53 protein-coding genes and 1 tRNA gene (1 of these 54 running past the window's edge) are annotated in these 57,671 nt (G+C 34.8%); 21 read left to right on the plus strand and 33 right to left on the minus strand.

Features of this window, described 5'->3' with window-relative positions:
* The first annotated feature begins 162 nt into the window (after nucleotides 1–162).
* The 12 genes from ICJ85_RS00005 to ICJ85_RS00060 all read left to right on the plus strand — a co-directional run bounded on the left by ICJ85_RS00005 (nucleotide 163) and on the right by ICJ85_RS00060 (nucleotide 22,359).
* On the plus strand, nucleotides 163–732 hold the full coding sequence (locus ICJ85_RS00005; RefSeq protein WP_188221720.1) for an RNA polymerase sigma factor: 570 nt from the start codon (nucleotides 163–165) through the stop codon (nucleotides 730–732).
* 129 nt (nucleotides 733–861) lie between these two features.
* A complete protein-coding gene (locus ICJ85_RS00010; protein ID WP_188221721.1) occupies nucleotides 862–2,031 on the plus strand; it encodes a FecR family protein in 1,170 nt (389 codons plus the stop codon).
* Nucleotides 2,032–2,219: 188 nt separating this feature from the next.
* Entirely contained in the window at nucleotides 2,220–5,567 is a 3,348-nt protein-coding gene (locus tag ICJ85_RS00015; RefSeq protein ID WP_188221722.1) for a TonB-dependent receptor, read from the plus strand.
* Nucleotides 5,568–5,579: 12 nt separating this feature from the next.
* Entirely contained in the window at nucleotides 5,580–7,169 is a 1,590-nt protein-coding gene (locus ICJ85_RS00020) for a RagB/SusD family nutrient uptake outer membrane protein (RefSeq protein WP_188221723.1), read from the plus strand.
* A gap of 21 nt (nucleotides 7,170–7,190) precedes the next feature.
* Entirely contained in the window at nucleotides 7,191–9,122 is a 1,932-nt protein-coding gene (locus tag ICJ85_RS00025) for a hypothetical protein (RefSeq protein ID WP_188221724.1), read from the plus strand.
* Between the two features lie 183 nt (nucleotides 9,123–9,305).
* The gene (locus ICJ85_RS00030) at nucleotides 9,306–12,167 is read left to right on the plus strand and encodes a TIM-barrel domain-containing protein (protein WP_188221725.1); all 2,862 of its coding nucleotides are present in this window, start codon (nucleotides 9,306–9,308) and stop codon (nucleotides 12,165–12,167) included.
* 51 nt (nucleotides 12,168–12,218) lie between these two features.
* A complete protein-coding gene (locus ICJ85_RS00035) occupies nucleotides 12,219–14,468 on the plus strand; it encodes a glycoside hydrolase family 3 C-terminal domain-containing protein (protein ID WP_188221726.1) in 2,250 nt (749 codons plus the stop codon).
* A gap of 16 nt (nucleotides 14,469–14,484) precedes the next feature.
* On the plus strand, nucleotides 14,485–15,999 hold the full coding sequence (locus ICJ85_RS00040; RefSeq protein WP_188221727.1) for a cellulase family glycosylhydrolase: 1,515 nt from the start codon (nucleotides 14,485–14,487) through the stop codon (nucleotides 15,997–15,999).
* Nucleotides 15,999–18,089, plus strand: a complete 2,091-nt coding sequence (locus ICJ85_RS00045) for a beta-galactosidase (RefSeq protein WP_188221728.1) — start codon at nucleotides 15,999–16,001, stop codon at nucleotides 18,087–18,089. Before ICJ85_RS00040 ends, ICJ85_RS00045 begins: the two co-directional genes overlap by 1 nt.
* The gene (locus ICJ85_RS00050; protein ID WP_188221729.1) at nucleotides 18,086–19,585 is read left to right on the plus strand and encodes an alpha-L-fucosidase; all 1,500 of its coding nucleotides are present in this window, start codon (nucleotides 18,086–18,088) and stop codon (nucleotides 19,583–19,585) included. The genes ICJ85_RS00045 and ICJ85_RS00050 overlap by 4 nt, the downstream gene beginning before the upstream one ends.
* Nucleotides 19,586–19,590: 5 nt before the next feature.
* Nucleotides 19,591–21,537 (plus strand): sialate O-acetylesterase, encoded by a 1,947-nt coding sequence (locus ICJ85_RS00055; protein ID WP_188221730.1) that lies wholly within the window; start codon nucleotides 19,591–19,593, stop codon nucleotides 21,535–21,537.
* Nucleotides 21,538–21,969: 432 nt separating this feature from the next.
* Complete coding sequence (locus ICJ85_RS00060; protein WP_241739457.1) at nucleotides 21,970–22,359, plus strand: SOS response-associated peptidase family protein; 390 nt, start codon at nucleotides 21,970–21,972, stop codon at nucleotides 22,357–22,359.
* A 213-nt stretch (nucleotides 22,360–22,572) separates the two neighbouring features.
* Here ICJ85_RS00060 and ICJ85_RS00065 read toward each other — a convergent pair.
* Nucleotides 22,573–22,646, minus strand: a tRNA-Met gene (locus ICJ85_RS00065).
* Between the two features lie 133 nt (nucleotides 22,647–22,779).
* Here ICJ85_RS00065 and ICJ85_RS00070 point away from each other — a divergent pair.
* Together ICJ85_RS00070 and ICJ85_RS00075 are read left to right on the plus strand one after the other, a co-directional pair.
* A complete protein-coding gene (locus tag ICJ85_RS00070; protein ID WP_188221731.1) occupies nucleotides 22,780–23,169 on the plus strand; it encodes an START-like domain-containing protein in 390 nt (129 codons plus the stop codon).
* Nucleotides 23,170–23,238: 69 nt separating this feature from the next.
* A complete protein-coding gene (locus ICJ85_RS00075; protein WP_188221732.1) occupies nucleotides 23,239–24,081 on the plus strand; it encodes an aminotransferase class IV in 843 nt (280 codons plus the stop codon).
* Here ICJ85_RS00075 and ICJ85_RS00080 read toward each other — a convergent pair.
* The 5 genes from ICJ85_RS00080 to ICJ85_RS00100 form a co-directional block, all read right to left on the minus strand.
* The gene (locus tag ICJ85_RS00080; protein ID WP_188221733.1) at nucleotides 24,078–24,638 is read right to left on the minus strand and encodes a YqgE/AlgH family protein; all 561 of its coding nucleotides are present in this window, start codon (nucleotides 24,636–24,638) and stop codon (nucleotides 24,078–24,080) included. The genes ICJ85_RS00075 and ICJ85_RS00080 overlap by 4 nt on opposite strands.
* Nucleotides 24,639–24,762: 124 nt before the next feature.
* A complete protein-coding gene (locus ICJ85_RS00085) occupies nucleotides 24,763–25,035 on the minus strand; it encodes an HU family DNA-binding protein (protein ID WP_188221734.1) in 273 nt (90 codons plus the stop codon).
* A 189-nt stretch (nucleotides 25,036–25,224) separates the two neighbouring features.
* Nucleotides 25,225–26,172, minus strand: coding sequence for a methionyl-tRNA formyltransferase (fmt, locus tag ICJ85_RS00090; RefSeq protein ID WP_188221735.1), 948 nt, complete (start codon nucleotides 26,170–26,172; stop codon nucleotides 25,225–25,227).
* A 45-nt stretch (nucleotides 26,173–26,217) separates the two neighbouring features.
* Entirely contained in the window at nucleotides 26,218–28,125 is a 1,908-nt protein-coding gene (locus tag ICJ85_RS00095) for a RecQ family ATP-dependent DNA helicase (protein WP_188221736.1), read from the minus strand.
* Nucleotides 28,126–28,665, minus strand: coding sequence for an AAA family ATPase (locus tag ICJ85_RS00100; RefSeq protein WP_188221737.1), 540 nt, complete (start codon nucleotides 28,663–28,665; stop codon nucleotides 28,126–28,128).
* 147 nt (nucleotides 28,666–28,812) lie between these two features.
* Between ICJ85_RS00100 and ICJ85_RS00105 the strand changes: the two genes are divergently transcribed.
* The 3 genes from ICJ85_RS00105 (at nucleotide 28,813) to murA (ending at nucleotide 31,138) form a co-directional block, all read left to right on the plus strand.
* Nucleotides 28,813–29,106: a DUF493 family protein gene (locus ICJ85_RS00105; RefSeq protein WP_188221738.1), complete on the plus strand. Its 294-nt coding sequence runs from the start codon at nucleotides 28,813–28,815 to the stop codon at nucleotides 29,104–29,106.
* A gap of 67 nt (nucleotides 29,107–29,173) precedes the next feature.
* Nucleotides 29,174–29,821: a DUF4290 domain-containing protein gene (locus ICJ85_RS00110; protein ID WP_188221739.1), complete on the plus strand. Its 648-nt coding sequence runs from the start codon at nucleotides 29,174–29,176 to the stop codon at nucleotides 29,819–29,821.
* A gap of 6 nt (nucleotides 29,822–29,827) precedes the next feature.
* Complete coding sequence (murA, locus tag ICJ85_RS00115) at nucleotides 29,828–31,138, plus strand: UDP-N-acetylglucosamine 1-carboxyvinyltransferase (RefSeq protein WP_188221740.1); 1,311 nt, start codon at nucleotides 29,828–29,830, stop codon at nucleotides 31,136–31,138.
* A 69-nt stretch (nucleotides 31,139–31,207) separates the two neighbouring features.
* Here the strand turns inward: murA and ICJ85_RS00120 are convergent, their stop codons facing one another.
* From ICJ85_RS00120 to ICJ85_RS00195, 16 genes are all read right to left on the minus strand, one after another.
* Nucleotides 31,208–31,483: an LLM class oxidoreductase gene (locus tag ICJ85_RS00120; protein WP_188221741.1), complete on the minus strand. Its 276-nt coding sequence runs from the start codon at nucleotides 31,481–31,483 to the stop codon at nucleotides 31,208–31,210.
* A gap of 106 nt (nucleotides 31,484–31,589) precedes the next feature.
* Nucleotides 31,590–32,909 carry a hypothetical protein gene (locus tag ICJ85_RS00125; protein ID WP_188221742.1) on the minus strand — a complete coding sequence of 440 codons (1,320 nt, stop codon included), beginning with the start codon at nucleotides 32,907–32,909 and terminating at the stop codon, nucleotides 31,590–31,592.
* A gap of 245 nt (nucleotides 32,910–33,154) precedes the next feature.
* Nucleotides 33,155–34,822 (minus strand): formate--tetrahydrofolate ligase, encoded by a 1,668-nt coding sequence (locus ICJ85_RS00130; RefSeq protein WP_188221743.1) that lies wholly within the window; start codon nucleotides 34,820–34,822, stop codon nucleotides 33,155–33,157.
* Between the two features lie 81 nt (nucleotides 34,823–34,903).
* Nucleotides 34,904–36,211 carry a cryptochrome/photolyase family protein gene (locus ICJ85_RS00135; RefSeq protein ID WP_188221744.1) on the minus strand — a complete coding sequence of 436 codons (1,308 nt, stop codon included), beginning with the start codon at nucleotides 36,209–36,211 and terminating at the stop codon, nucleotides 34,904–34,906.
* Nucleotides 36,212–36,673, minus strand: coding sequence for an SRPBCC family protein (locus tag ICJ85_RS00140; protein WP_188221745.1), 462 nt, complete (start codon nucleotides 36,671–36,673; stop codon nucleotides 36,212–36,214).
* A 3-nt stretch (nucleotides 36,674–36,676) separates the two neighbouring features.
* The gene (locus ICJ85_RS00145; RefSeq protein WP_188221746.1) at nucleotides 36,677–37,138 is read right to left on the minus strand and encodes a TspO/MBR family protein; all 462 of its coding nucleotides are present in this window, start codon (nucleotides 37,136–37,138) and stop codon (nucleotides 36,677–36,679) included.
* Nucleotides 37,135–37,650: a glutathione peroxidase gene (locus tag ICJ85_RS00150; RefSeq protein ID WP_188222449.1), complete on the minus strand. Its 516-nt coding sequence runs from the start codon at nucleotides 37,648–37,650 to the stop codon at nucleotides 37,135–37,137. Before ICJ85_RS00150 ends, ICJ85_RS00145 begins: the two co-directional genes overlap by 4 nt.
* 48 nt (nucleotides 37,651–37,698) lie before the next feature.
* The gene (locus ICJ85_RS00155) at nucleotides 37,699–38,382 is read right to left on the minus strand and encodes an SDR family NAD(P)-dependent oxidoreductase (RefSeq protein WP_188221747.1); all 684 of its coding nucleotides are present in this window, start codon (nucleotides 38,380–38,382) and stop codon (nucleotides 37,699–37,701) included.
* A 30-nt stretch (nucleotides 38,383–38,412) separates the two neighbouring features.
* Nucleotides 38,413–38,622: a hypothetical protein gene (locus ICJ85_RS00160; protein ID WP_188221748.1), complete on the minus strand. Its 210-nt coding sequence runs from the start codon at nucleotides 38,620–38,622 to the stop codon at nucleotides 38,413–38,415.
* Between the two features lie 39 nt (nucleotides 38,623–38,661).
* Nucleotides 38,662–38,940, minus strand: a complete 279-nt coding sequence (locus tag ICJ85_RS00165; protein WP_188221749.1) for a TIGR03643 family protein — start codon at nucleotides 38,938–38,940, stop codon at nucleotides 38,662–38,664.
* Complete coding sequence (locus ICJ85_RS00170) at nucleotides 38,940–39,386, minus strand: hypothetical protein (protein ID WP_241739458.1); 447 nt, start codon at nucleotides 39,384–39,386, stop codon at nucleotides 38,940–38,942. Before ICJ85_RS00170 ends, ICJ85_RS00165 begins: the two co-directional genes overlap by 1 nt.
* A gap of 256 nt (nucleotides 39,387–39,642) precedes the next feature.
* Nucleotides 39,643–39,795: a DUF2256 domain-containing protein gene (locus tag ICJ85_RS00175; RefSeq protein WP_194420783.1), complete on the minus strand. Its 153-nt coding sequence runs from the start codon at nucleotides 39,793–39,795 to the stop codon at nucleotides 39,643–39,645.
* 4 nt (nucleotides 39,796–39,799) lie between these two features.
* The gene (locus tag ICJ85_RS00180) at nucleotides 39,800–41,224 is read right to left on the minus strand and encodes an SDR family oxidoreductase (protein WP_188221750.1); all 1,425 of its coding nucleotides are present in this window, start codon (nucleotides 41,222–41,224) and stop codon (nucleotides 39,800–39,802) included.
* 8 nt (nucleotides 41,225–41,232) lie between these two features.
* Complete coding sequence (locus ICJ85_RS00185) at nucleotides 41,233–41,862, minus strand: flavin reductase family protein (protein WP_394354402.1); 630 nt, start codon at nucleotides 41,860–41,862, stop codon at nucleotides 41,233–41,235.
* Nucleotides 41,859–43,172: an ABC1 kinase family protein gene (locus ICJ85_RS00190; RefSeq protein WP_188221752.1), complete on the minus strand. Its 1,314-nt coding sequence runs from the start codon at nucleotides 43,170–43,172 to the stop codon at nucleotides 41,859–41,861. Before ICJ85_RS00190 ends, ICJ85_RS00185 begins: the two co-directional genes overlap by 4 nt.
* Before the next feature lie 12 nt (nucleotides 43,173–43,184).
* Complete coding sequence (locus tag ICJ85_RS00195) at nucleotides 43,185–43,838, minus strand: TetR family transcriptional regulator C-terminal domain-containing protein (protein WP_188221753.1); 654 nt, start codon at nucleotides 43,836–43,838, stop codon at nucleotides 43,185–43,187.
* Nucleotides 43,839–44,051: 213 nt separating this feature from the next.
* Between ICJ85_RS00195 and ICJ85_RS00200 the strand changes: the two genes are divergently transcribed.
* Nucleotides 44,052–44,900 (plus strand): DUF2911 domain-containing protein, encoded by an 849-nt coding sequence (locus ICJ85_RS00200; RefSeq protein ID WP_188221754.1) that lies wholly within the window; start codon nucleotides 44,052–44,054, stop codon nucleotides 44,898–44,900.
* Nucleotides 44,901–44,947: 47 nt separating this feature from the next.
* Here ICJ85_RS00200 and ICJ85_RS00205 read toward each other — a convergent pair whose 3' ends face one another.
* Nucleotides 44,948–45,643: a DsbA family oxidoreductase gene (locus ICJ85_RS00205; RefSeq protein WP_188221755.1), complete on the minus strand. Its 696-nt coding sequence runs from the start codon at nucleotides 45,641–45,643 to the stop codon at nucleotides 44,948–44,950.
* A gap of 202 nt (nucleotides 45,644–45,845) precedes the next feature.
* On the opposite strand from ICJ85_RS00205, the gene ICJ85_RS00210 reads away from it, so the two are divergent.
* A complete protein-coding gene (locus ICJ85_RS00210; RefSeq protein ID WP_188221756.1) occupies nucleotides 45,846–46,367 on the plus strand; it encodes a hypothetical protein in 522 nt (173 codons plus the stop codon).
* Between the two features lie 51 nt (nucleotides 46,368–46,418).
* Here the strand turns inward: ICJ85_RS00210 and ICJ85_RS00215 are convergent, their stop codons facing one another.
* The 10 genes from ICJ85_RS00215 to ICJ85_RS00260 all read right to left on the minus strand — a co-directional run bounded on the left by ICJ85_RS00215 (nucleotide 46,419) and on the right by ICJ85_RS00260 (nucleotide 56,696).
* Nucleotides 46,419–47,405 carry a Gfo/Idh/MocA family protein gene (locus ICJ85_RS00215; RefSeq protein ID WP_188221757.1) on the minus strand — a complete coding sequence of 329 codons (987 nt, stop codon included), beginning with the start codon at nucleotides 47,403–47,405 and terminating at the stop codon, nucleotides 46,419–46,421.
* Nucleotides 47,406–47,410: 5 nt separating this feature from the next.
* The gene (locus ICJ85_RS00220) at nucleotides 47,411–49,171 is read right to left on the minus strand and encodes a sodium:solute symporter (RefSeq protein ID WP_188221758.1); all 1,761 of its coding nucleotides are present in this window, start codon (nucleotides 49,169–49,171) and stop codon (nucleotides 47,411–47,413) included.
* 114 nt (nucleotides 49,172–49,285) lie between these two features.
* Nucleotides 49,286–51,811, minus strand: coding sequence for a PIG-L family deacetylase (locus ICJ85_RS00225; protein ID WP_188221759.1), 2,526 nt, complete (start codon nucleotides 51,809–51,811; stop codon nucleotides 49,286–49,288).
* 89 nt (nucleotides 51,812–51,900) lie between these two features.
* The gene (gene corA / locus ICJ85_RS00230) at nucleotides 51,901–52,968 is read right to left on the minus strand and encodes a magnesium/cobalt transporter CorA (protein ID WP_188221760.1); all 1,068 of its coding nucleotides are present in this window, start codon (nucleotides 52,966–52,968) and stop codon (nucleotides 51,901–51,903) included.
* 20 nt (nucleotides 52,969–52,988) lie between these two features.
* Nucleotides 52,989–53,528, minus strand: a complete 540-nt coding sequence (locus ICJ85_RS00235) for a mechanosensitive ion channel domain-containing protein (protein ID WP_188221761.1) — start codon at nucleotides 53,526–53,528, stop codon at nucleotides 52,989–52,991.
* Between the two features lie 49 nt (nucleotides 53,529–53,577).
* Nucleotides 53,578–54,171: a Maf-like protein gene (locus ICJ85_RS00240; protein ID WP_188221762.1), complete on the minus strand. Its 594-nt coding sequence runs from the start codon at nucleotides 54,169–54,171 to the stop codon at nucleotides 53,578–53,580.
* Nucleotides 54,171–55,085 carry a geranylgeranylglycerol-phosphate geranylgeranyltransferase gene (locus tag ICJ85_RS00245; protein ID WP_188221763.1) on the minus strand — a complete coding sequence of 305 codons (915 nt, stop codon included), beginning with the start codon at nucleotides 55,083–55,085 and terminating at the stop codon, nucleotides 54,171–54,173. The genes ICJ85_RS00240 and ICJ85_RS00245 overlap by 1 nt, the downstream gene beginning before the upstream one ends.
* Before the next feature lie 15 nt (nucleotides 55,086–55,100).
* Nucleotides 55,101–55,418 carry a hypothetical protein gene (locus ICJ85_RS00250; protein WP_188221764.1) on the minus strand — a complete coding sequence of 106 codons (318 nt, stop codon included), beginning with the start codon at nucleotides 55,416–55,418 and terminating at the stop codon, nucleotides 55,101–55,103.
* A 20-nt stretch (nucleotides 55,419–55,438) separates the two neighbouring features.
* Nucleotides 55,439–55,948: a KdsC family phosphatase gene (locus ICJ85_RS00255; RefSeq protein WP_188221765.1), complete on the minus strand. Its 510-nt coding sequence runs from the start codon at nucleotides 55,946–55,948 to the stop codon at nucleotides 55,439–55,441.
* Nucleotides 55,929–56,696 (minus strand): Rossmann-like and DUF2520 domain-containing protein, encoded by a 768-nt coding sequence (locus tag ICJ85_RS00260; protein ID WP_188221766.1) that lies wholly within the window; start codon nucleotides 56,694–56,696, stop codon nucleotides 55,929–55,931. The genes ICJ85_RS00255 and ICJ85_RS00260 overlap by 20 nt, the downstream gene beginning before the upstream one ends.
* A 154-nt stretch (nucleotides 56,697–56,850) precedes the next feature.
* Here ICJ85_RS00260 and ICJ85_RS00265 point away from each other — a divergent pair, with 154 nt between their 5' ends.
* Complete coding sequence (locus ICJ85_RS00265) at nucleotides 56,851–57,243, plus strand: group III truncated hemoglobin (RefSeq protein WP_188221767.1); 393 nt, start codon at nucleotides 56,851–56,853, stop codon at nucleotides 57,241–57,243.
* 130 nt (nucleotides 57,244–57,373) lie between these two features.
* A protein-coding gene (gene ccsA / locus ICJ85_RS00270) for a cytochrome c biogenesis protein CcsA (RefSeq protein ID WP_188221768.1) crosses the window boundary here: on the plus strand, nucleotides 57,374–57,671 show its 5' end (the start). The gene runs 2,882 nt beyond the window's last position; the window shows 298 of its 3,180 coding nt (coding positions 1–298); it begins with the start codon at nucleotides 57,374–57,376; the stop codon falls past the right edge of the window.

The following is a 57,671-nucleotide window of genomic DNA, read 5'->3' on the forward strand; positions in this document are numbered from 1 at the left end:
TCATATTAGAGTAAGAAAGAGGGACTTTAGTCCCTCGTGTAACAAACCTATGGACTTCAAGTCCATAGTGGTTTAGTTTGTTTTCTTTATTTGTAAGTATTTTATAATATAAAACAATTATATTTACCTTACTCAATCATAAAAAAGTAAGCAATTATTATTTTGAGTCATAGCGAAAGTAATCATTCAGTCCAGTTAATTAAATCTCTTAAAAAAGGGGACAAAGATGCTTTTAAATCAATTTTCAATATTTATTTTAAACGTTTATGTGTTTTTGCTTTAAAGTATGTTGATGATCAATATACAGCTGAAGAAATTGTCGAAAATACTCTGCTTAAACTTTGGCAAAAACGATCGAAATTAGACAAGGTTGAAAACTTAAAATCGTATTTGTACACCATGGTTCGTAATGCCTGTGTAGATTATAATAAACAAGATAAAAGGTTAATACGCCTCGATATTAAAAAACACGAAAATGTTTCTTTAAACGATGCTTTCGTGGTTGAAGAAGAAACCCATGCTGCTTTATATGCTGCTTTAGAAACGCTTCCTGAAAAATGCCGAAAGGTTTTTGAGTTGTCATGTCTTGATGGTATTAAATATAAAGATATTGCAGAGGATCTTCAAATTAGTCTTAATACCGTAAAATCGCAACGGGCAAGAGCCATATCCTTATTAAAAATATATTTAAAAGATCATCCGTTTTATGCGGTTCTATTGGCTTCATTATAAATTTTTAAAAATTTTCCATTTTTTTTCCACCCGAAAATCTTTTTAAACAGTCATATTAATAAAAGGACGTGTTTAAATGTGTTATATCTTTAAAAAACAGTGTTAAATTTTAGGATATAATTATTTCTTATGAAAAAAATGCAAAATACAGAAAAGCAATATATAGCAGAATTAATATATAAATCGATAACCCATACTTTGTCGGAATCGGAACAACAGGTATTAAAAGAGTGGCTGGAAGATAAGGAACATTTTGAGCTGTATGAGAAGATAACCAATAGCGATTATATTAAAAGTAAACTGGCTATTTATCAAAAAATTGATGCCAATAAAATATACAATGGACTGGAAAAGAGGTTGATAGAAAGTGACCAAAAGGTACGTCGTTTAAAATTAAAAAAGATACTTAGGTATGCGGCTATCGTTGTAGTTTTATTAGGAATAGGAGGTGTTTATCAATCTGGATATTTTACTTCGCAACCAAAATTGGTGTTTCCGAATGAAAGTATTACCCTTCAATTGGAAAATGGAAATGTTAAAGTAATAAATGAAGATGGATCTTCGACAGTAACAAATTCCGAAGGAGAAGTTGTTGGCTCTCAAACAGGAAAACAACTGGTCTATACAGGAACAAATGAGCAGGAAAAACTTGTTTATAATACCTTAACTATACCTTATGGCAAGCGTTTCGAAATTCAATTATCAGATGGTACTATTGTTAATTTAAACGCTGGAACCTCCCTTAAATACCCTGTTAAGTTTATAAAAGGAAAACAAAGAACGGTTTTTTTAAAAGGAGAAGCCTTTTTTAATGTGGCTAAAGATAAAGATCACCCTTTTATAGTAAATTCAGAGGGTCTGGATGTACAGGTATTAGGAACACAGTTTAATATGTCGAGTTACCCCGAAGATTTAAATACAGATGTGGTGTTGGTAGAGGGCTCCGTTTATTTGTCTGCTTCGAAAGATAAAAGCAACAGTGCAATTTTAGAACCAGGATTTAAGGGGTCTATTAATAAAAAATCTAAAGAAAAAATTTCAACAAAACCGGTTATCACAAGTATTTATACCGCTTGGATAGAGGGGGAGCTGGTGTTTAGGAATATTACATTTAAAGACATGTTAAAGCGCATGGAGCGTCATTATAATATCGAGATAGTAAATACTAATTCAGTGTTAAAAGAAGAAAAGTTCAATGCCAGTTTTAGAATGGAGCCGATAGAAAAAATATTGGAGTATTTTAAAATCACATATGGAATAGATTATGAAATAAAAGACAATAAAATTCTAATTAAATAAAATTATACCATGCCTATGATATAAAATATACCAAGAACTATTACCATCATTTCTTGTAAGAGAAAAGAAAAACTAAACTAATAACCACATTAAACTATTTAAGTATGAAAAAACTTCTTAGCAAAGAAAGAAGCCACCATTCTTCTTTGAGATCACTTGATTTGAAGGTGAAACTAAGTACATTATTTATGTTTTTAGTATTTTTTACCCTTCAGGCAAATAATTCATATTCACAAAAAACGAAGTTATCTCTCGCGTTAAACGATGTAACCGTAAGTCGGTTAATTGATGAGATTGAAAGTACCAGTGAATTTAGATTTGTATATAAAATTAATGCAGTAAACCTGACCAGAAATATTTCTATTCATGTAAAAAAACAATCGATTGCATCTATTTTAGATCAGGTTTTTGCTGAAACAGAAACAGCATATAATATTGTTGATCGACAAATTTTTCTCATAAAAAGAGTAGAAAGTGAACCTTCTACAATATCCAAGATTTCCACCGATGTTAAGCAACAGCAAAAATTAACCGTTAAAGGAAGTATTTTAGATCTTAACGGGCAACCTTTGCCAGGAGCCAATATTTTAGAAAAAGGAACTACAAATGGAACACAATCTGATTTTGACGGTAATTTTATATTAGATGTATCTAACCGAAATGCCATTTTAACAATTTCGTATGTTGGTTTCAAGCCCAAAGAGGTTAATGTCTCAGGGCAAACCGTATTAAAAATTACTTTAGAAGAAGAAACTGCAGCTTTAGAAGAGGTTGTGTTAATAGGTTATGGTGTTCAAAAGAAAGCTTTAGTAACTGGTGCAAGTGTTCAGGTTAGTGGTGAGAATTTAGAAAAAATGAACACGGTTAATGCGCTTCAAGCTATGCAGGGGCAAACTCCAGGAGTACAGATTACCTCAACATCAGGACAGCCAGGAGAAAGCTTAAATGTTGTAATTAGAGGGGTTGGTTCTACTGCAGGAAGCACACCACTTTATGTTGTTGATGGTATTTTAACAGGTGATATATCGTATTTAAACAACTCTGATATAGAGTCAATATCTGTACTAAAAGATGCGGCCTCGGCAGCCATTTATGGATCTCAGGCCTCAAACGGGGTTATCTTAGTTTCTACAAAAAAAGGGAAAAGAGGTTCTGCAGCACAGCTTACTTTTGATCAGTTTTATGGATTACAGTCTGTGGCAAGAAAAATAGATTTATTAAATGCCAAAGAGTATGCCGTAATGTTAAATGAAGCTGCTGTAAATTCAGGTAAGAATCCTTATTTTACAAATGATGAAATAGCAAATTTGAGAGAAGGAACCAATTGGATGGATGAGATGTTTGTCGATAATGCGGTGACTCAAAATTATTCGTTAGGGGTTTCAGGAGGAACCGAAGCTTCGGTGTATTCCGGTTCGCTTTCATATTTAGGACAGGAAGGTGTTGTTGGTGGTAAAGATTTATCAAACTACGAACGATATAACTTCAGATTTAATTCAGAACATAAGCTTTATAATGATGTATTAACGGTTGGTGAAAATTTAAGTTTTGCCTACATCAATCAAAATGGTATTAGTGTAGGAAATCAATATAATAACGCTTTAAGAAGCGCTTTTAGAGTTAGTCCTTTACTGCCAATGTATGATGATAATGGTAATTATTACAATACATTTAATGATACAGACCCTTGGTTAAATGGATCTTCTAATCCATATGCGGAAATGATTTACAATAACCAGAATGAAAGTAATAACCAAAAGCTTTTAGGTAATGTATATCTGCAAATTGAACCAATTAAAAATTTAACTTTTAAAACAACTTTAGGCTTAGATTATTACGCAGGGGAAGGACATTCTTATAGTCCCATATATGAATTATCCATCTATTCTTTTAGAAGACAAAATGGAACTTCCCAAAGCATGAATAAAGGAAAGTCACTTACCTGGGATAATTTGCTAACCTATAAATTCGACGTTGCCGAAAATCATCATTTTGAAACCATGGTGGGATCATCTTCCATAAATTATGATGGTACTTATATTAGTGGTTCTAACGTAGATAATGTGTTTAGTGGATTAAATAATGCCTGGTTAGATAATACAACCAATAAATTAGGTGCGCCTTTAATGAGTCTTGGAGGTGGAAAATCTGAAAATAAAAGAATGTCTTATTTTGGAAGATTAAATTATAACTTTAGAGACAAATACCTGCTTAATGCGACTTTTAGAGCAGACGGATCTTCAAATTTTCATCCAGACAATCAATGGGGGTATTTCCCATCAGTTTCCGGAGGTTGGGTGGTATCCAATGAGGAATTTTTAAGTAACTCCAATGCTGTTAATTTCCTGAAGTTGAGAGTAAGCTGGGGACAAGTAGGGAACCAGAATGTTGGAGCTTTTCAATATTTAGCCCCAATAAAAACCGATAATACCAACTATATTTTTGGTGGTGAAGAAGGTGTATTAACACCGGGAGCTTACCCCAATAGATTGCCAAACCCTGATTTAAAATGGGAAACATCTGAACAAATAAACATTGGTTTTGATGCGCGTTTTTTCAATAATAATTTGAGTTTAAATTTTGATTGGTATGAAAAAACGAATAAAGATTGGTTGATTTTGGCACCAATTTTAGCAACTGCGGGAGCCGATGCCCCTTACATTAATGGAGGAAATGTAATAAATACTGGTGTAGAGTTAGCTTTGAGTTATCAAAATCGCATAGGTGATTTTAACTATACTATTGCTGCCAATGGAGCTTATAACAAAAACGAAGTGGGTAAAATACCAACAGCAGATGGTATTATTCACGGATTAAGCAATGAGTTATATGATAATTCACAGGAGTTTTATCGTGCCCAAGATGGGTATCCATTAGGATATTTCTGGGGATATAAAACGGCTGGAGTTTTTCAAAATCAAGAAGAAATAAACAATAGTCTACAACCTAATGCAGCACCAGGAGATATTATCTATGCAGATGTTAATGGAGATAATATTATAAACAGTGAAGATAAAACCGAGATTGGAGACCCAAATCCAGATTTTACATATGGATTTACGTTTTCAGGAAATTATGGGGCTTTTGATTTTTCGTTGACAGCAAACGGCGTTGCAGGAAATCAAATCGTGCAATCGTATAGAAACCCTGGAGCTTTTGGAAATTACACTTCAGCAATTTTACAACGATGGACAGGTGAAGGATCTTCTAACACCATGCCTAGAGTTACCGAAGATGGAAGGAACTTTAGTCAGTTTTCAGATTTATATGTCCAGGATGGCGATTTCTTAAGATTATCTAATTTAACTTTCGGTCTTGATCTAGCAAAAATTAAACAAAGTAATAAGTTTTTTGCAAAGGAATTCAGAATTTATTTTTCAGCTTTAAACTTATACACATTTACTAAGTATGATGGAATGGATCCTGAAATAGGGTTTGGTTCTTCCGATAGTACCCAAAGCTTTTCTTCGGGGGTTGATGTCGGGTATTACCCAAGACCGCGAACCTTTATGATGGGATTAAATGTTAAACTTTAAAAACTAGAAAAGATGAAAAATTTATATTTATACATATTAGGTTTAGGAGTTTTAACTTTAGGATCATGTAGTTTAGACACCGAGCCGTATACAGAACAAACCGATACCACATTTTATTTAAATATTAATGATGCCAAATCGGCTTTAGTAGGTTGTTATGATGGTCTACAGGTAGTTTCCGGCGCATCCGGACTAGGCGTTCCGGTGGCTAGTGAAGTAATGTCCGACAACTGTTTTGGAGGAACTGGTAATGCCGATGGTTACAACTATGCAGCTATCGATGAGTTTGATATTAGTCGAGCACCGTCTTATGTCGATTTATACAATAGCAACTGGATTAATTATTATAAAGCCTTATATCGATGCAACGTGTTTTTATCTAAAATGGACCAAATTAATTGGGAAGGCGATGAGGCTTTAAGAAACACTTATGAGTCTGAAGTTCGATACATACGTGCTTATTTATATTTCGAAATGGTTAGACTTTGGGGGAACATTCCATTAATAACTGTGCCTACAACAGAAAATGTTCCTCAGGCGAATCCAGATGAAGTATATACAGTAATTGCCGAAGATTTATCGTTTGCTGCAGAGAATTTACCATCCGATGCCTATACTTCAGTTGAAACTGGTAGAGTTACTAAATGGGCTGCAAAATCGTTATTAGCGCGTGTGTTTTTATACTATACAGGATATTATAGCGCAACAGATTTGGTGGGAGTAGTTACAAAATCTCAGGCTTTAGCTCATGTTGAAGATGTTATTTCTTCCAGTGGTCATGATTTGGTTAGTGATTTTTCAACGCTTTGGCCAGCTGCATCAGTGGAGAACTTTGCAGGAGAAGATAACAAGGAGGTTGTTTTTTCAATTCGTTACACCTATACGAGTGATTATAATGGAAATACCGATGGAAATCACTGGTTAGTTATGTTTGGTATGCGTGAGTTTACTTGGTTGCCTTATGGTAGTGGTTGGGGTATTACAGTAAATCCTAAATTATGGAATGCTTACGATGAAAACGATACTAGAAGAACGGCAAGTATAATTAGTATTGAGGATGAAGAAATTCCGTTTGATAAAATTGATAATCAGCGTGAATATACGGGGTATTATAATAAAAAGTATACACCAATGTCTATGGTAGATGAAGATGGTAATGTGGTATCTTCCGTTAACCAATATGGAGTGAGTGATTTTCAAATTAATCAATATCAGGATTATGTAGTGATGCGTTATGCCGATGTTCTTTTAATGGCTGCCGAATTAGGAAGCTCTAATGCTCAGGCCTATTTCGATAAAGTAAGACAACGTGCTTATCAATCTAACTTTGTGTCAAAAACAGTTACTCAAGCTAATATTTTAGAAGAGCGCTATTTAGAGTTCGCTTTAGAAGGTGTTAGATACTGGGATTTATTAAGACAAGGGGTTAGCACCGCAGCAGCGACTATTGCAGAGTCTACAACACTTTTAAGTGGTGGAGTAGAAGAAACTAAAAATATTTCTGCAAGTAATATTGAAAAAACCAAAGGATTACAGCAAATACCTAACACACAAATAACACTGTCTAGTGGTGTTTTAAATCAAAATACAGGCTGGGAATAATAACTAAACTAATTATTAAAGATGAAAAAAAATAAAATATTTATAGCTTTAATGTTGATGTTGGGTATTGCTTACCTAGCTTCATCTTGTGAGCCGGAAACCTATTCTTTAGGTAAGTTGCCTGATAAATCTGAAATAAAATTTGAAATTTCTCAGGATTTTTCAGTAGATCCAGGAGGTAACACTGTAAACATGACGAATCTTACTGATGGTGTTACTCTTACCTGGGATTACGGTACAGGAAGATCTAGTAAAAAGGAAGAAACAGTAAAATATGCGTTTAAAGGCGATTATACTATTAAAATAACGGCAGTAACCGCTGGAGGTTTGGTAGAGTTAGATCCTGTAACCGTTACAGTAACCGATGATAATTTAAATTATGTAAATGATCCTTTATGGAATCTACTTTCTGGAGGCGTAGGTAATTCTAAGACTTGGCTTTTAGATTTGGATGCGGATGGAGTGTCTAAATACTTTGCTGGCCCCATGTATTTTTATGGTACAGATAATGGCTGGTTAGAAGGTGGCGACGAAGGTTGTTATGGAGATGATTGTTGGAATTGGAGTCCAGACTGGAATGGAAATGAGTGGATTGCTGCTCAGGGAGATTATGGTACCATGACGTTTAGTTTAGACGGCGGCCCGTTTTTAACTACAAATCATTTAATGATGCCAGGTTATGGAGAAGAATCTGGAACATACTTTTTAGATGTTGATGCAAAGACACTCTCAACAACAGATGCAACTATATTACATACTAACGAAAACGATGCCTGTGTAGATAATTGGGGAAGTATGAAGTTATTTTCAATTACAGAAAACACCTTACAATTAGGAGTTTTAAGAAAAGACAGTTGTGATGGAGCAGCAATTTTAGTCTTCAACTTTATTTCTAAAGATTATAATGATAACTGGGTACCTGAAAATGTGCCAGATCCAACACCAGATATTGATTTAAATGGAGGTACAGTAGATGATTTATTATCTACAACAACAACCACAACAAAAACCTGGTATTTAAGCCCAGATAGTCCTTTCGATTGGACTGACTTAAACGGAACGTTGTTAAATGGTTGGCAAACTGCTGCCGATTACGAGGCTGCCGGTTGGCCAGGGTATACTTCTGCAGATCAGTCAACAGTAATAAACAATAAAATTACGTTTTCTAACGATGGTACTGTAACAACAATTGATAGTAATGGAACAGAAATGTCTGGAACTTATACAACAGATCAATCAACTAATATAATTTCCTTTGAAGGTATAACACCTTATTTCCCAATAGGCGAATCTTGGGCAACTGTAGGGACCACATCAGAAAATCAATGGAAAATTGTTAAAACCGCTACTGCAGGTTCTGTAGTGACCGATATTTGGTTTGGTAAACGAGATGAGTCTGGTAAAGATGAGTATATGGTATTCCATTTTGTTTTAGATTCTGGAGATACAGATCCTGATGCCGAAATAAAGTCAATTTTAACCAGTAACACCTGGGTATTAGATTCTAATAGAACTTACGATGTAGCAACCAGTTACGGTGCTTTGCAAGGGCCTACAATTTATTCCGATTTTGCAACCTGGGCCTGGAATCCATTACCAGGAGAACAGTATGCAGCCGGAGATGTAGGGGTTGATTATGGTGACATGACGTTTAATGCCGATGGCACTATGGTTGTTAACCAGTGGGCAGATACGGGATCTATGGTGCAGTTAACAGGAAACTGGAGCGTAACAGATGGCGAATTAACCATAACAGCCGAAATGTTGCACCCATGGTCAGCAACTCATGAGGTAAACGGAAGCCTTGTTGGTGACAATTATGTCGCAGACTGGACGGCAATTAGAACCTTTAAAATTGAAACTGGAGCTTTGTTACTCCAAGCAAATAGAGATCCTGCCGGGTCTGGAGAAGATGCCTTTTGGATTACCTGGGTATTTGTTCCTAAATCATAAAATTAAAATCCGGGGATGTGCTGTTGGTAAATCCCCGGATAATCTAAAAATACATTTATCTAGTAACAGTATGAAGCGAATTAAATAAATCTTATAAGGTTTGTTTACAGGATTCCGTTGCATTTTTTGTACTAAAAATAGAGAGTGTATTAAAGTAAATGCTACCAAATGAAATGTTCAAAAATGAAAATATTCTATCAGTTATTTCTTGTTGTATTCTTAATATATTCTTGTGAAAATAAAAGTTATAATCAGGGCGAAAATGGAATTGTTATAAATTTAAATAGTCCAGATACACAAGTTAAAAAGTTAAGGTTACACGTATTAGGAGAGGAGTTAATCCATATCTCGGCAACCCCAGAAAATGAATTTCCTAAGGATTCCAGTTTAATAATTGTTCCGGAACAAAAAACAGCCCCCTTTTCTGTTAAAGAACATCAGGATTCTATTGTTTTAAAAACCGATAAACTTCATGTCTGGGTCTCTAAAGCGGATGGCGGGATATGTTTTAAAAATAAAGATGAAAAGGTTATTTTGTCTGAAGCTGTTGGAGGTGGAAAGACGTTTACTCCAGTTGAGGTGGAAGGAACAAAAGGTCAAACCGTGCGTCAGATTTTTGAGTCACCAGACGACGAAGCTTTTTATGGCCTTGGTCAGCACCAGTCTGATGAGTTTAATTATAAAGACAAAAGCGAAGAGTTATTTCAATATAACACCAAAGTATCGGTTCCTTTTGTCGTGTCAAATAAAAATTATGGTTTGCTTTGGGATAGTTATTCGCTAAGTCGATTTGGTGATAGCCGTCCTTATCAGCAATTAAACGACGTATTTAAACTCTATGATAAATATGGAGAATCAGGCGGATTAACAGGAACATATGCCTCACCAGAAATTCAGAATGAGATCGTAAGAACAGAGCCTTCAATCTTTTTTGAGGATCAGAAAAGCATCAAGAATTTACCACAAGGTATTCCTTTAAAAAATGCTAGTGTGGTTTATGAAGGCGATATAGAAGCTTCAGAAACAGGCGAATTCAAATTCATATTATATTATGCTGGATATATAAAGGTTTTTGTAAATAATCTATTGGTTGTGCCAGAACGCTGGCGAACAGCGTGGAATCCTAATGCTTATAAATTCAATATTAATTTAAACGAAGGAGAGCGTGTGCCTTTGCGCATAGAATGGAAGCCTAACGGAGGAACTTCGTATTGCGGATTACGTGTTAGAACACCGCAGCCGGAATCAGAATTAGGGAAACAGGTATGGTGGAGTGAAATGAATAAGGCTTTAAACTATTATTTTGTTCATGGCAATAATTTAGATGAGGTTATAAAAGGTTACCGAACCCTTACAGGAAAGTCTCCAATTATGCCTAAATGGGCCATGGGGTATTGGCAAAGTCGTGAACGTTATAAAACAGAAGATGAAATTTTAGGAGTATTAAAGGAATTTAGAGAACGCGAAATACCTATCGATAATATTGTTTTAGATTGGAACCATTGGGAAGAAGACCAGTGGGGAAGTCATGAATTTGATAAAGCACGTTTTCCAGATCCTAAAGCAATGGTCGATTCCATTCATGCTATGCATGGTAAGATGATGATTTCTGTTTGGCCTAAATTTTATCAAAACACAGAACATTTTAAAGAGTTCGATGAAAAAGGTTGGATGTATCAGCAAGCCATTAAAGATAGCATTCGAGATTGGGTAGGTCCTGGCTATATAGGGTCATTTTATGATGCTTATTCTTCTGGAGCCAGAAAATTGTTTTGGAATCAAATTTATGAGCACTATTACCCATTAAATATTGACGCATGGTGGATGGACGCCAGCGAACCTAACGTACTTGATTGCACAGATATGGATTATCGCAAGTCTTTACAAGGACCTACGGCATTGGGACCATCAACCGAGTATTTCAATACATACGCTTTAATGAATGCTGAAGCAATTTATAATGGGCAAAGAGATGTGGCTCCAAACAAACGAGTTTTTCTATTAACGAGATCTGGATTTGCCGGATTACAACGATACTCAACAGCCACCTGGAGTGGAGATATTGCAACACGCTGGGAAGATATGAAAGCTCAAATTGCGGCAGGGCTTAACTTTTCTGTAAGTGGTATTCCTTACTGGACTATGGATATAGGAGGGTTTTGTGTTGAAGATCGTTATGTGGCTGCTCAGGTTGAATATTATAATAATGAACATGAAAATGCTGATTATATGGAGTGGCGCGAGTTAAATACCCGTTGGTATCAATTTGGAGCTTTTACGCCGCTATTTAGAGCGCATGGGCAATTTCCATTTCGTGAAGTCTGGAACATTGCTCCAAAAGGACATCCTGCATATGAATCAATCGTGTATTATACCAACTTAAGATATCGATTAATGCCTTATATATACTCTTTGGCAGGGAAGACTTATTTCGATGATTATACCATTATGCGTCCGTTAGTAATGGATTTTTCAAGTGATATCAAGGTAGAAAATATTAGCGATCAATTTATGTTTGGGTCTTCTATAATGGTTTGCCCTATATATCAATATGAAGCCAGAAACAGACATGTATATTTTCCTAATACAACGAATTGGTATAATTTTTATACAGGAGCCTATGTTCAGGGAGGTCAACAATTAAATGTTGAAGCTCCTTACGAGCATATTCCTTTATTTATTCCTGAAGGCGCGATAATTCCTGTGGGGCCGGAGATTCAGTATACCGATGAAAAACCTGCAGAAACCATTACGTTGTTTGTTTACAAAGGTAAAGACGGACAATTTGAATTGTACGAAGATGAAGGCGTGAATTATAATTATGAAAAGGACGCATATGCAAACATTTCATTTAGCTATAATGAAGCTGAAGAGACCTTAACTATAGGAGCAAGGCAAGGAACTTTTGAAGGTATGTTGAAAAACAGAACATTTATTGTTGTTCCAGTGAGTAAAGAAGTACCAAAACCTTTTCAGATCGATGCTCAGGGAATAACGGTTAACTATAATGGAGAATCTCAGATTATTTCATTAAAAAACAACTAAACCAAATTACTAAAGAAGTCTCTTAGAGGCTTTAATCTAAACTAATGACAAATGAAAAAGCATGTAATTTACATGTCGGTTTTATCTGCGTTTTTGTCTGCTGCATCATGCCAGCACAAAGAAAAGCAAACCGAATCCAATAAATTAGCAGAAAAGGTAGAGGTTACCTACCAAGGTGTGCCTATAACCAATGTGTATGATTCTAAAATTGATAGTCTTATTGCAGAGATGACTATTGAAGAAAAAGCAGGTATGCTGCATGGTAATAGCATGTTTGCAACCAAAGCTATTGAGCGTTTAGGAATTCCCGAATTAACCATGGCTGATGGGCCTTTAGGGGTAAGAGAAGAAATTTCCAGAGACTCTTGGGCTGCTGCAGGATGGGAAAACGATTTTGCAACTTATTACCCTGCTGGTGGTGGACTGGCTGCTACCTGGAATACCGAATTATCGTATTTGTTTGGAACTAGTGTAGGAGAGGAGGCTATAGCTAGGGATAAAGATGTTTTACTGTCTCCTGCCATCAATATTATCAGGACGCCTTTAGGAGGAAGAACTTACGAGTATTTTACTGAAGATCCGTTTTTAAATAAGAAATTAACCGTGCCTTTTATTGTGGGGGTTCAGGAGAACGATGTAGCTGTTTGCGTGAAGCATTTTGCAGCAAATAATCAGGAAACCCATAGAGATTATGTAGATGTTCAAATTGATGAAAGAGCACTTCGTGAAATTTACCTTCCCGCCTTTAAAGCTGCTGTACAAGAAGCGCAGGCCTATAGTTTTATGGGAGCTTATAATAAATTCAGAGGTGAGTATCTATGTGAAAACGGTTATATGCTAAACAATGTGTTGCGTGATGAATGGGGCTTTAAAGGTATTGTTATTTCCGATTGGGCAGCAGTTCACGATACTAAAAAATCTATAGAAAACGGATTAGATGTTGAAATGGGCACACCCAAGCCTTTCGACGAATTCTTTTACGCCGATGCCTTGATAGAAAAAGTAAAATCTGGTGTTATAGCTGAAGCCGATGTCGATGTACATGTAAAACGTGTTTTACAACTCATGTTTAGTTTAAAAAGTATAGACGATGCTGGTCGTGCAAAAGGAAGTATCAATACAGAAGATCATTTTCAGGATGCATACAAAATAGCAGCCGAATCGGTAGTGTTGCTTAAAAATGAGAACAATCAATTGCCAATAAAACTAGACGGTGTTAAAAGTATTGCGGTTATTGGTAACAATGCTAAAAAGAAAAATGCTTTGGGCGGATTTGGAGCTGGTGTGAAAACCAAACGTGAAGTCACACCTCTTGAAGGATTACAAAACCGATTACCAGAATCGGTAACCATTAATTATGCCGAGGGGTATTTAGAGCGTTATTCTAACGATGAAAAGGCAAAACTAGGCGATATTACACTTAATGGGCCTGTAACTATTGATAAGCTGGAACCCGATATGTTAGAAGCAGCTATAAAGGCCGCTAAAAGCTCTGATGTGGCCATTATTTTCGCCGGATCAAACAGAGATTATGAAACAGAAGCATCAGACAGAGCGAGTTTAAAATTACCCTTTGGTCAGGAGGAACTTATCGAAAAAGTTCTTGAGGTTAACCCGAATACTATTGTAGTTATTATAGCAGGAGCACCTTTCGATATTCAAAATATCAGTCAAAAATCATCAGCGCTAATCTGGAGCTGGTTCAACGGATCGGAAGGCGGTAATGCTCTTGCCGATGTGATTTTAGGAACCGTAAATCCATCGGGTAAATTACCTTGGACCATGCCTAAAAAACTTGAAGACTCACCGGCACATGCCACACATAGTTTTCCTGGCGACAAGTCGGTTAATTATACCGAAGGGATTTTGGTTGGATACCGCTGGTTCGATACTAAAAATGTGGCGCCATTATATCCTTTTGGCTATGGGTTATCATACTCTAAATTTGAGTTTTCAGATTTAAAAACTGACAAGTCAGTATATAAATCAGATGAGTTGATTCAAGTTTCTTTCAATGTTAAAAATACCGGTGATTTTGATGGTAAAGAGGTCGCTCAGTTATATGTTAGGGACCCTGAATCTTATGTTGATAAGGCCGCCAAAGAACTAAAAGGTTTTAAAAAGGTCTTTATAAAATCTGGAGAAGTTCAGCAAGTATCCACTCAGCTTCCAGTTAAAGAATTAGCCTATTATAATGAGGTTAAAAAGAGTTGGTTGGTTGAACCAGGAGAGTATGTAATTAAGTTAGGGAATTCTTCTAGAAATATTGAGGCCGAAGTAATTATAGAGGTAAAAGATTAGGTTAATAGTTTAATTTATGAAATCTAAAAATTATATTTTAAAAAGTTTTATGGCTTTATTTCTTATAGGAATTTGGTCATGTAGCAGCGATAACGACCCTGTTGAGGTAGTCGAAGAAAAACCTGTAGAAAAAACATTAGTAGTTAATGTTAGTGAAATTGATTTTGAAAATACAGAAGGTTATTTTGAGTTATCTATTGATACGAATATAGATTCCTGGGTAATTAGTACCTCAGGAACCAGTTGGTTGTCATTAGATAAAACAACTGGAAGTTCAGGCGTATCAACGGTAACTATTTCTACTGAAAATAATTCAAGTATAGCTGCACGCTCTGCAATAATAACGGTTAATGCCAATGGCATTTCAGCTGTAAAAATTACAGTGAATCAAAAAGGGGCATTTTCAAGTAATGGTATTTATCCGGATTATAATTTAAATCCTATTCCTGCTGATCCCACTGGTATGTCCAGTACAGCTCAGGAAATAGCAGCAAAAATTTCATTAGGTTGGAATTTAGGAAACACTTTGGAAGCTACCGGAGGCGAAACTGCCTGGGGAAATCCCATGGTCACTAAAGAGTTAATTACCTCTGTAAAAGCAAATGAATTTAATGCGATTAGAATACCATGCTCTTGGAATCAATATTTGGAAGATGAAACAAATGCCAAATTAAAAGAAAGTTGGTTAAATCGCGTAAAAGAGGTGGTGCAGTATTGTATAGACAACGATATGCATGTCATTTTAAACATCCACTGGGATGGCGGTTGGCTGGAAAACAATGTTAATGAAACCAGTAAGACAAACGTAAATGCCAAACAAAAGGCATTTTGGGAGCAGATAGCCATTCATTTAAGAGATTTTGACGAACGTTTATTGTTTGCAAGTGCTAACGAACCTAACGCAGAAGATGAAGGGCAAATGGCTGTTTTAAACAGTTATCACCAGACTTTTATTGATGCAGTGCGTTCTACAGGAGGTAAAAATGCTTATCGAACCTTGGTGGTTCAAGGGCCTTCAACTGATGTTGAAAAAACAAATACTTTAATGACTAATTTACCAGTTGATAATGTCCAAAACCGTTTGATGGTCGAAGTTCATTATTATACACCATATCAATTTGCTTTAATGACTGAAGATGCCACCTGGGGAAAGATGTTTTATTATTGGGGAGCTAATTATCATTCGTCTACTGATAACTCAAGAAATGCCAGCTGGGGAGAAGAAGCTGATTTGCAAAATTATTTTAAACTCATGAAATCTCAGTTTGTAGATAAAGGCATTCCTGTTGTTTTAGGAGAGTTTGCAGCTATTAAACGAGAGAATTTATCAGGCGAAAATTTACAGTTACACCTCAATTCCAGAGCTTATTATTTAAAATCGGTTGTGCAACAAGCCAAAGCCAATGGTTTGCTACCTTTTTATTGGGATGCCGGAAATATGGGGAATCATTCTTCGGCTTTATTCAATAGGACTAATAATACGGTTTATGATCAACAGGCTTTAGATGCTTTAAAAGATGGATTGAATTAATGAAAAGAATATTTTATGTTGTAATATGTTTTGTTATTGGTTTTGTTGCTAATGGACAGGATAGTTTAAGTTTTTTCCAAAAGGAAGATTTAATGTCTATAGGCATTTATTATTACCCTGAACATTGGAATAAGAGCGAATGGGAACGTGATATTAAGAATATCTCTGAGTTAGGTTTCGAGTTTATTCATTTGGCAGAATTCGCCTGGATTAATTTAGAACCACAGGAAGGCGTGTATACTTTTGGTTGGTTAGATGAGGTGATTGCATTAGCCGAAAAGTATCATTTAAAAGTTATTTTAGGAACGCCAACCGCTATCGCTCCGGTATGGATGGGTATTAAATATCCTGAGATATATGCTATGGGTTCAAATTACTCAAGAGGAGAGCATGGAACACGAGCCCAGCAATCATTAAGTAATCCAATTTGGAGGGCGTTTTCAGAAAAGATAATCACAAAATTAGGCGAAAAATATGGACATAATTTAACGGTAATCGGTTGGCAATTAGATAATGAACCTGAAGCAAAGGAAGATTATAGTCCGTCCTCTCAGGAAGCTTTTCGTAAATGGCTTGAAAAGAAATACGATGTAATAGAGGCATTAAATAAAGCCTGGGGAACACAATTCTGGAGTCAGACCTATAGTGATTTTAATCAAATAAAAATTCATAATGCGAATCATGTAGGGTGGTGGGGTACTAATCCACATGCACTGCTAGATTTTAAACGTTTTTCAGCAGATACTCAGGCTGATTTTTTAGATTTTCAAGCTGATGTTTTAAGACCATTAATTTCAACAAATCAGTATATAACCACCAATTATACAGCGACAACTTATGGCGCAGATCCACGCCGAACTAAAAAGCTGGATTTTAATGCGTTTACCAGCTACCCGAATAAAGGCCAGGCTAATATTGGAGATTTAGGTTTTAGATTAGGAGACCCCAAGGAACTGTCTTTTGCCTTGAGCTTTTTTAAACAACAAAATACTATTTCCGGGGTTATGGAATTACAACCAGGCTTTGTGAATTGGGGGCAAATTAATCCGTTGTTACAACCTGGAGCGTTACGTATGTGGTTGTATCATTGTTTTGGTGGTGACTTGTCTTTTGCTTGTTCTTATCGTTATCGTCAAATAAATTATGGAGCAGAGCAGTATCATAGTGGAATTACCACCTTAGATGGGGTGAGTTTGTCGCAAGGAGGAAAGGAATATAAGCAGGTTATTCAGGAAATGAAATTATTGAAAAAAGCTTATAATCCATCGGCTAAAATGCCTGAAGTATTAAAGAAACGAAAAACGGCTATGCTCTGGAGTTTCGATAACCGCTGGAGTTTAGATAGACAAGCACAAACCAGTCAATGGAATACTTTAGGCTTTTTTCAGAAGTATTTAGAAATAGTTAAATCCTTCGGTGCACCTGCTGATATACTTTATGAAAATGACGATTTAAGTGATTATACCATTGTTATAGCGCCTGCTTTTGAATTGGTAGATGATGAAATTATTGAGAAATGGACTAACTACGTAAAGCAAGGAGGTAATTTAGTACTAACTGCCAGAACAGGGGTTAAAGATAAAAACGGGCATTTATTTCAATCGGGTTACGGGGCAAAAATGTATCCATTAATAGATGCTGAAATAGAATATTTCGATCATTTGCTACCAAATATGAAGGGTACAATTAATGCTAATGGTGAAACATATTTCTGGAATAATTGGGCTGACTTAATTGATGCAAAGCATTCAGAAAATGTGCTAGCAACTTATACCAATCAGTTTTATGCAGGTAAAGCAGCAGTTGTATCTAATAGCATTGGTAAAGGCACAGTAACTTATATTGGTGTAGATACTGATGATGCTAAGCTGGAAAAGGACATTCTACAATCGGTTTATCAAAAAACTGGCGCTTCTATTGAAAATTATCCGGAAGGTATTTATGTACAATGGCGAGATGGTTTTTGGGTAGCGGTAAATTATTCGTCTGAAGATTATAAGTTAACAATACCTGCAAATTCAGAAATTATTATAGGAACAACCATTTTAAAACCTGGAGGTGCAACGGTTTGGAAAGAAAAAATAAAATGAAAAAAATAATAGTCACATTAGGTCTCATAATATTTATATGGGGCTGTAAGGAAAAGGCAACCAAAGTCGAAATTACTAATAATAAATACGAAGCAGATTGGGAATCTTTATCTAATTACAAGGAAGCGGCCGAATGGTTTAAAGACGCCAAATTTGGTATTTATGCCCATTGGGGTGTTATGTCGGTGCCGGCTTACGCCAACGACTGGTATGCCCGAAATATGCATATTGAAGGGAGTAATGAGTATAAGCACCATGTAGAAACTTATGGCAAACCTTCTGAGTTTGGATATCACGATTTTGTGCCCATGTTTAAAGCCGAGAATTTTGATGCCGAGGCCTGGGCAGACTTGTTTAAAAAGTCGGGAGCAAAGTTTGCGGGTCTGGTTGCAGAACATCACGATGGTTGGTCTAACTGGGGAAGTAAAATAAATCCATGGAATGCAGTTGATATGGGGCCAAAACGCGACGTGTATGGCGAATTGGCTAAGGCTATTCATGAGCGCGACATGAAACTGGTGGCTTCTTTTCATATAGCCAGAAATCTTCAGATATTTAAAGAGCAACCACAAAAATGGTTAAATGATACTTCTTATTTTCCATATAATCCTAAAATGCCAACATCTTCAGAAGATCCTTTATTTGCTAAAATGTACGGCAATATTTCAAAAGATAAATTCAGAGAAGATTGGCTGGGTCAGTTAAAAGAAGTTATTGATAATTATAGTCCGGATTTAATTTATTTTGATAGCCAGACACAAAAAATTCCGGAGTCTTATAAAAAAGCATTTGCAGCTTATTATTTTAATGATGCCGACAAGAAAAATAAAGAAGTAGTATTTACACATAAAGAAGGAGAGTTCCCGAAATCGGTGAGTTTGGAGGATTTTGAAAAAGGAAGAATGAACCGAATCACAGAAGAATTTTGGCTAACAGACGAAACAGTATCGTTGGGAAGTTGGAGCTATACAGAGAATTTAGCTTTAAAAACAACAGCCGAGATTATTCATGTATTAGTTGATGTGGTTAGTAAAAATGGCGCTTTAATGCTTAACGTTTCCCCAAAAGCCAATGGAATTATTCCTGAAAATCAGCAAAACATTCTATTAGAAATAGGCGAGTGGTTAAATGTTAATGGCGAGGCTATTTATGAAACGCGTCCTTGGAAGGTTTTTGGCGAAGGTCCAACCAAACAAGAGAAATCAGGCATGTTTTTAGATAAAATTACCTATACGGCGCAAGATGTGCGTTATACTAAAAAAGGAAATACTATTTATGCGATTGTTTTAGGATGGCCAGGGGAGCATGTGCCTGTAACTTTAAATTCTTTTACAAGCGACATATTAGGAAAACAAGTGCCAAATGTAGATAAGCTTTCTATTTTGGGTTACCAGAAAGATGTCGTGTTTAATCAGGATGACACCGGACTGCATTTTAAAACACCTCGTGAAATTATTGATAACAGATCATTTGTCGTGAAAATTGAAATAAAGTAAAAACCATGAAAACTATTTTATCATTTTTAATTTTATGTTTAAGCATTACTGTGGGTGGGCAGGTTAAATTACCAAAATTGTTCACAAATGGCATGGTAATGCAACGTAATAAACCTATACCGGTATGGGGGTGGGCAAAACCTCATGAGGCTATAAAGGTAGTTTTTAAAAATCAGGTTTTAAAAACAAAGGCAGATAGGAACGGGAATTGGAGTGTAGTTTTAAAAGATCAGGAAGCGGGAGGGCCTTTTAAAATGATTATAGAAGGTAAAAACCAGATCGAGTTAACAGATATTTTAATTGGAGAAGTCTGGATTTGTAGCGGACAATCTAATATGGAGTGGCCGGTAAGTCAAGCTGATAATTTTTATGCAGAACAAAAAAATTGTAATTACCCGGAAATCAGGCAGTTTTTGGTAGAAAAGGCTATGAGTGGGCAACCAAAAAAAACTTTAACAGGCGGTAATTGGCAAATATGTAATAAAAATACGGTAGGCGACTTTACCGCAGTAGGTTACTTTTTTGCAAAGCAATTATATAAAAAATTAAAAATTCCAATCGGGATTATTAATACGTCATGGGGTGGTACCTGTGTTGAAACCTGGACAAGTAGAGAGGCTTTTCAGGGAAGTCCAGAGTTTAAAAATATGATTTCACAAATGCCCAATGTGAATATCGATTCTCTGCAAGAACAACAAAAAAAGAAGGTTTACCGCCGTATAGAACAAGTTCAAGGAAATAAAATTGAAGCGTCTCATCAAAATGAATTTAAAAAAATAAGTTTTAATGATTCTGATTGGCCAGAAATTTATGCCCCTAAACTATGGGAGCAACAGGACTTAGGAGATCTTGATGGCGTTGTCTGGATGCGTAAATCTTTCAATATTTCTAAGGAGGATGCTGGTAAGCCGGCCGTATTGGAATTAGCCAAAATAGACGATCAGGATACTACTTATATTAATGGGGAACAAGTAGGAACTACCAAGCGCTATGACGAGAATCGTGTGTATAAAATTAAAGAGCATATATTAAAAGAAGGTCTAAATGTTATTTCTATTAAAATATTCGATTATGCGGGTGGTGGTGGAATATGGGGAGAGGCTTCAGATTTAAAATTGAATGTAGGTCAAACTGAAATTTCTCTCTCAGGGAATTGGAAATACCAGGTAACAGATGTGAAAAGTTCAGTATCGCCAAATTCATACCCGTCTTTGTTATTCAATGCCATGGTTAATCCATTAATACCCTATGCTTGTCAAGGTGTACTTTGGTATCAGGGAGAAGCCAATGTTAATCGTGCAGTACAATACAAAAAGGCATTTCCTCTAATGATTGCAGATTGGCGTAAACATTGGAATATGGGAGATTTTCCATTTTATTTTGTCCAATTATCGACTTTTGATGAATTTGGAGGTAATAGCAATGAAGGTAGTAAATGGGCGGAGTTAAGAGAGGCTCAAAATTATACTAAAGATCATGTTACAAATACCGATATGGCTGTAACTATAGATATAGGAAATCCTAAAGATATACATCCTACAAATAAACAAGAGGTAGGGAAGCGGCTAGCTGCGATGGCATTAAACGATATTTATCAAGAAAAAATAGTAAGCCGTGGTCCTGCATTTAAGTCTATGGAAATTGATAACAACAAGGCAATCCTGACATTTAATAATATAGGAACAGGATTAAAAGCTTCAGATAAATATGGTTATTTAAAAGGTTTTGAAATAGCAGATTCAGATGAGGTTTTTTATTATGCGCAAGCATATATTGAAGAGAATAAAGTAATTGTATATTCAAAAGACGTTATAAATCCTCAGGCTGTTCGCTACGGATGGGCAGATGATGCTGGAGATTGTAATCTCTATAATAATGAAGGTTTTCCTGCTTTACCATTTAGAACTGATAATTGGAAGATATTAACAGAAGATGAGATTTATAGATTTTAAGATTCTTTTTATTCAATTCAATATTTAAAAAGTTAATTTCTGATTTAAAGTGATTATTAAACAAACTTTTAATTGATTCAGCTATCTTTTGTAACTTTATTACAATCAAAACTTTGTAGATGTGTTTCCATACGGCTCAACTCAAAAAAGTTAAGGATTTAGAACGCAAGTATACGTTAAAATTAGTGATGAAAACTGGGAGAAATACTTTGATGAACCCAGATACCATTTAAATGGTTTTTCGCATCCTAATATGTTAGTTATTCCGCAGCAAAGATCTGATGTTCTAGCGCCAGGTGTTTGGGGCATAGTTCCAAGTTATAAAACCCCAGATGACATTAACCGTATTATAAAGAAGCTGTTAAGTTTGGAGCTGGATTAAATGCACAATCCTTAAAGCTTTTTAGTCATTTTATGTATCGTGAATGTTTAATGACACAGCGATGTATTATTCCTGTTAATGGCTTTTTTGAAACACATGAACACAACAATAAAAAGTACACTTTCTACATTAAACAAAAGGAAGATAAAGGTTTGGCTTTAGCTGGTATATATACCGTTATTGGTAAATATATCACCTTTAGTATCTTAACTAAAAAGGCCTCACAGCTATTTGAAAAGGTACATAATCTTAAAAAGAGACAACCTGTTATTCTAAGATCAGACAATGTAGACAACCGGCTTTATGAAAGTCTTAATGAAGAAGATGTAAAAGAATTGGTTAATCTTAATTTTCGTGAAGAACAATTGGATGCCTTCCATGCGTTCTTCTTTGGTTTTGTATTTATTGACATCGCCATAGAAAGGTGTAACACGTTTTGATTTTCCTGTTTTTGGATTTCGAAATGAAAAATAAACGTACCAACGTTTACTTAAATCACCTTTTGTGGTGTAAATTTTAGGAGCTGTGAAATTCTTTTTTTGGGACAAATCGTATGCAGTTTCGTATGCAAATGTAAAGATTTGTTTAGATGTAAACATAAAAAAACGGTTTAACTTTTGTTAAACCGTTAATTGTGAATTGATTACATTTTGTAGCGAGAGCGGGGCACGATCCCGCGACCTCCGGGTTATGAATCCGACGCTCTAACCAACTGAGCTACCTCGCCGTTTTGTGGGTGCAAATATAGAAACATTATTCATTCACACAAACACAAAATGAAAAAAAATATTATTAAAAAATATTATCACAGGTCTTAATTAATGTATATATTGGGCTAAATAATTTTTTAATAGTACTTTATGGATGATAAAATTAAATTTGAAATAGAATTCTCAATACACGCTTCCCCTCAATTATTATTCCAATACATCTCTACACCCTCTGGTTTATCAGAATGGTTCTCTGACAATGTAAATTCTCGTGGTGAATTATTTACTTTTATTTGGGATGGTAGTGAAGAAAAAGCGAAGCTACTTAGTAAAAAAAGTGGTGAGCGTGTAAAATTCAGATGGCTGAACGACGAAGAGGACACAACATCTTATTTTGAAATTAAAATTCAAGTAGATGAAATTACTAAAGATGTATCTTTAATCGTAACCGATTTCGCCGAAGAAGATGAGGTTGACGAAGCAAAAATGCTTTGGGATAATCAAATTTCCAGTTTAAAGCAGGTATTAGGATCTGCATAGTCACTAAATAATATATTTCAATTATATTTGTGCCCTGTTCTCTAAAAAAAGAGGACAGGGTATTTTTTTATGACAAATTACAACGGAAATATTTTAGCAGAAACCAATATTCTTTCAACACAAAACAGAGGTTATGCTTACGGCGATGCGCTTTTTGAAACTATTAAAGCTTCACACGGGAAATTACTGTTTTGGGAAGATCATTATTTCAGATTAATGGCATCTATGCGTATTATGCGTATGGAAATTCCGATGAGTTTCACAATGGAATTTCTTGAAGAACAAATACAGAACACGTTAAAAGCAAATCATCTGACCGACGCTTCAGCTAGAGTAAAATTAACGGTTCATAGAAATGAAGGAGGTCTGTATTTACCGCAAACCAACGCTGTAGGATTTAATATTTCAGTTAAACCATTGGAAAATGATTTTTATGAGCTGAATGATGGTTTTTATGAAGTGGATTTGTTTAAAGATTATTACGTGTCGCCAAGTTTACTTTCTACATTAAAAACCAACAATAAAGCGTTGCATGTAGTTGGAAGTATTTATTCCAAAGAGAACAATTTAAATAATTGTTTAATTTTAAATACCAATAAACATGTGGTTGAAGCACTTAATGGAAATGTATTTTTAGTAAAGGGAAATACCATTAAAACGCCACCGCTTAGCGACGGCTGTTTGAAAGGTGTAATGCGCAAACAGATTATAGATACTGTAAAGACTTTAGAAGATTATGAATTAGTTGAAGAATCTGTATCACCATTTGAACTTCAAAAATCTGATGAAATTTTTATTACTAATGTAATTTCAGGAATTATACCGGTATCAAAATACCGCAAGAAAACGTTTGTCAATGAAGTAGCTAAAACAATTTTACAGAAATTAAACGTAAAAATCAGGTTAAGCTAATTGTAGTTTGGATTTTCTGGAGCGTTAGACCAAATGCTGTATTCATCTCCAAATTCCAACATTTTTTCTTTCCAGAATGATTCGTAATCTTTACCTATAATTTCATTTTTGTAAACATTCTCAGTAACCAACCAGGAATTCGATTTTAATTCGTCGTCCAATTGGTGAGCTGCCCATCCCGAATAGCCAAGAAAAAATCGTATTTCGTCTTCTTTTATACTGTTTGATGAAATTAATTCGGCGACTTTGGTAAAATCTCCACCCCAATAGATACCCAGTGATATTTCAACACTATCGGGAATTAAATCGGGAATTCTATGTATAAAATACAGGTTATCCTGTTCTACAGGTCCGCCATTGTAGACTCTAAAATTAGCCTCTACTTCTGGCACCAAGTCGTTGATACTGTAGTCTAAAGGTTTATTTAAAATAAACCCCACAGACCCTTCCTGAGAGTGTTCTGCTAATAACACAATAGATCGATTGAAAGAAACGTCGCCAATTATAGCAGGTTCAGCGATTAACAGATTTCCTTTTTTTGGTTGGATTGTAATCATACTATCGATGAATTAGTAATTTAAATCTAACATTTATTTATTAAAAATGCAACACTTTAGGTTTATATATAAAAAATGCCTTCAAATTTTGAAGGCATTTTCAATATTAATGTTGTAATTCTAATTAGTTTACTGCGTCTGATAAATCTGAACCAGCTTTAAACTTTACAATGTTTTTAGCTTTGATTTTGATAGTCTCTCCAGTTTGTGGGTTTCTACCTTCTCTAGCTGCTCTTTTCGAAACTGACCAAGAACCAAATCCTACTAAAGAAACTCTGTTACCTTTTTGTAAAGCTCCTTCAATTTCAATTAGTGCACATTCTAAAGCCTTTTTTGCTGCAGCCTTAGTAATTCCAGCATGTTCTGCCATCGCATCGATTAAATCTGTTTTGTTCATAATGTAAAATTTAATTATTAATAAATTGGTTAAACGTTTGTGTTAAATCCTACTACAAATTTATACGGATATCTCAATAATGCAAGTAATAGCAAGGGAAATGCCAAGTTTTGTTGATAACTTCTGTCATTTGTTAATAACAAAGATGTTTTTCGTCGATGTTTTCGAAATATCAGTATTAACAGGGCTTTACAGCATTTTAGCATTTGAATGAAACTCATAACCATTTAAAAGTGCTTTTACATCCATAGCGCGTTTACCTGGCAATTTAATCTCCTTTATATTAAGGTATCCATCTTGTACAGCTACTTTTAATTCTTTTTTCGAAGCGACCACATCTCCTAAATTATAATTATGATCTGCCTGTTCTTTGCTTGAAGCGTAAATTTTCACATCTAAATGCTCTTCGCCATTAACTAAAGTACACCAAGCTCCAGGATACGGACTTAGTCCACGAATTAAGTTATAAATATCATTCATCGGTGCTTCCCAATTAATTTTACAGTTGTCCCGATTTAATTTATAGGCTGTTTTAATCTCTGCGGTATCCTGCTGTGGTGTCGTTGTAACATCTTCGGTTGCTATTAACTTTACTGTTTTTAAAACCAAAGCGCTACCAATTGTCATTAACTTATCATGAAGGCTTCCAACATTTTCTTCGGGATCTATATCAATAGATTCTTGCATGATCATGTCGCCAGTATCGATATCTTCATTAATAAAGAAGGTAGAAACTCCTGTTGTGGTTTCACCATTTATAATAGCCCAGTTTATTGGTGCCGCCCCTCGGTAATTAGGCAATAATGATGCATGAAGATTAAATGTCCCATATTCAGGCATTTGCCAAACCGCTTTTGGTAACATTCTAAATGCAACAACGACTTGTAAATTCGCCTCTAATGCTTTTAATTCATTTAAAAAATCTTCATTTTTTAAATTGGTAGGCTGTAAAACGTTCAAGTTTTGCGAAACTGCATATTGTTTTACTGCACTTTCATGAAGCTTTCTACCACGACCAGCTGGTTTATCAGGCGCGGTAATAACACCTACTATATTATAGTTGTTTTCTACTAAAGTTTTTAAAGTATCCACCGCAAAATCGGGAGTACCCATAAATACAATTCGTAAATCTTTCATTGTATGACTATTTATTGTTTTGAATCATTTATAAAGAAGTCTCTTTTATAAATGACTTAATTTATATGTATTTGTTTTTGTAATATTAATAATATCGTGTTCCAATAATAAACGGAGCACATTTTTTAGCTCGGTTTCATTACATTTTAAATTTGAAATTAATTCGCGAGACGATTGTTCTTTTTCCTGTAAAAGCTCAATCACTTTATGTTTTAAAAGACTAATGTCTTGTGATTTTTGTGGCGTTTTCTTGTTAGCAATACAAACCGAACAAATACCACAGGGCTCAATTTCTTTTTCTCCGAAATAAGAAAGCAACTGTATGCTTTTACAAACCGAATCGTTATTAATGTAATCCAGCATTGCATGAACCTGATCTTCCTTTAATTTGTTTTGTTGTTTGATTATTGAGGCCACTCTGTTGATGGTTTTATCATCTTCGCGAGGTTCAATAAAAGTGACCTGAGCATCGGTTCTGGCTAAATTTAACGTAATCACTTCATCAGCTTCAAGCTGAAGTAAAATTTCAGTGATTTGTTTCTCTGAAACCGAAGCTTTCTCTGCAATTTTAGCTACATTTATTTTTGTATCATGATCGAAAATCCCTCCGTACATTCGTAAAATGGACTTTACGATGATGTCGTAATTCTTCCGTGTTTCTAAATATTTAAAAAGTGCCGGACTTGAAATAATGAACTGAGCTGACACTTTATTTTTAAACTGTTTTGAAAGTGTAATAATACTATTTCGGTCTAATAACAACAGGGCGTTATAGGCTAAAATAGCGTTAAAATTATAGGTTTTACAAAAGGTATTGTAATCGAAGTCGAATGTCATGTATTCTCCTTCGCCATAAGATACTTGAAAATAATTACACAACTTTCGGTATACTTGTTTTACAAAATCAACAGTTGGTAATATTTTTAAAAACTGATTTTTAACCAGTTCCTCATCACTTTTATTTTTTAAAATAACAGCGAAGGCTTTTTCGCCATTTCTACCTGCTCGACCAGCTTCCTGAAAATAGCTTTCAATACTCTCAGGCAGATTTAAATGCACCACCGTTTTAACATTGGGCTTGTCTATACCCATGCCAAATGCATTGGTAGCCACCATAACCTGTTTTTGGTCACTTAACCACAAGTTCATATGTTTATCTTTATCATCTGTAGGTAACCCGCCGTGGTAATAAGTTGCCGAAATATGTTTAGATTCTAAAAACGAACTGACCTCTAAAGTCATTTTCCGGTTACGAACATAAATGATAGAGGGTTGTTTATATTTATTAAGAATAGTTTGAAGTCGGTAGTATTTATCTTCTTCATGAAACACCATATAGCCCAAATTATCTCTAAAAAACGATTGTTTAAAAATTTTAGGGCTAATAAAATCTAGTTCTTTTACTATATCTTCAATTACCTCTGGTTTGGCCGATGCCGTTAGCGCAATAACATTAACCGTTGGATGTAACTGACGTAAAATAGCAATATTTTTATACGCTGGCCTAAAGTCGCTTCCCCATTGCGAAATACAATGTGCTTCATCAACGGCAACTAAATTAACATTCATCTGGCGGATACGCTCCTGAACCAATTCCTGTTGTAATCGTTCAGGTGATAAGTATAAAAACTTGTAATTTCCGTACACACAATTATCGAGCATGGTGTCTAGTTGTGTGTAACTAATACCACTCGTTAAGGCCATAGCCTTGATGCCTTTGTCATTTAACTGCTTTACCTGATCTTTCATTAAAGCAATTAAAGGCGATACTACAATACAAATGCCTTTTTTAGCTAAAGCCGGAATTTGAAAGCACAACGATTTACCGCCTCCTGTTGGTAGTAGAGCAAAGGTATCTTCGCCTTCTAAAACCGCGTTAATAATAGCTTCTTGTTGCGGTCTAAAAGACGTATAATTCCAATAGCGTTCTAATATGTTTATGGGATGCTCCATTTACATTTGTAAAGCTCTTAAAATATAATCCGCTCGATTTTCAATCGTATCAAAAGGCACATCAATCAATTTGTAATTATACTGACTGTAAGTATTTAACAAATGGTCGTGAATTTGCAACGCCTGTTCGAAACTTTCGTAACGTTCGTTATCTGAAGTGTAAATCGTTTCCCACGGTTTTAAAATGAAAACTGTGTCGTAAACCAAATTTTCACAGGCATCAACAAAATGTTTCGGGTAGGTGTCGCCAATAAAATCCATATAAGCAATAACATCATGCACACCACGATCAAAAAAGATAGTATCAGATGAGTGAGTATTAGCTTCTTCAAATTGTTGTTTTCGCCCTTTTAAAAGCAACTCACTAAACAGTAACGGGTTTGATAGGAATAATTGATCCACGCCTTCTTTTTGAGCTTCCAAAATAACCTGACGCGATATTTCTTCAAGACACGTATATCCTCGCCTTATTAATTCGTTAATTAACGAAGATTTCCCCGTTCCGGGGCCACCGGTAATCACAATTCTTTTAGTATTCAACCCTATTCTGTTTTAGCTGTAAAATTCGGAATTTAACTGTTATAAAAAAAATGCACAAGATAGAGATTGTATATAGCCTACTTTTGCTCTATAAAAAATGTGCTTTCTACTATTATAAGCTTATATTTGCAGTATACAAGAAAGATTATGAGTACACCTTCAAATTCAGAAGAATTTTATAAAAAATTAAGAGAGCAATTATTCGAAACAGCAAGTTGGCCTTCGGAATATTTATATAAATTTATTGTAAAAACAGAAGCCGCTAAAATTTCAGATTTAGAGAATATCTTTAATAATATGGGTGCTGTAATACATACTACAGCCTCAAAAAATGGCAAGTACACCAGTGTTTCTATAAATTTATGTATGTCTAACCCTGATGCTGTAATTGCTAAATATAAAGAAGTTGCAGAAAAAATAGAGGGTGTTATTAGCCTTTAGTTTTTTTTTGTACTTTGCACTAGCAGAATAACTACATGCAAGAATTTTTAACTTCACACACTTTATTTTGACAATAGATAATTTAGAATACAATACCGAGCGCGAGCACTTAATTATACCGGAATATGGTCGTCATATTCAAAAAATGATTAGTTATGCCAAGTCTCGTGAAACAAAAGAAGAACGTAATAAAGTAGCTAAGGCTATTATTGCAGTTATGGGAAACATGCAACCACATTTACGTGATGTTCCCGACTTCCAGCATAAACTTTGGGATCAGTTATTTATGATGTCTAATTTTGAATTAGACGTTGATTCGCCTTACGAAAAACCTACAAAAGAACTTTTCGAAGAACGACCAGAGCCATTAAAATACCCGCAAAATTTTCCTAAATATCGTTTTTACGGAAACAATATAAAAACCATGATTGATGTAGCAAACACCTGGGAAGAAGGAGATCTTAAAGAGGCCTTGACCTATACCATTGCTAACCACATGAAAAAATGTTTCCTAAATTGGAACAAAGATACGGTTGAAGACGATGTAATTTATGACCATCTGTTTGAACTTTCAGGAGGAAAAATCAACCTGAAAAATTCAGAAGAAGACTTGTCTGACGCTTCTAGTTTAATGAGAAGTAAAACCAAGTATAGCAATAAAAAAAGTGGTCACCACAAAAAAAATTCATCAAACCGTCAAAGAAAACGCTTCTAAGTATTTATGGGAACATTTAAAATTGAAGGAGGTCATCAATTAAAAGGTAGCATCCAGCCTCAAGGAGCCAAAAACGAAGCCTTACAAATTTTATGTGCTGTGTTACTTACGCCGGAAGTCGTTACAATCAATAATATTCCTGATATTGTTGATGTTAACAAGCTTATAAAGCTACTTGGAAATCTTGGTGTAAAAATTAAGAACATAGGAAAAGGATCTTATACTTTTCAAGCAGACGACGTTAACTTAGAATATCTAGAATCTGATGCATTTAAAGTAGATGGTCGCGGTTTACGTGGTTCTATTATGATTGTCGGACCGCTTTTAGCACGTTTTGGTAAAGGGTATATTCCCAAACCGGGAGGTGATAAAATTGGTCGCCGTCGTTTAGATACGCACTTTGAAGGGCTTATTAATTTAGGTGCTAAATTCCGTTATAGTAAAGAAGAACAATTTTACGGTGTTGAAGCTGAAAGATTAAAAGGAACTTATATGTTGCTTGAAGAAGCTTCGGTAACAGGTACAGCAAACATTGTTATGGCCGCCGTTTTAGCCGAAGGACAAACCACGATTTACAATGCAGCTTGCGAGCCTTATTTACAGCAATTATGTAAGATGCTGAATAGAATGGGGGCAAAAATTAGCGGTGTTGGTTCTAACATGCTAATTATTGATGGGGTTGAAAGCTTAGGCGGAACAGACCACACCATGTTACCAGATATGATTGAAATTGGTAGCTGGATTGGTTTAGCTGCCATGACAAAAAGTGAACTTACCATTAAAAATGTATCTTGGAACGATTTAGGAATTATCCCTAGTGTCTTTAGAAAATTAGGAATCACCGTTGAAAAACAAGGTGACGATATTCACATTCCAGCGCATATCGATGGTTATGAAATTCAAAGTTTTATCGATGGTTCTATTTTAACTATTTCTGATGCCCCTTGGCCTGGATTTACACCAGATTTACTAAGTATTGTTTTAGTAGTTGCTACACAAGCCAGAGGGAGTGTCTTGATTCACCAGAAAATGTTTGAAAGCCGCTTATTCTTCGTCGATAAGTTAATCGATATGGGAGCTAAAATCATTCTATGTGACCCACACAGAGCAACTGTTATCGGGCATGATTTTAAATCAACTTTAAAAGCCATGACCATGACATCACCAGATATACGTGCCGGGGTATCTTTGCTTATTGCTGCCCTTTCTGCAAAAGGAACTTCTACCATTCAAAATATTGAACAAATAGATAGAGGTTACGAAAATATAGATGAACGTTTAAGAGCCATAGGTGCAAAGATTGAGCGTGTAGAATAGTCTACAATCTTTATGATAAAACAAAAAAAGGAGCTATTTTATTGCTCCTTTTTTTATTTAAAACTACTTCTATTCTACTTCATTTTCATTAATTTCTCGCATTACCTCCGCAAATTTTTCAACGGAATACAAGCGGTCGTTAATATAATAAACATTTGTAGAAATAATCAATTCATCAGCTTGCGTTTTATTCAAAAATGAAATAATCTTTTCTTTAACCGTTTCCTTGCTTCCAACGAAACTGTATTTAATCATATTCTGAATTTGAGGATGCTGAATAATTTCCTTTAAATCTGAAGTCATCTCCGTTGGTGGATTTATATAATCACGTTTGCCTGTAAACATACCTATAATCATTCTTAATGATGATATAAACAAACGCTCGGCTTCAGCATCATTTTCGGCTATAATAACATTTATCTCAGCTTTAGATGTGAGTGATAAAGAAACATTAAAATTTCTTATTTGTAAATTTAGGTTTACTAAGTAATTTAAGTGTTTCTGTAAGATATGCTGTTAAAGCCTTATCCGCTACCCATTCTTCACGAGAGGGATAGCTATCCTCACTTTTATCTAAATAAGTATGTTTATCGTCAAAACGGTTTTGCATGTCTAGTACAACTTGTCCATATTTTAAAACCCATTTTGAAGCTTCTTTTCGTATTGATTTGTTATTGGAGAAAGCGGATACTGTGCTGCAAAAAGAGACAAAATTCATGCGTCGCCCTTCGCCCCAATCAGTTCCTAAGGGATAAAAGATGGCATCCGATTTAGTTTTAAAAATTGTACCTCCAGGAGACTTTACAATACCCCCTGTAATAGTATCTCCTTCTTTAAAATGTAATTCGGTAAATGCTTTATATACTAAATTCAAGTGTCTTCTTAAAGCCTTAGGTGTTGGTGATTTTGCTAATTCAAAAAACCTTACAGCATTAAACTCAAATGGTGAAGTCATATAATCTGGATGGATAAAATGATGATTTACAATGGTGCCATCGTCATTAATATTAGTGCCAACTAACCATTCTTTTAAAGGTTTACCGTTGTATTTTTTATTAATATCTAAATCGCTGGGACTTGCAAGGGCATTGATATTTAGGAAAATGGTTTTGTTCATCCATTCATTAAATTTAGGGTTCTCAGGCATCATGGCACAGGCTACGCTTAGTATCAGGCTATCCCAGGCATTTTCTTCGGCACCAGTATCACCAGGACTAATAAAGGCCCCATCGAGGTCTTGGTAGGTTTTTATGGTTGGTAAGTCTTTGTCTTTTATGATCCAATCACATTCGTTGTAAATCATTGCTAATGTTTCCAGTTGGGTGAGTTCATCTAATTTGTCCCACATCATCCATGCTGCAAAACTTGTATAACCAGCCCACAACGCAGATTGCCATTTTCTTCCCCAACCTTCGGCAGAGTTAGAAACGTGCGTATGAACTAAGCTTTTAATTAATTGAATGGTTTTAGCCTGAGCCTCTTCTTTTGGTACCCCTGTAACTGAACTGTTGTAGAGTCCCATTCTTAATGATGCTGCCAATGCTTCAGCTTCGGCTGCTACAGGTCGAATATAATGTTCAGAGACTCCTTTTAAGTTCAAATAATTGTCTAATGGTGTATTTGAAAATCCACGTTTTTCCCACCAAGATGATAAAGCATATTTATTGGTGTTTAGCAATATTTCACCCATCATTAGTTGTTGAGGAGAAGTCTTAGACATATTGTGAAAACGACTCCAGTCGATAATTTCAACCAAATCCTTGGTTAGCATTATTTCTGTTAAGAATTGGTTTTTATAGTGTTGCGCCTCTAGAAGTAAAGTATTGAAGCAAATTAAAAGAAAAATGTAGTTTCTTAGTTTATTCATAAGAAAAGAAAGCAAATGATAGGTTAATTTCGCGTTTGAAAAAGGCCTAAATTAAAATAAATACATCAATATAGAAATAAAATGACGTTTATTGAATATATCTGCTTTGGTATTGAACTGAAAATCTTACTGTGTATTCTAGGCTAGAATTAAAACAAACCGGTAATTTCACCTTCATCATTAATATCAATATGTTCTGAAGCAGGGTGGGCAGGAAGCCCGGGCATGCGCATAATATCGCCAGTAATCGGAATTAAAAATCCGGCGCCAGAAGCAATCTCTATTTCTCGAACGGTGATAATAAAATCTTTTGGACGACCTAATAATTTGGGATTATCAGATAAGGATTTTTGAGTTTTGGCAATGCACACAGGTAATGCATCTAAACCTAAATCTGCAATTTTTCTCAGGTTGGCTTTCGCTTTCTTTGTGTAATCTACATGTTCGGCACCATAAATTTCTTTAGCAATGGTTTCAATCTTATCCTTAACAGGAGATTTCCAATGGTATAAAGGTCTAAAATCCGATGTATTTGATTTCACAACCTCAATAACTTGTTTAGCTAGGTTTAAAGCGCCTTCGCCACCTTTTGCCCAGATATCGGCTAATGCAATTTTCACCCCTTTTGAGGTAGCAAATTCTTTTATAATATCAATTTCTGCGTTTGTGTCACTGGAGAATTTATTGATTGCAATAATAGCAGGTACTTTAAATTTTGTAATATTTTCAAGGTGTTTTTCAAGATTGGGAAGTCCTTTTTTTAAAGCTTCAAGATTTTCTGTTGTTAATGAATTTAACTCTGCTCCGCCGTGGTATTTTAAAGCGCGAATAGTTGTAGTAAGGACTACTGCTTTAGGCGTTAATCCTGCACTTTGACATTTAATATCAAAGAATTTTTCGGCGCCTAAATCGAATCCGAAACCAGCTTCAGTTACCGTATATTCAGAATGCGACATTCCCATTAGGGTGGCAATTACCGAGTTGGTTCCTTGAGCAATATTAGCAAAGGGGCCACCATGAATAATAGCCGGATTACCTTCTATAGTCTGCACTAAATTTGGTTTTATAGCGTCTTTTAATAAGGCAGCCATAGCGCCTTCAGCTTTTAAATCTTTAGCATATATTGGGGTTTTATTAAAGGTATAGCCGATAAAAATATTTCCTAATCGTGTTTTTAAATCGGTAATGTTTTGTGCTAAACAAAGAATAGCCATAATTTCGGAAGCCGCAGTTATATCGAATCCCGTCTCTCTTGGAATACCCGACGTTGTGCCTCCTAAACCTACAATAACACGTCTTAAAGCTCGGTCGTTTAAATCTACGACGCGCTTCCAACTGATGGTTCTGGGGTCTAATTGTAAGGAATTGGTTTTGCTTTGAATATTATTATCAATAATTGCTGATAAGAGGTTATGTGCTTTTTCAATTGCCGAAAAATCTCCGGTAAAATGAAGATTGATATCTTCCATAGGTAGCACCTGTGAGTATCCGCCACCGGTGGCACCTCCCTTTATGCCAAAAACTGGTCCTAATGAGGGTTCTCTTAAAACCACCGTCGTTTTTTTACCTAACCTGTTTAAGCCTTCAGAAAGGCCAATGGACATCGTGGTTTTTCCTTCTCCGGCCGGAGTTGGTGATATAGCAGAAACTAATATTAAATGGCTTTTTGAGGCGTTTTCTTTATCGATATATTTTAAAGGTAGTTTGGCCTTATACTTTCCGTACATTTCAATGTCCTCAGTATCTACACCAAACTTTTTGGCAATTTCAGAAATAGGCTTTAAGGTAACCGTTTTGGCTATATCTAAATCAGTCATAATCTTATTAGTTTTAGTTCTTTTAAAGTTAAAAAATAAAGACTATTTATAACGTGATTTTTGTGATTTTATACTTACTTCTTAATTGTTTAAAGCTTCTTTATAAACTTTTAAGCAACGTTCGCGAGCAAATTTATGATCAACTATAGGGTTAGGGTAGGTGAGCTCCTCAAATTCGGGAACCCATTGTTTAATATACTCTAAATTTTTGTCGAACTTTTCTATTTGTGTGGTAGGATTAAATATTCTGAAATAGGGAGCGGCATCAACACCACTTCCAGCAACCCATTGCCAGTTCCCAATATTGCTAGCCATTTCATAATCGTGGAGTTTTTCGGCAAAATAGGCTTCTCCCCAACGCCAATCAATTAATAGATGTTTACATAAAAAGCTGCCAACAAGCATTCTTACACGGTTATGCATAAATCCGGTTTGATTGAGTTGTCTCATGCCGGCATCAACTAACGGATAACCTGTTTTTCCTTCGCACCATAACTTAAATTCCTCTTCATTATTTCTCCAAACAATACGGTCGTATTTAGGTTTGAAACTTTCCGTTACTGTATGCGGAAAATGCCATAAAATTTGCATGAAAAACTCACGCCAAATCAATTCCTGAAGAAATACTTCGTTTTTGGACTGATTAGCTTTATTGACCATATTTCTTACACTTACAGTTCCGAAACGCAGGTGAGGGCCTAATTTAGACGTTGCGTCTTTTGCAGGAAAATTTCTTGTATCTTCATAAGAAGCAACTGTTTCTGGAGTTACAGTGTAATCTTCAATTTTTTGTGAGGAACGAATAAACCCCATCGAGTTTAAATCGATATTTGGCAGGTCGTTATTTTCAATTAGATTACTTAATAGGTCTTCGCTTGGATACGGTTCTGTCTTTTGAGTTTTGAATGTTGACTTCCAAACTTTCATGTAGGGTGTATACACTACGTAAGGCGAACCATCGGCTTTCATAATATCGTTACGCTCAAAAATAACCTGATCTTTAAACGTTTTAAAGTGAATACCTTTTGTATTTAAAAAAGTCTCAATTTTAGAGTCGCGATTCATAGGATATGGCTCATAATCATGATTGGTAAATACCGTGTTTAAAGTATAAGTTTCACAGATGGTTTTATACACCTCTTCTGGTTTACCATAATAAACAGCTAAAGATTTGTTATGCTTTTTTTTGAGTGTTGAATTGATATTCTGAAGCGTATCGAAAATAAAGCTTACCCTAGCATCATCTTTTGGAAGTTTTTCCAGAATTTCAGTATCAAAAATAAAAATAGGTAAAACGGGGTGTTTGCCAGATAAAGCTTTATACAAACCATGATTATCATGGAGTCTTAAATCGCGACGAAACCAGAATATATTGATTGTTTTTTTCATTTAAAGTATTCCGAAAAGAGCTTCTAGTTTTTTTGTTCTGTAATTGAAAATTTCCTCTAGTTTAGGCTTAACAATAAAAGGGTGAGCGAGTTGTCCGATGAAACCTAAAGGAAGTTTGTAGTCTATAATATCTTCCATTTCAACACCACCTTCAATTGGTTTTATAAAATGCTTATGATGCCATAAACTGTAAGGACCGAAGCGTTGTTCGTCTACAAAATAGTGTTTATCCTCTACATGAGTGATTTCAGTAACCCATTTGGTTTTTATGCCCAAAATAGGGGTGACCATATACTGAATAATCTGACCTGCAAACATAGGGCGATCGCCTCCAGCAAGAATATCAAAACTCATATAATCGGGTGTTATGGTTTTGAGGTTTTTAGGGTTAGAGAAAAAGGCCCAGGCCTCGTCAACGCTTATCGGGAGATTTTGCTTTCTATGTAAGGTGTATATTTTCATGATTTAGTTGTAAAGCCAAATGTATAAGTTAAGTGAATTTGCTATAAATAACCAAAGCATATACGGGGTTATAAGTAGCGATTTTAAACCTAATACCTTTCGGTAATCGTATTGAAAAACGCATATTATGGCCGTTAATAATAGAATTACCAGAAGACCTAGACCTATTAGACGCAAATTAAAAAATACTAAATTCCAGCCTACATTTAATATAAACTGAAGTACGAACAATGCTTTTACCTTTTCGGTTAAATTTTTATGCCACAAAAAAGCCATGTATATTGAAAAGCATAGCATAATTGAACTCCATGCAGCACCAAATAGCCACCCAGGAGGTGTCCATGGGGCTTTGTTTAAATGAAGGTACCATGACGATTGAGGTCCGTTTTGCATAAGCCAGACTCCTAAAGCCAAAGCACTAAAATTAATGATAAGAAAGACTAAAAAGTACTTTAGAATTTTCATAGTAAATGTTTAGTAATCTTATCACTTAACGGTTTGGTTGCTGACAGGTAGTAATCCACAAGTTGTCCGTTGCCGTTCACTAGATATTTTTGGAAATTCCATTTTACAGAAGTATCCATATTTCCGTTTTTAGACTTTTGGGTTAGCCATTGGTATAAAGGATGTTGGTTGTCTCCCTTTACATCAATTTTTTCAGTCATTAAAAACGTAACGCCATAGTTTCTCTCACAAAAGGTTTGAATTTCGTCAGCTGTTCCAGGTTCCTGACTGCCAAACTGATTACACGGTACGCCTATAATCATAAGGTTGTCTTGATGCATGTCGTAAAGTTTCTGTAAATCTTCATACTGACCAGTAAATCCGCATTTAGAAGCCACGTTAACAAACAATATATTCTTGCCTTTAAAAGTAGATAAATCGATAGGTTCGCCTTCAAGGCTGTTTATTTCTATGTCGTAAATAGATTCTATTGGAGTAGCCTGTGCATTAGATTTTGTAAAAAATGAAAACATAGTAACTAGGATTAAAATTGATTTTTTCATTGATTGAATTTTAGTTTTTTAAAGTTTGAATGTAACGATGCCGCTATCCATTGGGAAAATTTGACCAGACATGGAAGCTGACTTATCGGATATTAAAAATACAGCCATTTCCGCAACTTCTTCTGGTTTTAATATTTTTTTTAACGGATGACGCTCTGTGATGGTCTCTACCATTTTATCGTTTCTTAGTAATTTAGACGCTAGTTCGGTATCTGTCACCGATGGCGCAATGGCATTTATTCTAATATTAGGAGCCAGCTCGGCACCTAGAGACTTAACTAAGCCTTCAATTCCAGATTTCGACGTCGCAACGCTGGTATGAAAAGGCATGCCTAATTTGGTTGCTACTGTACTGAAAAGTAAAATTGATGGTTGTTTACTTTGTTTTAAAACAGGTAAATAGTGTTGAATAACTTTAATAGCTCCCAAAACGTTAATTTCAAAATCTTGTCTAAATTCGTCAAGAGATAATCTAGTTATGGGCTTTAAATTAATACTACCCGGACAATATATTAAAGCATCGGCTGTTTGAATTTCCGGTAATTCATCGTTTAAAACATTGTAAGTTATATGGTGTAAATTTGGGTGTACCTGGTCCGGAGCTGTTCTGCTTAAGTTTATAATCTTGTGGGTCTCTAAAAGTTGTTCTAGAATAGCGTTTCCAATACCTTTACTACCTCCAATAATAATTACTGTTTTCATTTTATATGTTGTTAAGCGTATGCTTGTGATTTAAACCTTTAAACGCTTTTCTACTTTACGTTTAATGGTTGTTAATCGTTTCATTAAATCCATAATGTTTTGATCTTTCTTGCTCTTATATATTTGGTTTAGATCTAAAATCAAGGATTTCGCCTGTCTGGACAATTTAATGCGATCACTTGTAGATAGTGATTTTAAACTTGTTTGTTCAAATTCTAAGGCTTGTTCAATTGTACTCATGGCTTTTAAATTAAATGTTATTTTAAAAATTTACTTCATTTATCTTTTTGATATTTTATTCCCGGTAATTTGTTTTTGTCTACTGCATTTAAACCGTCCTTTTTCGAAATCGCATAATTTTTGATGTTTTGTTTTACGGCTTTGAACGCGTTTGCGCCAAAGTTTAAAACTGCTGGATTTTAGTTCTCGCCTCATAATTTCAATAACGTCTTGTTCTTTAAGCTGAAATTGAAATTGTATAGCTTCAAAAGGAGTTCGGTCTTCCCAAGCCATTTCAATAATTCGGTCAAGTTCCTGTTCTGAAAATGTTTTAGTCATCAATTGATATTGAAATTATAACGCTTAGTGAATTCTAATTTTAGATTTAAAAGCTTATTGAAAAATGCTCTGTTTTCATTGAAAGTTTTGCTTTTTCTAAAACGAATAAAACTACCATTAGCATGAATACTTAGCCCATTGGTTTTGTAAATGCTTAATTTAAAATAAGGGATGACCCAAACAAAGCGATTTAAGCCTTTAGTGATATGTACTAGAATTCCTTGTGGTCGCAATTCAATATTTGCATAGTTTAGGTCGCTAACTTGGTTTAAAATAGAATCAAAATTAGGACTGGTATCTTCAATAATCATACGTTTAGATCCTATGCCTTTTAGTTTTAAAGAGGTCCAAAAAGAAAATGGCTTACCTACCAAATCATTAATTTGTCGTGTAATTTCATGGTCTTTATGTGTGGTTATAAAAAGCAAATTTTCACATTTACTCAAAAATACAAAATGTTTATGTTTTAATCGAAAAAGTTAAACAAAAAATTAACAGTTCATTTTTATGCTATTTATTTTTTAGTATTCTTGTTCTCTCGTTTAGTGTGTGGCGTTTCAATATGCGGTAATTTTCTTGTTTCACCAATGCGTTGTCTTTCATATTCCATAAAATAGCACTGGCATGCTTACGTTTTTTTTGTTTAAAAGATTGAGAAAAGTATTTATTTGTAAGAATTATCTAAATTATTTCGAAACCAGATTAGACTTGTTTTATTTTGCTGCGTTTGCGTTTTTCACTACAATATTTTACCTCGTTCCAATGATGCTTCCATTTTTTTCGCCATGAAAAGGGGCGGTTACACACAGGGCATATTTTAGAGGGAAGATGTTCTTTTTTTATTACTTTGGGCAAAAGGTTACGCTTTAGCTAATTGATTAATCATGCCTTTAAATATAAAACCGTGAAAAGGTAATACGCTATACCAATAGAGTCTGCCGGCTAAACCACGAGGCCTGAATGTTGCACGTTGGTAGACTTTGCCTTTATTAACTTTAAACTCGAGCCAGGCTTCACCCGGTAGTTTCATTTCTGCAAAAAGTATTAGTCGCTTTTGAGTTCTGTCAGCTACAAGTACACGCCAAAAGTCTAGGGCATCACCCGTATGGATTTCCGTTTTATTGGTTCGGCCACGACGTAAACCAATACCACCAACTAGTTTGTCCAGAACTCCTCTAATTTGCCATAAAAAATTACCATAATACCAACCGTTTTCGCCACCAATAGCCCAGATTTTATCTAATGTGCGTTGTTCATCTAAGACTGTTTGTTCTTTAACGTCTTTAAAACAACCGAATTTAGGTACCTTCAAATATTTACTAGAGGCACGTTTTTTATGTCGACTATTAATAAGAGCATCTTTCCAGCTGGAAGCAATATGGTTGCTTTCAATTTTTTCAAAAGCTAATTCAACAGCAGTTTTGTATGTCATGGGGTTAATATTTAGTAGGGAGTTGATATTACTTGGTTTTCCAATAATTTCAATTCCCATACTATTTACAAGGCTCCTTGCTAATTTGTATGATGTAGAAGTAACAAAGTAGAGCCAGTAACTCGATAACTTTGGAGTCATGACAGGCAGCGTGATGATATAACGTTTTAATTTTCGGATTTCGGCAAATTGTAACAACATAGTTTTGTAAGTTAAAATTTCAGGTCCGAAAATGTCGTGGGATGTATTGTGGAGTTCGTTTTTTCCCAATGCCTTTATTAAAAAGCTTAAAACATCGCGAATACCAATAGGTTGTGTTTTGGTGTTCAGCCATTTAGGAGTAACCATAACCGGTAGTTTTTCAACTAAATCTCTAATAATTTCAAAACTGGCACTGCCAGAGCCAACAATAATCCCTGCCTTAAAAACAGTTAAGGCGTAAACATTTGATTTTAGTGTGTTTTCTACGTTTTTTCTAGACAACAAATGTTTTGACAGCTTCGTGTCGTTGGTAATACCACTTAGATAAATGACTTGTTTTGCTTTGGTAGTTTCAATGTAGTTTTTAAAGTTTACGGCACATGATTCTTCCATTTTATGAAATTGATCTACAGAAGTAGACATGGAATGAATCAGATAGTAAGCGGCATCAATATCTTTAGGGATATTTGTTAGAGTTTCAGGTTTTAGAAAATCAGCTTCAACAACCTCAATAGCATCTTCGTCAAAATATTTTTGTTCCGTTCTAAGCTTACCACGAACAGCGCAAACCACAGTATGCCCTTCGTTTAAAAGAAGAGGGATAAGGCGTTTGCCTATGTAGCCGGTTGCTCCTGTAATTAGAACTTTCATGTTTTTATTTATTTTTCTAATAATTGTTTTGGTCGTTGATATTCCAAACGTTTTTCAAGTTTAGGAATAGTATAGGCATCTAAACCATTGATGGAGGCAATTTCTGCTTTCGACAGATTAATGAATCCGTCATTTTCAAGTAAGTCATCTTTTAAGAACAACTCTTTAATTTCTCCAATGAGTAAAATAGTATCATTTTCTTTAATGTAATACTCTGAAACATATTTCATTTGTAATTGCACAGGAGCACCTTTAACGAAAGGAGCAAAACAATCATTTTTATATTCTGAATGTAATTTGGTTACATCGAACTCCGAAACATCCTTGTCATACTTTGCAGAGGTATGATGTGCGTCTTCAATGATGGTTTTGTAAATATGGTTTATAGTGTATACTCCAGTTTCTTTGATGTTTTCGTAGGTATTTCTTGGTACCGTTGTAGGTCTTAGTATAAAACCCAGAAGGGGTGGGTGGCTTCCTAAATGCGTTACCGAACTAAATACCGCTACATTTTCAATGCCGTTTTTAGATTTGCTACCAATTAAATTGGCACTTTTGAACCCCGAACAACTGTTGATTAAGTTGATGCGGTAAAGATGATGCATTTCGTCAATATCCTTTCTACTAAAATGCATTATGTTAGGGTTTTAAAATTATTGATTTTAATGTCTTTGGCTTTCAAATCGAACATAAGATTATACAAGCCGAAAAAGGTTCTGTTAATGTAAATAAAGTGTTTCGAACCACGATTTCCGTTCATTTGTTTCAGCTCGGTACTTTTACTGTAACGTTGTCCCATTTCTGAAATTGATTTGAAAAATTTAGTGTCTGAAAAATCAAAAGTTTCAGAATGAAATGGTTGTGTGAATAAACTAAGCATATCGAAAAACATGGACGAGAAAAACTCCAATTCTTCTTTAGTATCGTCGTCTCGCAATATTTCTAATTCAAACATTTTTGCTTTGAACACCTCAGGGTTATTGATGTTTTCTTTCTTAGCTAATTCGAAATAGGGTTTATAGAAGCTTTCAGGTACGGTTTTTATACATCCAAAATCGAGAACAATTAATTCTCCGTTTTCTGAAACTAAAAAATTTCCAGGATGCGGATCGGCATGCACTTTTTTCAAAATATGCATTTGATACATATAAAAATCCCACAGTGCCTGACCTAGTTTTTGCGCTTTTTGTTCATCAGAATTATAGGCGGTGAATTCAGAAAGGTGCTCACCATGCATCCAATCCATGGTAATAATACGTTCTGAAGACAAGTCTTCGTAATAATTAGGGAACTTTAAGTTAGGGATATGGTTGCAGCTTTCTGCAATGAACTTGCTTTGTTCAACTTCTAAAATATAATTGGTTTCTTCAATGAGTTTGTGTTCAACTTCTTTAAAATATTTATCAGAGTCTTTTCCTCGAATATTAAACATTTTAATTGCAATAGGTTTTACCAAAGCCAAATCGCTAGCAATACTGTTAGCCACTCCGGGGTATTGTATTTTCACAGCAAGTTTCTTCCCGTCCTTTTCTGCCTCATGCACTTGTCCAATACTGGCGGCATTAACAGATTCGAGGTTAAAAGAGTCGTAAATCTGGCTTGGTAATTTTCCTAAGTTTGTTTTAAATGTTTTAAGCACTAAAGGCGCTGATAATGGAGGTACAGAAAACTGTGATAAGGAAAATTTTTCAACGTAAGCTGTTGGCAAAATATTCTTTTCCATACTAAGCATCTGTGCTACCTTTAAAGCGCTTCCTTTAAGTTGTTTTAAACTGTTGTATATGTCCTCGGCATTATTTTTATTAAGTACTTCCAGAGCCTCTGCTTCCGTTTTGGTAATTTTATCTCCGTAGTATTTTAAATAGTTAACACCAACTTTAGCGCCTGTAGAAACAAGTTTCGTGGCTCTTTGAATTTTAGACGTTGGTATGTGATCGATGGTTTTCATGATTTATACTTATCAAATTTGTATTTTTTCTTTGAACAAAAATTTACCAAGATCAATAATGCTTTTAATAGGTGTTGTATTGATAATATCAAAACTTGTGTTTACCGATTTTTCAATGAAAATGTCGGTTTTTTCAAATTTTGCAGAAGTGTCTTTCATCCAGAATTCTATAGTGATTAATAACTGAAGCCAGGCCGTTTCCGCAAGTGTTTTTTGTTGGAATTTATCGATATCTTTTTGTTTGGTTTCGATAGTTTCTATGTCAAGACTATTAATGAATTCAATATAGCTTTGCCTCAGTGAGGAAAGTACCTTAAGGCGTTTTAGATCTGTTTTAAATCCATCCAGCATAAAAACAACAAAACTTCTATTAGCCGTTAGTATTTCGAAGAATGTATAGTAGAAACTTAATAACTTGTTTCTGGAATCGAAGGTTGTGAAATTTTCGTCATTTTTCAAAAGGTTATGGGTATTTGAAAAGAACGCATTGAAAATATGTTTTTCTAACCCTTCAAAAGAACCAAAATAGTCGTAAAATGAAGCTTCATCTGTTTTTATGGCTTTACAGAATGAAAAAATGGTCTTTGGTCGCTCATTCTGTTCAAGAACATAATTCATATAATGAGAGACAAAGTCTGTTTTCGAAAATGATTTGTTTTTAGCCATAATTACAAGTATTTATTTGTAAAGATACGAAATGTTTAATCTTTAATTAATAAAGTTAAACAAAATGTTTTGTTAATTTTATTTTGTAGTTATCTTTTATAGCATTTGCTTATTTTAGAAGAATGAATAGTCGTATTATTAATGTATTAATTAATAATAATAACGACTTGTTTTATTAATTTTAGGAATCGATAATTAAACAACCATTTTAAAATGAAAAAAATTTTAGCTTCAGTATTATTTTTAGCAGTGTCTTTTTCGGGCTTTTCCCAAATAAAGACACCACAACCAAGTCCGTCATCTAAATTGATGCAAACCGTTGGATTAACCGATATGACTTTAGAATATAGTCGCCCGAGTATGAGAGGTAGAACTGTATTTGGTGATTTAGTTCCCTACGATAAACTTTGGCGTTTGGGAGCTAATTCCAATACTAAAATTAGCTTTACGACAGACGTGACTATTGGAGGTACTAAGGTTAAAGCAGGGGAATATGCTGTTTTTGCAACACCTGGAATGTCTTCATGGGAGGTTGTATTTTACAGTGATACATCAAACTGGGGGACACCACAAAAATGGGATGATTCTAAAGTAGTAGCTAAAGCTAAGGCAGATGTATATAAAATGCCGGTTAAAATAGAAACGTTTACCATGACTTTTGATGACTTAACAAATAACTCAGCTGTTCTGGGTATTTTATGGGAAGATGTTTATGTAGGTGTGAAAATTGATGTGCCAACAGAATCTATTGTTTCGGCATCCATTGACAGAGCTATGAGTGGTCCAGGAGCTGGTGACTATTACTCTGCTGCTGTTTATTACTTACAAGAAGGTAAAGATATTGACCAGGCAAAAGAGTGGATTGATAAATCGATTGCGATGTCTGGAGATAAAGCTCCATTTTGGCAACTAAGACAACAGTCTTTAATTTATGCTAAAGCAGGTGATAAAAAAGGTGCTATTGCTGCTGCTAAGAAATCGTTAGCTGGTGCAGAGGCTGCAGGAAATGCCGATTATGTAAAAATGAATAAAGATTCTTTAAAAGAGTGGGGAGCTCTGTAGGGATGATTATAACATATAAAAAAAGCGCCTGACTGGGCGCTTTTTTTTTAATTACAATTTCCGTTAATGTCGCAAGTATTATCATTTGCGACTATAGTTAATTTATCCTGATGTTTTTCCCAGGCATCCTGAATCGCCTGTGTAAAGGCTTCAACAGGTTGAGCTCCTGAGATACCATATTTATTATCTAAAACAAAGAAAGGAACAGAGTTAATACCTAGGTTTCTGGCTTCCATTTCGTCCTGTCTTACTTCATAAGCAAATGCATCAGATTCTAACATGTGTTTCACTTTGTAGTCATCTAAACCAATCGAACTGGCGATTTCGGTAAGTACGTCTATATCATCTATGTTTTTACCTTCCGTAAGATGTGCTTTTAGTAAAGCTTCTTTAGTTTTGTAAGCGGCACCTTGCTGCTTGGCAAAATGTAAAAGACGATGCGCTTTTAATGAATTCGCAGGGATAGATTGTTCTAAGTTAAACTCTAAGCCCGCATTTGCAGCCATTGCTGTTACATTATCAAACATATGTTTAGCACGCTCACGGTCTATACCTTTGTTTTCCACAAAATGTGTTAATGCGTCTGTTGTTGTGGTTGTTTGCAAATTAGGATCTAATTCGAAACTTTTCCATTCTACAGTTATTTTTTCTTTGTCAGGGAAACTGTTCAAAGCAGCTTCAAAATGTCTTTTTCCAATATAACAAAAGGGACAACGTATATCGGACCATATTTTTATGTGCATAATTTTTTCTTTGTTTTGGGGTTTAGACGTAAAAGGTTTTTAAAGCTTTCATTAAGCTTAGCGAATATAGTATATACAATTTTAAAATAAAATAAAGAGCTACTTAAGTAGCACGCTTATTGTAATACAACGACTAATTTCAATAAATAATTTTTCTCCCTTAATAATAGCAATAGTATTTGTTTAACTTAAATCTGTTATTATGAAAAATTTATTAATTGGTTTTTTTGTTTTAGGTTTTCTTAACCTTGGGTTTTCCCAAAATGATACTGAAGTTCAGGCGGTGGTGCTAGAAGATGTTGTCTTAGTTAATATTAATAAAGATTATCTAGCTAAAGTACAATCTACAGATGTTGATAATAGGGTGAGAAGATTGGAACTCGCAGCATCGAGGCATAATGTGTTAAACTCTCCTTTGTATGATGGTAGGGATGAAGAATTTAGAACACGTTTTACAGGGGCTGAAGGATTTATTGATGCATACTATGATAGAGAAGGTGTTATTTTAAGTACTTCAGAAAAGTATAAAAATATAACTCTTCCAGAGCATATTGAAAACTCTCTTTTAAATGAATATCCTGATTGGATGGTAGATCAGACATCGTATGTAGTGTTTTATGATAAGGATAAAGCAACAGAAATGACTTATAAGTTGTTGTTAAAGAAAGGAAAAGAGTCTAAAAAGTTAAAATTAAATCCTGATGGCAAAAGTAAGAGTGAATAGTGTGGTACTAATAAATGTTTAAAAAAATCCCTAATGAGGGATTTTTTTTATTTAATAATCTAACTCAATCTTATTTCTAACATCGTCTAATGTTTTTATTAGTTTTCTGCTGAAATCAAACGTCATAATATCGCTCTCGGTTTTACCTTCACGAAGCAGATTATTAAAATGTATAGTTTCGTAATTATAGCCTATGGTATTGTAGTTAAAATCTTTTAATTCTTCCTTTCCGTCTTTAATTATTGAGACCGTTGCAGGAGCATGAAATTGAGTATTGATTTTAATGGTAGCCTTTTCGCATGTAAAAATAGCTTGGGTAGGTAATTCTTTCAGAAGAGAACTTTTTAATTCTGCTTGTAAGTGATCAGAATAAGTAAAAGTCATATTACACGTAGAGTCGGCACCGTTTTCAAAAAAAGTGGCGTTGGCCGAAATCCTTTTAGGAAGCCCTAAAGTTGATAAGCTTGCAAAAATAGGGTAAATGCCAATATCTAATAAACTACCACCACCTAAGGCTTTGTCGAAAAGTCTGGTTTTCGTATCGTAAGGGCGGTGAAATCCGAAATCAGCCGATAGTGATTGTACTTCTCCGTACGTTTTGTCTTTTAAAAGTTTTAAAACGTATTGATAATGTGGTAAAAAGTAGGTCCATAGCGCTTCCATTAGCAACGTTTTGTTTGCTTTGGCTACGGTAATCATTTCTTCTACCTCCTCGGAATTCATGGCAAATGGCTTTTCACATAAGACAGCAATTCCTTTTTTTAAGCACATAATCGTGTTTTCTTTGTGCAAGACATGTGGTGTAGCAATGTATACTGCATCAATATTAGAATCGTTGGTTAATGCTTCGTAACTATCATAAGCCATTTTAGCATTGTGTTTTTTTGAAAACTCATCGGCTTTAGTCTGTTGTCTTGAGGCAACAGCATATAATTCAGCATCAGAAATTGTCGCTAAATCGGTGGCGAATTTATCTGCAATTTTACCTAAGCCTATTATACCCCAGCGAATTTTTTTATTTTGAACTGATATTTTCATGAATTTTAAATAATTAGAGAACCAAAATAAGATAGTATACCAATAAGGGTGGCTAAAATACCTTTGTCTATATGTGTTGTTTTGTTGAAGTCAATTAGTAAACTTAAAATGATAACAACAATACAGCCTACAAAATTAAGCCAAAGAAATGGTAGGTTGATAAACTCATAAAGGTTTAAAAAGTATAATCCGATAATGATTATCTGGGTTATAATACCACTAATAAAAACGGCGTTTCCTTTAACGCTTTTAAAGAAAAAAGCGACTAAAAATATTCCAAGAACATTACCGTAAAAAATGGACCCAATAATGTTGACTAACTGAATTAAATTTTCAGCAAGTTCGCCAATACAGGCTACGCCTATGGCGATGATACCCCAAAGTAAAGTGAACCATTTTGATGCCGAAACCATTTGTTCTTCGGTCTTTTCTCCTACATTTCTTTTGTATAAATCAATAGTGGTAGTCGAGCCTAACGCATTTAATTCACTGGCAGTACTTGACATGGCTGCACTTAAAATTACAGCTAGAAGTAAACCTATTAAACCTCTGGGGAGATTGTTTAAAATGAAATGAATAAACACATAGTCTTCATCGTTACTCTCAACTTTAATCTGTTGTTTTTCTCCGGCTTGCTCAATTAGCAATTTTGCTTGTTGTTTTAGCTTATTTGATTTTTCGTTAATCTCAATCAGTTGTTCTTTAGCTTGTTGATTGTCTTGATTTACAAAAGAATAAATGAGCTCTTTCTTTTCTTGAAAGATATGCTTTTGTTGGTTTTGAAGTGTTTGATAGTCTTCAGAATATTCAGAATTTAAGACCAGTTCTGTTGCGGTTGGGTTGAAATTAATTGGCGCTTCATTAAACTGATAAAACACAAAAACCATGACACCAATAAACAGAATAAAGAATTGCATTGGTACTTTTAAAAGTCCGTTAAAAATCAAACCAAGTTGCATTTCTTTAACCGATTTACCAGAAAGATAGCGCTGTACCTGACTTTGGTCTGTACCGAAATAGGAAAGCATTAAAAAGGTGCCACCTATAATACCACTCCAAAACGTATATCGGTTATTAAGGTTAAAAGAGAAATCTAAAGCTTCCATTTTCCCGCTAGCACCAGCAATGTCCACCGCTTCACTAAACGTAATATCTTGCGGAAGATCACTAACAATTAAAAAGAAAGCGACTAGCATACCAATAAAAATAACAACCATTTGGTGCTTTTGTGTTACATTCACGGCACGTGTTCCTCCAGAAACTGTGTAAATTATTACGATTACACCAATAATGATGTTAAGTGTTAGTAGGTTCCAACCTAGGACTACTGAAAGGACAATTGCCGGAGCAAAAATTGTAATTCCAGCGGCCAAGCCCCGTTGAATTAAGAATAAGATGGCGGTAAGTGTTCTAGTTTTTAGATCGAAACGATTTTCAAGAAATTCGTAGGCGGTATAAACTTTTAATCTGTGATATAAAGGAATAAACACCATGCAAATAACTATCATGGCAATAGGTAAACCAAAATAAAATTGCACGAAGCCCATACCTTCATTAAATGCTTGGCCGGGGGTTGATAAAAAGGTAATGGCACTGGCTTGCGTTGCCATAACTGATAAGCCAATAGTCCACCAATGCGAAGTATTGCCTCCTTTTAAGTAATCTTTTACATTTTTGCTACCACGCGTTTGCCATGTGCCATAAGCGACAATAGCAAAGAGCGTTATTGAAAGCACCACCCAATCTATCCAATTTAATGTCTGCATCTTAAAAAGCTTTGGTAATTAAATAGAATATGAAAAAATAAATGGCATTGGCAATTAATACCAACGAATATAATTTTAACCATTTGGGTTTGGGTTGGTCATTGGTTTCCATAATTAGTCGTTTAGTTTTTGATTGGGTTGTAAATGGTCTTTACCTATGGAAAGCATATTGGCGAATAAGCGATACGCTCCTGAAACGCCTTCAGGGAATTCTCTAAAAAAGCTTAATCCTGTATAAATATAATAGCCTTTTCCATATTTAGCGACCAATAAACTTCCTTCTTTGGCCGCTTCATCTTTATCGTGCATAGATAGGATAGGAGTAAAGGCTTGATCCCATTTGTTTGGGAAATACAAACCACGTTCCTGGGTCCAGCCCTCAAAATCCTTTTGTGTTATTTTATTTGGTGTATTTAATAACGGATGTTCAGGGTGTAAAATCTCGACTTTGGCATTTTCGTCTGTAACCCGATCTCGAGAAAGCGCTAGATTATAAGGAGCTAAATGGTCGGTTTTTAATCCACGATTGGTGTTGTATTGTACAATCATATTACCACCAGCTTTTACAAAATCGAATAGTATTTGTTGTTTAAATTTTAGTTCGTCTATCGTATTATAAGCTCTTATGCCAATTACTACAGCATCAAAACGCTTTAAGGTTTCACCTGTTATATTTTCCGGATTTATGATACGGACATTATAACCAATTTGTTCTAGACTTTCAGGAACAACATCACCCGCACCTGCTATATATGCGATGTTTTCACCATGTTTTTTAATATCTAATCGAACCACTTTACTTTCACTTGGAAGTAGAACAGTTTGGTAAGGAATATGTTCGTAATTGATTTCAATAAGTTCTTTAGTGTACGTTTTATCTCCAATATGAATAATCGGGCTAATGTAACCTTCATCCTGATGTTTAGGAGGAATAATGGTGAATGTTAGAATCTGTTCTTCACCTTTGTTAGCGATGTTTACCTCTTGTTTTTCAGGAAAAACACTCCAGTTTTCAGGATGGCAAATTTCGGCAGTACCTTTTAAGTTGTCATGTCCGGCTTTTACAATTAGTGAAATAGTATGTTCGTTACCATTATCGAAAATAATAACCTTTTCAGTGATTTTAGCCGAGGCTTCCGGGATGATTTCAAACGGACGGTATAATTCGCCTTTATCAGGTTTTGAGTAGCGATAAATAACCGGTTTGCTAAATGTGATAGGTGTATTGTTAATTTTTAAATTGAAGTTTATTACTGCACTTCGTGGTGTTTCTGGCTTTCCAATTAGGCTTTTGTCTTCAACGGTGTACATACCTAAAGACCCTTTCTTTTTTAACCAGTATGGTGTGGTGTAGTTTGTATCTTCTGAAATGGTATATTCGGTTTCAAATTTTTCTGAATCGTTGTTTTGTAAAGCAACATCTTTTTGAATGGTTTTGCCATCGGCTTGAGTAATGCTTTCTAAAACAATTGTCTGATTGCTTCGGTTTAAGGCTTCAATGTTAATTTTAACAGATGTATTTGGTGTGCTTGCCGGTGTTTCAGCGGAAGCTTCTAAATACAGTCCAGCACACATTTCAATGATAGCTTTTAACTCTTTAGTTTTTTGAGTTTTCCAGTGTTCGTTTTTTACGTTTTGTAATAAATTATAGGCTTTTAAAAGGTCAGGGATATGAACTGAAGGATTATTGAAATTGAAATTCTTCTCCACATTATATAAGATATTTCCAATAGCTTTACCGCCGGCAATACGACTCCATGAGGTATCAATTCCTGAGAAAATATTAGTTTTATCTGATACAGGTTCCCCTTTTAAAAATTCAACATATTCTTTTTGAGTGCCTCGCTGGTGTAATCGACCAAACCCTTGACACAGATGCTGACTGCTAGCAATTGAAGCAATTTCGTTGTTCGACAAGCCTTTTAGTGGATAATAAACACCAATATCGAAACTTAGCATTTTACTTTTATCGGCTTTGTTAAATTCCGCTTGACTCCCATAGAACCACCAGTTTGTATTAAAAAACAGCCGTTTTGGTTGCCACGCTTCTGTTGTTCGTAGTTGTTCAGGATACGCTGATGTATCGTTTGCCAGATCGAATGCTTTAAAACTTAACATGGCAGAACTCGTGTGATGGCCGTGGGTTGTACCTGGTGTTCTGTGATCGAACCTATTGATAATAATATCTGGTTGAAATTCGCGAATGGCTAGTACAACATCGCTTAAAACTTCGTTTTCGTCCCAGATGTCTAAGGTTTCATCAGGGTGTTTTGAATACCCAAAATCGTTTGCTCTGGAAAATAGTTGTTCACCTCCATCTACGCGACGAGCGGCTAATAATTCCTGTGTTCTAATAACACCTAATAGTTCTCTAATCTCAGGTCCAATAAGATTTTGTCCGCCATCACCACGTGTAAGTGATAAGTAAGCAGTTCTTGCTTTTACATGATTGGACATGTAGGAAATAAGTCTGGTGTTTTCATCGTCAGGATGCGCAGCGATGTATAATACCGAGCCTAAAAAGTTTAGCTTTTGAATGGATTCAAAAATTTCAGCTGAAGCCGGCACTTTTGGTTTTTGTGCCTGAGAAAATGAAAAGGTTAAGAATAAAACAAATGAGAATAGGGTAGTTTTTCGCATGATTGAGTTGTTAGCTAAATCCAAATATACCAAAGTTAATGTCGCCAACCTGTGGGTTTAAAATTTCTTTAACGTTAAAAATGCTTTGATTACAGCCATTTTCTGCGTTTAAAATAAATAAGCATCCCTATAAAAAGTACAATCATTACACCCCATAAAATGAAGTAAGAGTACTTGTAATGCAGCTCTGGGATGTATTCGAAATTCATGCCGTAAATACCGGCAATAAAGGTTAAAGGAATAAATATTGAAGCCATTATGGTAAGCACTTTCATGACTTCATTCATTTTATTGCTTATGGTAGTCATATACATATCCATTAAACTCCAGATCATTTCGCGGTAGATATCTATATTTTCAGTTACCTGAATCAAATGGTCGTATATATCGCGATAATAGGTTTTAGTACGTTGTTGAATAAGTTCGCTTTCGTGTTTTTCAATGCGATTAATAACCTCGCGAAGTGGGAAAATAGAGCGTCTTACTTTTAATACTTCCTTTTTTAATTCCTGAATAACTTTAGTGGCCGATTCTTCAATACTTCCTTCAAAGATATCTGTTTCTAAATCTTCAATTTTGTCACCTAAGGTTTCAATAACACTAAAATATTCATCAACAATAGCATCCATAAGAATGTAAAGTAAATAATCAGATTGCATGGTGCGTACGCGTCCTTTTCCAAGGCGAATACGTTCTCGTACAGAACCAAAAACATCACCTTCAGATTCCTGAAATGATAACACATAATTAGGGCCTAGAATGAAACTGACCTGTTCGTAGTTAACTTTTTCTTCAGCATCCAAATACAGCATTTTTAGTACGACAAACAGGTAATCTTCGTACTCATCTATTTTAGGACGCTGAGAAATGCTTACCAAATCTTCAATCACCAAGGGGTGTAAACTGAAATGTGTGCCTAACCTCTCAATAGCGTCGACATGGTTTAAGCCATTTATATTTATCCATGATACACAATCCGTTAGTTTAAAGTCGAATGCCTCTTCGATACTGTGTAGTTCTTTTTCTATACACTGGTCTTTGTTATAATCGAAGACTTCAATAAACAGATTTTTATCAGACTTGTCGCCTGTGTAAATAACGCTTCCCGGAGCTAGTCCGGATTTTTTATTGTGTTTTTTTGTTCTTTTCTTAGCCATGATATAAATATATAGAATATTTATACAGCTTCGGCATCACTGGCAATAGCATCTTTTTTTATTAAAGTAACCGGTTTTTGAAGCATTAAATTGTTTGGGTAAGTCACTAAATCGCCATTATCTAACCTAAGGTGAAGTTGAAAAGCGGTAATATCTTCAATAATACCTTCCATAGGAAAATCGCTATCGTGAATTTTAATTTTGTCTCCTACTTTATGTGGAAAGTTGAAAAACATAATGACTCCAGAGGTAATGTTGCTTAAAATAGACCAAACGGCCACAAAACCAATACCAATTACAGCAAATACAGATGAGAAAATAACTGCCAAATCCTTAAAGTCGGTACCAAATATATAAGCTAATGCTAAAAAACCGATAAAGAATAAGGAAACATGAATATAGCGTCTAATCAATCGTATTCGGGCATCGTTGAATCCGCTTTTTTTTGCAATTTTAGTTACTGCAAAGTTTAACGTATAATGAATAACAAGTAGGATGGTTACAATAATAACCGAAAAAATAAGTTCTGTTTTGTTGTCTTGTAAAAAATCTAATACCATAATATTAATTTTTAAGATTAAACATGAGTTCTACTTTTAAAGCAAGCGCTTAAAAAGTTTCAGCAATACTGTTTAACGTCTTATAAACTAAGTGTGTTGGTAGGCCCATAACATTAAAGTAAGAGCCTTTTATTTCGGTAACACCAATTTGACCAATCCATTCCTGAATGCCGTAAGCTCCGGCTTTGTCAAAAGGTTTACAGGTTTGTATGTAATACCATATTTCATCGTCGGTTAAAGCTTTAAATGTTACATGGGTAATACTATGCAATGTTTTTTCAAAATCGGGTGTTGTAAAACAAACCGATGTAATCACCTGATGTGTTTTATTACTTAACGATTTTAGCATGTTGTAAGCTTCAGTATCATCTTGCGGTTTTCCTAAAGCTTCATTATTATGCCAAACAATGGTGTCGCTTGTAATTAGAATGTCTTGCGCGTTTAGCTCTTCTTTATAAGGCAAGGCTTTTAATTGCGCCAAATAATTACTGATTTCAAAATGGGTGAGGCGAGAAGGGTAGTCTTCTTTTACCGGTTTTAATCTAATTTCGAAATCTAAGCCTAGATTTTTAAAAAAATCTTGTCGTCTTGGTGAACCTGAGGCTAATATAATATGGTGGTTTTTAAGTGTTTCGTTCAGCATTATTTAATTAACATATACTTGTATAAAAGTAATGAAAGCATTCCGAAAAGCATAATTATTTTAAAAAGGTTACTGATGTGTCTAAAATCTTTTTTGCTGTTTGCCATAAAGATTTTAATTGAAGTATATAGCATCGGACCAATTATTAGAGTAATAAAGTAGAGGCTAACAAAGGTGTTTTTGTATAAACTGTCGAGTATGTAAAAAAAGAATACTATTGTAGAGGTGATGGTTAATCCAAATAGAATATAGGTAGTGGTTTGCTGTCCCATAACGATTGGAAGCGTATGCATACCTGTTTTTTGATCACCTTCTAAATCTTCTATGTCTTTAGCGATTTCTCGAAGAAGATTAATGACGAAAGCAAAAAGGGCATAATTGAATAGAATTTTAAAAAAGAACAACTGTGTCGATTGGTTGGTGGCTGTAATGGCGGGTAAAATATCGAATAAGCCAACTATTAAAATACTACAGGCAACGAGAACAGAAACTATTATATTTCCAATTAAAAATAATTGTTTGAGATAAGTGGCATAGATATATAGTAATACTGAAATGATGACGAAAATGGCAAAAAATCCGCTTTTACCAATACTAAACGACAGGTAGTATCCTAAGCCAACTCCAATAACATTAAAAGCAATGAATAGATTATAAGCTGTTTGTTCTGAAATGCTTTTATTTACAATAAGCTTGTCTGGTTTGTTTATAAAATCGGTGTTGATATCACAAATGTCATTAATAACATTTCCGGCGGCGGCAATACAAATTGTTGCCAGTATTAAAAGTAGAAATCCTAAACCATCCAAACTTGTGGAAACATTAAAGGGTTCTAAAAGCGCAAATTTAATAAGTAATTGCACTAAGGCAATCATGAGTAGATTTTTCCAGCGAATCAGGTTTAAGTACTTCAAAAAAAACAGATTGGGTTAAATGTTAGACATTAAACTATCAATTAGGGTTTTAATAAAATAAAGTATTAAGGTGAAAAGAATAATGAAAATAGCCAAAACCTTTTTATTCTGTTGTTTGGCTTCGTTTCTAATTTTTTCTTTTATGAGTTCTTTTTCAGCTTTTGTAAGCCTGTGATGAAGATAGTTGAGTTGATGATGGTCTAGTGAGGTACTGTGAAGTTTGTCTTTTAACGTAGAAAACGGCATTGCCGATTTTTGATTAAATACATTTTGGCTGTTTCCAAAACCTATGTAACCAAAATTATTGGCAATCCGTCTACTAATTCTTTTCAAAGTCTAAATGTTTAAAGAAACTAAAATACCCATTTTCCTTGAACTTTAAGCACTTGCTCTATAACATCACGCACGGCGCCTTCACCACCTTTTTTATGTGAGATGTATTTTGAAACACTTTTTATTTCAGGTACTGCATCTTGAGGACAAGCCGGTAAACCAACAAGTTGCATTACAGCGTGATCGGGAATATCATCACCCATATAAAGTACGTTTTCAGGTTTAATGTTATTTTCCTGAGTGTAGGTTTTAAATTGCTCGGCTTTATTACTAGCTCCAAGATATACGGGATTTACTCCTAAACCTTCTAATCGTACTTTAACACCTTCGTTTTGTCCTGCCGAAATAATAGCCACATTAAAACCTGCGTTAACAGCAAATTTAAGCGCAAAGCCATCGCGAACACTCATGGTACGTAATAATTCTCCTGAGGTTGTTACGTTTAATGAACCATCGGTTAAGACTCCATCAACGTCAAAAATGAAGGTGGTAATATGTTGTAAATACTCTTTATAGCTTTTTTCTTCCATGGGTATGTTGTATCGATTTTGTTAGCAAATCATAAATATCTTTATGATGCGGATTGGTTAAAAGTTTTGTGTGTTTATCAAGCGTTTTTTTGTCATCGCGTTTCGCAGGCCCGGTTTGCGCCATATATGGCGATAAATCCTGAACTTTTTTAGCAGTTTCTAAAATTAACGGTTTTAATAAGTCGAATTCTGCGCCTTCACTTTCGGTAATTTCATGAGCTACTCTGTAGAGCTGATTTGTAAAATTATTAACGAAAACGGCAGCTAAGTGCAATACTTTACGCTGATCTGAATTAACTTTTTTAGTTGGGCTTCCTATAGCGATAGCCATATCTTTTAGAAGATGGTAATCTTCACTTGTAATGGCTTCAATACAAATTGGTACATTAGCAAAATCTAATTTGGCCGATTTGCTAAAGCTTTGCAAGGGATAAAACACCCCTTTGTGATGTTTTTTATCGATATCGCTAATTTTAACGGTACCAGAAGTATGAACCACCAAGCGGTTTTCAAAAGGTAGTTTTTTTGTTAGGCCTTTTACGGCATCATCGCTAACCGAAACAATATAGACATCAGCCTCAGCTAATTGGGATAGATTGTCGGTTATATCAACTTCGTTTTTAAAAGAGCTGATAGCCTCAATATTACGGTTGTACCATTGTAAAACGTTAACGTTTTCTGTGGTTTTAAAGGCTTTGTATAGGTGTGTGGCAACATTGCCAGCGCCAAGAATTACTACTGAAATCATGATTGCAAAAATAGAGAATATTACCCGATATAAAAACCGAATCGGTTATCTTTGTTTACTCGATAATCGAGATTAAAATAATATGAAGGTTATTTCGAAATTAAACTTTTATTTCTTGAAAAGATCTTGTGAGATAGCTTAAAGGTGGTTTACCATGACAAAAAAAGATATTACTACTCGGGAAGATGTTCATTTACTGGTATCTTCGTTTTACGACAAGGTTAGGCAGGATGATGTTTTAGGGCCGTTTTTTAATAAAGTGATTTCCGATTGGGATGCGCACATTGAAAAGTTAACCACTTTTTGGGAGTCAAGTTTGTTTTTAAAAACGAAGTATTTAGGTAATCCTTTAGAGGTACATGTAAAAGTAGATCAAGAAAATGACCAGGGTGTTACTAACGAACATTTTGGGTTGTGGTTAAACCTATGGTTTCAAACTATAGATGAATTATTTCAAGGCGATTATGCCGAAAATGCGAAACGACGCGCTCGGAAAATGGGAACATTTTTATACATGGAAATTTTTAAAGCCCGTCAACCAAAGTGATTTTCCAATGTATATCATATATTTTAGACTTTTTAAACATTAGGATTTGATTAACAATTCTTTCTAATTTTAACAATTCTAAGTTAATTGAAATACTTAAATTTGCACGACCTCAAAAAAGGGTTCGACTATGCAAAATAAACTCTCCAAAATTCTTTTTTCAACACGCTTAACATCTATTTTATTTATTGCTTTTGCTGCAGCTATGGCGATTGGTACATTTTTAGATGCAGGACAGGAAACATCGCCAACGGCATATACCAGAAATTTAATTTATAATACCTGGTGGTTCGAAGGTATTATGGTGCTTTTTGTTATCAATTTCTTTGGTAATATTTTTAGATACCGCTTACATAAAAAAGAAAAGTGGGCCACGTTGTTATTGCATTTAGCGTTCATCTTTATTATTGTTGGAGCAGGTATTACGC

Origin of the sequence: Aestuariibaculum marinum, assembly GCF_014596975.1 — a bacterium.
In the GTDB taxonomy this organism is placed as follows: Bacteria; Bacteroidota; Bacteroidia; order Flavobacteriales; family Flavobacteriaceae; genus Aestuariibaculum; species Aestuariibaculum marinum.

Bases quoted from the DNA above. Each gene is read 5' to 3' on its own strand.
- ICJ85_RS00120 (WP_188221741.1), bottom strand. From the start codon at position 31,483: ATGTTTACAGGCAAACGTGATTATATAAATCCACCAACGGAGATGACT.
- ICJ85_RS00070 (WP_188221731.1), top strand. From the start codon at position 22,780: ATGGATGATAAAATTAAATTTGAAATAGAATTCTCAATACACGCTTCC.
- ICJ85_RS00080 (WP_188221733.1), bottom strand. From the start codon at position 24,638: ATGATTACAATCCAACCAAAAAAAGGAAATCTGTTAATCGCTGAACCT.
- ICJ85_RS00125 (WP_188221742.1), bottom strand. From the start codon at position 32,909: ATGCTAACCAAGGATTTGGTTGAAATTATCGACTGGAGTCGTTTTCAC.
- ICJ85_RS00105 (WP_188221738.1), top strand. From the start codon at position 28,813: ATGAGTACACCTTCAAATTCAGAAGAATTTTATAAAAAATTAAGAGAG.
- ICJ85_RS00235 (WP_188221761.1), bottom strand. From the start codon at position 53,528: ATGGTATTAGATTTTTTACAAGACAACAAAACAGAACTTATTTTTTCG.
- ICJ85_RS00255 (WP_188221765.1), bottom strand. From the start codon at position 55,948: ATGGAAGAAAAAAGCTATAAAGAGTATTTACAACATATTACCACCTTC.
- ICJ85_RS00010 (WP_188221721.1), top strand. From the start codon at position 862: ATGAAAAAAATGCAAAATACAGAAAAGCAATATATAGCAGAATTAATA.
- ICJ85_RS00220 (WP_188221758.1), bottom strand. From the start codon at position 49,171: ATGCAGACATTAAATTGGATAGATTGGGTGGTGCTTTCAATAACGCTC.
- ICJ85_RS00145 (WP_188221746.1), bottom strand. From the start codon at position 37,138: ATGAAAATTCTAAAGTACTTTTTAGTCTTTCTTATCATTAATTTTAGT.
- ICJ85_RS00130 (WP_188221743.1), bottom strand. From the start codon at position 34,822: ATGACTGATTTAGATATAGCCAAAACGGTTACCTTAAAGCCTATTTCT.
- ICJ85_RS00140 (WP_188221745.1), bottom strand. From the start codon at position 36,673: ATGAAAATATACACCTTACATAGAAAGCAAAATCTCCCGATAAGCGTT.
- ICJ85_RS00050 (WP_188221729.1), top strand. From the start codon at position 18,086: ATGAAAAAAATAATAGTCACATTAGGTCTCATAATATTTATATGGGGC.
- ICJ85_RS00160 (WP_188221748.1), bottom strand. From the start codon at position 38,622: ATGAGTACAATTGAACAAGCCTTAGAATTTGAACAAACAAGTTTAAAA.
- ICJ85_RS00135 (WP_188221744.1), bottom strand. From the start codon at position 36,211: ATGAAAAAAACAATCAATATATTCTGGTTTCGTCGCGATTTAAGACTC.
- ICJ85_RS00240 (WP_188221762.1), bottom strand. From the start codon at position 54,171: ATGCTGAACGAAACACTTAAAAACCACCATATTATATTAGCCTCAGGT.
- ICJ85_RS00035 (WP_188221726.1), top strand. From the start codon at position 12,219: ATGAAAAAGCATGTAATTTACATGTCGGTTTTATCTGCGTTTTTGTCT.
- ICJ85_RS00085 (WP_188221734.1), bottom strand. From the start codon at position 25,035: ATGAACAAAACAGATTTAATCGATGCGATGGCAGAACATGCTGGAATT.
- ICJ85_RS00045 (WP_188221728.1), top strand. From the start codon at position 15,999: ATGAAAAGAATATTTTATGTTGTAATATGTTTTGTTATTGGTTTTGTT.
- ICJ85_RS00040 (WP_188221727.1), top strand. From the start codon at position 14,485: ATGAAATCTAAAAATTATATTTTAAAAAGTTTTATGGCTTTATTTCTT.
- corA (WP_188221760.1), bottom strand. From the start codon at position 52,968: ATGGCTAAGAAAAGAACAAAAAAACACAATAAAAAATCCGGACTAGCT.
- ICJ85_RS00055 (WP_188221730.1), top strand. From the start codon at position 19,591: ATGAAAACTATTTTATCATTTTTAATTTTATGTTTAAGCATTACTGTG.
- ICJ85_RS00095 (WP_188221736.1), bottom strand. From the start codon at position 28,125: ATGGAGCATCCCATAAACATATTAGAACGCTATTGGAATTATACGTCT.
- ICJ85_RS00260 (WP_188221766.1), bottom strand. From the start codon at position 56,696: ATGATTTCAGTAGTAATTCTTGGCGCTGGCAATGTTGCCACACACCTA.
- ICJ85_RS00155 (WP_188221747.1), bottom strand. From the start codon at position 38,382: ATGAAAACAGTAATTATTATTGGAGGTAGTAAAGGTATTGGAAACGCT.
- ICJ85_RS00025 (WP_188221724.1), top strand. From the start codon at position 7,191: ATGAAAAAAAATAAAATATTTATAGCTTTAATGTTGATGTTGGGTATT.
- ICJ85_RS00225 (WP_188221759.1), bottom strand. From the start codon at position 51,811: ATGCGAAAAACTACCCTATTCTCATTTGTTTTATTCTTAACCTTTTCA.
- ICJ85_RS00075 (WP_188221732.1), top strand. From the start codon at position 23,239: ATGACAAATTACAACGGAAATATTTTAGCAGAAACCAATATTCTTTCA.
- ICJ85_RS00015 (WP_188221722.1), top strand. From the start codon at position 2,220: ATGTTTTTAGTATTTTTTACCCTTCAGGCAAATAATTCATATTCACAA.
- ICJ85_RS00060 (WP_241739457.1), top strand. From the start codon at position 21,970: ATGACACAGCGATGTATTATTCCTGTTAATGGCTTTTTTGAAACACAT.
- fmt (WP_188221735.1), bottom strand. From the start codon at position 26,172: ATGAAAGATTTACGAATTGTATTTATGGGTACTCCCGATTTTGCGGTG.
- ICJ85_RS00190 (WP_188221752.1), bottom strand. From the start codon at position 43,172: ATGAAAACCATCGATCACATACCAACGTCTAAAATTCAAAGAGCCACG.
- ICJ85_RS00210 (WP_188221756.1), top strand. From the start codon at position 45,846: ATGAAAAATTTATTAATTGGTTTTTTTGTTTTAGGTTTTCTTAACCTT.
- ICJ85_RS00265 (WP_188221767.1), top strand. From the start codon at position 56,851: ATGACAAAAAAAGATATTACTACTCGGGAAGATGTTCATTTACTGGTA.
- ICJ85_RS00200 (WP_188221754.1), top strand. From the start codon at position 44,052: ATGAAAAAAATTTTAGCTTCAGTATTATTTTTAGCAGTGTCTTTTTCG.
- ICJ85_RS00030 (WP_188221725.1), top strand. From the start codon at position 9,306: ATGAAAATATTCTATCAGTTATTTCTTGTTGTATTCTTAATATATTCT.
- ICJ85_RS00180 (WP_188221750.1), bottom strand. From the start codon at position 41,224: ATGAAAGTTCTAATTACAGGAGCAACCGGCTACATAGGCAAACGCCTT.
- ICJ85_RS00205 (WP_188221755.1), bottom strand. From the start codon at position 45,643: ATGCACATAAAAATATGGTCCGATATACGTTGTCCCTTTTGTTATATT.
- murA (WP_188221740.1), top strand. From the start codon at position 29,828: ATGGGAACATTTAAAATTGAAGGAGGTCATCAATTAAAAGGTAGCATC.
- ICJ85_RS00215 (WP_188221757.1), bottom strand. From the start codon at position 47,405: ATGAAAATATCAGTTCAAAATAAAAAAATTCGCTGGGGTATAATAGGC.
- ICJ85_RS00020 (WP_188221723.1), top strand. From the start codon at position 5,580: ATGAAAAATTTATATTTATACATATTAGGTTTAGGAGTTTTAACTTTA.
- ICJ85_RS00195 (WP_188221753.1), bottom strand. From the start codon at position 43,838: ATGGCTAAAAACAAATCATTTTCGAAAACAGACTTTGTCTCTCATTAT.
- ICJ85_RS00165 (WP_188221749.1), bottom strand. From the start codon at position 38,940: ATGACTAAAACATTTTCAGAACAGGAACTTGACCGAATTATTGAAATG.
- ICJ85_RS00150 (WP_188222449.1), bottom strand. From the start codon at position 37,650: ATGTTTTCATTTTTTACAAAATCTAATGCACAGGCTACTCCAATAGAA.